Here is a 42,081-nt window from a genome sequence, read left to right on the forward strand (position 1 = left end):
GCGTGGTGCTTGGAGTGGTGCAGCTCCATGATCTTCCCCGAGATCGAGGGATCCAGCGCGCCGTAGTCGTAATCGAGATCGGGAAGCGTGTACTCAGCCATATGGATCATCCCTTCGTCAGTTCTGCGCGGGACCAGCCGGTGCGGACCCCGCCGTGTGATCCATCCTGCCACGAGGCGCTGAGCAGGGGCAGGGGCGGCCGGGAAACGGTCCCCCGGTCGGCCGGCGGGCCCGGGTGTCGGGGCGGCGGTCCACAATGGTGCGATGGCCACGCCCCGTCCGCGCCTGCCCTCCTCGTTCTCCCCTGCCACGACGGCGTGGTTCGAGGAGTCCTTCGAGGCGCCCACCCCGGCGCAGGCCGCGGCCTGGGAGTCGATCGCGCAGGGTCAGGACACCCTCGTGGTCGCGCCGACGGGCTCGGGCAAGACCCTCGCCGCGTTCCTCAGCGCGATCGACCGACTGGCCGGTTCTCCGACCCCGTCGTCTGCCGCGACGAGCGTTCTGTACATCTCGCCGCTGAAGGCGCTCGGCGTCGACGTCGAGCGGAATCTGACCTCCCCGCTCGTGGGCACCGCGCGCACGGCGGAGCGGCTCGGCCTGCCACGGCGCCGGCTGAGCGTGGGCGTGCGCACCGGGGACACCCCGCCCGCGGAGCGCCGAAGGCTCGCTGCCCATCCGCCGGACATCCTCATCACCACCCCCGAGTCGCTGTTCCTGATGCTCACGTCGCAGGCGCGGGAGACGCTGCGCGGCGTGGACACGGTGATCCTCGACGAGGTCCATGCCGTGGCCGGCACGAAGCGGGGCGTGCACCTGGCGCTGTCCCTGGCGCGGCTCGACGCGATGCTCCCCGCCCCGGCGCAGCGGATCGGACTGTCGGCGACGGTGGAGCCGGTCGAGGAGGTCGCCGCCTTCCTCACCGGCTCTGCGCGAGGACGGGACGCGGTGGTGGTGCGTCCGCCGTCGACCAAGCGCTGGGACATGCGGATCACGCTGCCGGTCCCGGACCTGCAGGCGATCGAGCCGCCCGCCGACGCGGTCGACGACGAGGACGTCTCGGGGACGATCTGGCCCCACGTCGAGCGGGCGGTGCTGGAGGAGGTCCTCGCCCACCGCTCCACGATCGTGTTCACGAACTCCCGCAGCCAGGCCGAGCGCCTCACCGGGAAGCTGAACCGGCTCCACGCGAGGCGGGTCACGACGGAGGCGGCCGCAGGGCCCGACGGGGAGGCGGAGGAGCTCGTCGAGGTCGAGGACATCGCCCGCGCCCACCACGGCTCGATGTCCAAGGAGGTCCGCGCCGGGATCGAGGACCAGCTGAAGTCGGGGACGCTGCGCTGCGTGGTGGCGACCAGCTCCCTCGAGCTCGGCATCGACATGGGTGCGGTGGACCTGGTGCTGCAGGTCGCGGCGCCGATGTCGGTCTCGAGCCTGCTGCAGCGGGTGGGCCGGGCCGGGCACGACGTCGGCGCGGTCTCCGAGGGGTCGCTGCACCCGCTGCATGCGGTGGACGTGCTGCGCTCCGCGGTCGCGGTGCAGGAGGCGGTCGCCGGGCGGATCGAGCCGCTGACCGTGCCGCGCAACGCCCTGGACGTCCTCGCCCAGCACACCGTCTCCGCCGCCGCGATGGAGGACCTGCAGGTCGACGCCTGGTACGACCTGGTCCGCTCGGCGCACCCCTATCGGGCGCTGCCCCGCTCCGCCTTCGACCAGACCGTCGACCTGCTCGCCGGGCGCTATCCCTCCACCGACTTCTCCGAGCTGCGGCCGCGGCTCGTCCACGATCGCGAGGCCGGCACGCTCACCGCCCGGCCCGGCGCGCAGCGTCTCGCGGTCACCAGCGGCGGCACCATCCCCGACCGGGGCCTGTACCCCGTGCACCTGGTCGCCGCCGAGGGCGACACCCAGCCGCGGCGCGTGGGCGAGCTCGACGAGGAGATGGTCTACGAGTCCCGACGCGGGGACGTGATCACGCTGGGGACCAGCAGCTGGCGCATCGAGGAGATCACCGCCTCCCGCGTCACGGTCTCCCCCGCCTTCGGGCTCACCGGGCGGATCCCGTTCTGGCACGGTGACGGGGACGGGCGGCCCGCGAGCCTCGGCCGGGCGATCTCCGCCGCGCAGTCCGAGCTCGCCGCCCTCCCCCGCCCCGAGGCCGACGAACGCCTCACCGGCCTCGGCCTCGATGACAACGCGCGCACCGTGCTGCTGGACCTGCTCGACGAGCAGCAGCAGGTCACCAGCGCCGTGCCGGGACCGGACCAGCTCGTCGTCGAGCGCTTCCTCGACGAGCTCGGGGACTGGCGCGTCGTGCTGCACTGCGCGGCCGGGCAGCGGATCACAGGGCCGTGGGCCCTCGCCGTCGGCGCCCGGGTCGAGGAGCGCTACGGCCTGGACGGCCAGGTCATGGCCGGCGACGACGGGATCGTGCTGCGCATCCCGCACGGCGAGCAGCCGCCCGGCGCGGACCTGTTCCTGTTCACGCCCGAGGAGATCGAGGAGGAGGTGCGCCGTCTCGTCGGCTCCTCCGCCCTGTTCGCCGCGAGGTTCCGGGAGTGCGCGGCCCGGGCCCTGCTGCTGCCGCGCCGCGACCCGAACCAGCGGGCGCCGCTGTGGCAGCAGCGCCAGCGCGCCGCGCACCTGCTCGAGGTGGCGCGCCCGCATCCGGACTTCCCGATCATGCTCGAGGCCGCGCGGGAGTGCCTCCAGGACGTCTACGACCTGCCGGCCCTGGTCGAGCTGATGGGGCAGGTCAGGCGGCGTCGCCTGCAGGTGCGCGAGGTCGAGACCCCCGCCCCCTCCCCCTTCGCGCGCTCGCTGCTGTTCGGCTACATGGCGCAGTTCCTCTACGACACCGACGCACCGCTGGCCGAACGCCGCACCGCCGCGCTCGCGCTGGACCAGTCGCTGCTGGCCGAGCTGCTGGGCACGGTGAGCCTGCGCGAGCTGCTGGATGCCGAGGTGATCGCCGAGGTCGAGCAGCGCCTGCAGGGCCTGACCGAAGAGCGGGCGCTGCGCGGGCCCGAGCAGATCGCGGACGCACTGCGCCGCCTCGGCCCCCTCACCCCCGCGCAGCTCGCCGAGCGTGCCGTGGACGGCCTCGACCTCGACGCGGCCCGCGCCGAGCTCGAGCAGTCCCGCCGCGCGATCACGGTGCGGATCGCCGGGGCGGAGCATCTCGCGGCGATCGAGGACGCCGGTCTGCTGCGCGATGCGCTCGGCACGGCGCTGCCGCCGGGGATCCCCGAGGTGCACCTGGCCGCGGTGGACCGGGCGGTCCCCCAGCTGCTCTCCCGCTGGGCGCGCGGCCGCGGCCCCTTCCTCGCCGACGCACCGGTGCAGGCCTTCGGTCTCGCCCCGGGCGTGGCGCGCGCCGCGCTCGAGCAGCTCACCGCCGAACGGGTCCTGTCCCAGGGCGAGTTCACGCCCGGCCGCGAAGGCGAGGAATGGGTCGAGGTCGAGGTGCTGCGCCGCATCCGCCGCGCCAGCCTCGCCGCCTCGAGGCGCGAGATCGCGCCGGTCGCGGGACCCGTCTACGCGCGCTTCCTCGGCCAGTGGCAGCACCTGGTGGGGCGCCGCACCGGCGGCCGGCGGGAGCGCGGCACCTGGACCGGGAAGGACGGGCTGCTCTCGGTCGTGGACCAGCTCTCCGGGGTGTCGCTGCCGCTGTCGGCCTGGGAATCCCAGGTGCTGCCGGCGAGGCTGCCGGAGATGACGCCCGCCCTGCTGGACGCTGCCTTCGCGAGCGGGGAACTGGTGTGGACGGGGCACGGCAGGCTCGGCGCCGACGACGGCTGGATCCGGCTCCACCTCGCCGACGCCCTCCCCCTGGGGCTCGACGCCGACGCGCTCGAGGCGGCCGCCGACGCCCTTCCGGACGGTACCCTCGCGAGCCGGATCCTGGCCCTGCTGCGCACCACCCCGGGCGCGCTGCGGCACGGCGAGATCCTCACCGCGCTGGCCGACGACGGGGAGGCGGCGCGGCCGCAGGACCTGCACGAGGCGCTGTGGGACCTCGCCTTCACAGGCCTGGTCACCAACGACTCCTTCGAGGCGCTGCGCTCCTACGGCCGCGGGCCGGCCAAGGCGCCGTCGGCCCGCACCCCGACACGCTCGCGCAGCCTGGGACGTCGGGGCGCGGCGCGGCTCTCCGCAGCGATGATGCGCCAGGGCGCGTCCAGCCCCTCCGAGCTCGTGACCGGGCCCGTCGGCGCCGGGCGCTGGTCCGCGGTGCGAGTCGAGCCGGTCGACCCCGCCGCCCGTGCCGCGGCGCTCGCGACGCTGCTGCTGGACCGCCACGGCGTGGTCACCCGCGGGGCGATGGACGTCGAGGACATCCCCGGCGGGTTCGCCGCGGTGTACCGGGTGCTCTCCGCCCTCGAGGAGAACGGCAGCTGTCGCCGCGGCTACTTCGTCGACAGCCTCGGCGCCTCCCAGTTCGCGCCCGCCGAGGCGGTGGACCTGCTGCGCGACCGGGACCGGGAGGCCGAGGCCGGACGCGACGCCGACGGGCCCGACGACGGCGCGGCAGGCCCGTCGGCCGAGGCGGTCGCCCTCGCGCTCGCCGCGACCGATCCGGCGAACCCCTACGGCGCGGCGCTGCCCTGGCCGGCGCTGCCGATCACCCCGCCCGAAGGGACGACGGCACGGCCCGCCCGCCGCGCCGGCGCGCTCGTGCTGCTGCGGGACGGGCACGTCCAGGCCTACGTCGACAAGGGCGGGAAGCACCTGCTGTGGTGGGCCGACGAAGAGGCGACGCCCGAGGCCGCCGCCCAGCTCGTCCGCGCGATCGCCGAGGACTCCCGCCTCCCGCAGCTGCGGATCGAGCGGATCGACGGGCACGGGATCGACACCGAGCCGGTCGCGGCGATCACGGCCGCGCTCGCGGAGGCCGGCTGCTACCGCTCCCCGCGCTCGCTGCGACTGCGGGCGGGTGATCGCTGATGCCCGAGGGCGACACCGTCGCACGTCAGTGCCGGATCCTCCACCACGCGCTCGCCGGCGCCGTGCTCACCGCCTGCGACCTCCGGGTCCCGCGCGCGGCGACCGCGGACCTCGTCGGCTGGACCGTCCGCGAGGTGCGCCCGCGCGGCAAGCACCTGCTGATCCGGCTCGTCCCGCCAGTGCCCGGTGCGCCGCCGATGACCCTGCACAGCCATCTGATGATGGACGGGATCTGGCACGTGGACGGCAGGGCCCTGCGCTCGAGCGACACCAGCGCCGGGCCTCGAGACCCGTCCACGATCCGCATCGCGCTCGAGGCCCGGCACGAGGACGGGCGTGAGATGCGGGCGATCGCCTACGACGTGAAGCAGGTGAAGCTCCTGCGCACGGCCGACGAGGAGCAGCTGCTGGGCAGCCTCGGCCCGGACCTTCTCGATCCCGCCTGGGACGAGGACCCTTTCCTGCGCGAGAGAGCGCTCGCGAACCTCGCTGCCGAGCCGGAGCGACCGATCGGCCTCGCGATGCTGGACCAGCACATCATGGCCGGGATCGGGAACATCTACCGCAGCGAGCTGTGCTTCCTGCGCCGGCTCCACCCCGCCGCTCCCGTCTCCGCGGAGAAGGACCCCGGCGCGCTCGTCGACCTCGCCCATCGCCTGCTCGAGCTGAACCGGGACCGGGAGGTGCGGGTGACCACCGGCGGGATGCTCGGCCGGGACGGGGACCTGTGGGTCTACGGCCGCGGCGGGAAGCAGTGCCGCCGCTGCCGCACCCGCATCCAGCGCGACGAGCTCGCCGAACCGCGGCTCGAGGGCACCGAGGCACGGGTGCTGTGGTTCTGCCCCCGCTGCCAGGCCGGACCCGGCGCGCCGGCCCCGTCGGCGGCCCCGTGGCGTGGCCGACGTCGCTGAGACGGACTGCGTTCCTGGCCGTGGCGGCGCCGCAGCGTCGGTAGACTCGTGCGCCGTCAGCCTCCATAGCTCAATGGATAGAGCAACGGCCTTCTAATCCGTAGGTTGCAGGTTCGAGTCCTGCTGGGGGCGCTCATAGCCCCGCACCGCCTTCGAGAGGCCGCCGATGATCCTCAAGGTGCTGAGCTTCGGCGCGATCGCGCTGCTGCTCCTCCTGCGACTCGCCCGCACCCCCTTCGGCGCGCGCCTGCTGGGCGTGCCGCTGAAGGTGCTGCACATCGTCTATCTCGCCGCGCTCGGGGTCGCCGGCATGCTCGCGATCCCGTACGAGCAGTGGGTCCTGCTGGCTGTCGTGGTGGTCCTGCTGGTGATCAGCCTGGTAGAGGAGGTCAGGCGGCGCTCCGCGGCACTGGAGTGACCCCGCCTCCCCTGGCGGAGCGTGCCGCGGAGCCGCGGCCTCGAGGCAGGGCGCGCCCGTGCCGTCGAGCCGACCGACGGACGCGGGAGGGGTGTGGGCATGTCCCGCACCGGCAGGATCTACGTCGTCCAGGCCGAGGCGGCGCGCGCGGAGATGCTCCGTTCCCGACCGGATCCGGCTGCTGTCCGTCGCGCCGGATATCCCCCTCCGCGACACCGATTCGGCACTGCGGGCCGGGCGCCCGACGCGGTCGAGGTCAGCCGGCGGCGACCTCGACACGGGTGGTGACGGGCGTCGGGTTCTGGAAGAGGTCCAGGACGGGGCAGTGGGCGTCGACGGCCGCGCGGAGCTCCTCGTAGCGCTCGGCGCTCTCCGGTCCCGTGAGGCGGACGCGCAGGCGCACGTCCCCGAACCCGGCCCGCACGGACTCGTCCTTGCCGAAGAGCCGCGCCGCGTCGAGGTCTCCCTCCGCGGTGACGTCGATGTCGTCGACCTGGATGCCGAGCGCGTGCGCGTAGAGCCGGTAGACCACGACCTGGCAGGAGATCAAGGCGCCGAGCGCGACCTCGACGGGGCTCGCGGCGAGATCGTCGCCCGCGAGGGCGGCGGGCTCGTCCACGGCGAACTCGTGGCGGCCGGCGCGGAGCGTGCTCGCGACGGCGCCGACGCCGTGGCCGGTGACGGTGTAGGTGAGCTGTGCGGAGTCTCGGCGGGCGTCGATGCGCTCGCCCCAGGCGGTGCCCGCCGCATCGAGGCGGTCGGCGCGGGCGGCGGCGCTGTCGGCGAGGTCGGCGGCGGAGACGGAGGTCGCGGTGGTGAGGGAGACGGTGTCGGTGGTGGTGTCGGAGAGTGTCATGGCGCCACCGTAGGGACGGGCCGAGCGCTCGTCACGCCCTCCTGTCACAGGCCGTCATCCGTGCAGTCCGCCGCGTCGGGCCGACGAGAGCTCAGCGGCCGCGGTTTTGGTCCGCCAGCGCCCGGCTGTGCGCGGAGGACTCACGGTTCCAGGTCTCCACCCAGGCCGGCAGCATGAGGTCCGCGGGCGGCTGCCCGACCAGGTCCAGCACCTCCTGCACGTCGACCGACCCGCCGGAGCTGCGCAGGAAGCGGGCGCGGACGATCGCGTCGGCGATGACGGTGTCGCCGCGGCGGAACACCTGCTCCATGTAGATCCAGCGCTCGTCGTACCCGATCACGCGGGTGGCGAGCTCGAACCTCTGCCCGAGGGTGAGAGAGCGGCGGTAGGTGATGGTCTGCCCGGCGACCACCGGGTACCAGCCGGCGTCGGTGATCCGCTTCCAGAAGCCGGAGCGGAGCATGAGGTCCATGCGGCCGAGGTCCATGATCGAGAGGTACCGGCCGTTGTTCATGTGGCGCTGCACGTCGAGGTCGGCCGGGTTTACGCGGAAGCTCGCACGAGAGGTGTCCCAGATGCCGAGCGGGGACTTCGCGCGCACTCGCAGCAGGAACAGCAGCAGGCGGAGGTACATGTTCATGGCGGATCCCTCCCGGGGCTCTCGTCGGCTCGTCGTCGACACCAGATGACCAAAGAGTAACTTCTCGGGCACGCCAGCTCTCCCCGCTCGCACCTGCGGGGGCCGCCCGGGGCGTCGGGGGCCACGCTACTGTTGTCCGGTGACCTCCAGCTCCACTCGTGCCATCAACGACCGCATCATCTGGGTCGACTGCGAGATGACCGGGCTCGACAAGCAGCGTGATGCGCTGGTCGAGATCGCCGTCCTCGTGACCGACGCCGATCTGAACATCCTCGGGGACGGCGTTGACGTCGTGATCAAGCCCCCGGCCGAGGCGCTGCAGGGCATGGATCCCTTCGTGGTGAACATGCACACCGTCTCCGGCCTGCTCGAGGAGCTCGACGGCGGCATGACCCTCGCCGAGGCGGAGGCGCAGTGCCTCGCCTACGTCAAGGAGCACTGCCCCGAGCCGGGGAAGGCGCCGCTGGCGGGCAACAGCGTCGGCACCGACCGCGTGTTCCTGGACCGCGACGTGCCCGAGTTCGCCGGCTGGCTCTCCTATCGCACCATCGACGTCTCGAGCCTGAAGGAGCTGGCCAAGCGCTGGTTCCCGCGGGTGTACTACAACATCCCCGCCAAGCACGGCGGCCACCGCGCCCTCGCCGACATCCGCGAGTCGATCCAGGAGCTGAAGTACTACCGCGAGGTTCTGCTGGTCGCCGAGCCCGGCCCCACCACCGCACAGGCCCAGGATGCCGCGCGTCGCTTCGAGCTGCGCGAGGACGCCGAGACCGCCCCGGCCCTGCCCGCGCCCGCTCCGCACGTGCCCTGGCTGGACCGCGCCTCGCACCGCAGCTGGCTCGAGGGCGAGGCCGACGAGCTGCTCGTCTTCGGCTCCGAGTCGGTGCGGGAGGACGGCGGCTTCGCCTGGCTGGACGAGACCGGCGCCCCGGACCTCTCGCGCCCCTCCGAGCTGTGGATCACCTGCCGGATGACGCACGCCTTCGCGCTCGGCCACCTGCTGGGCCGCCCGGACTTCGGACGCTTCGCCGACCACGGCATCGCCTCCCTGCGCGGCGTCTTCCACGACGACGAGCACGGCGGCTGGTTCGCCTCGGTCGAGGGCGGCCGCACGGTGGACGACTCCAAGCAGGCCTACGCCCACGCCTTCGTGGTCCTCGCCGCCTCCTCCGCGACCGCCGCCGGCCGGCCCGGTGCGAAGCAGCTGCTGGACGAGGCGCTCGCGGTGCTCGATACGAAGTTCTTCGACGAGCGCTCCGGGATGAGCGTGGACTCCTTCGACCGCAGCTTCTCCGAGTGCGAGGAGTACCGCGGGATCAACGCGAACATGCACACGGTCGAGGCGCTGCTGGCCGCGGCCGACGTGACCGGGCAGCGGCGCTGGCTGGACCGCGCCGTCGGCATCGCGACCCGGGCGATCGATGAGTTCGCGCGCGCCAACGACTGGGCACTGCCCGAGCACTTCGACGTGGAGTGGTCGCCGCTGCTGGACTACAACCGCGACGAGCCCGCCCACCCGTTCCGCCCCTACGGCGCCACGATCGGGCACTGGATCGAGTGGTCCCGCCTGGTGCTCCAGGCCCGCGCCTCGCTGATCGCACTGGACGGCGAAGCGCCGGAGTGGATGCTCGAGGCCGCGACCGCCCTGATGGAGAAGTCCGCTGCGGCCTTCGGCGCCGATGGGAAGCCCGGCTGGGTCTACACCGTGGACTGGGACGGCACGCCCGTCTCCTCCGAGCGCATGCACTGGGTGGCAGCGGAGGCCGTCGCCGCGGCCGCCGTGATGCACCGGGTCACCGGGGAGCGCGTCTGGGCCGAGCGCTACGAGCAGTGGTGGGAGTACATCTCCACCTACCTGCTCGATCCCGAGGAGGGCTCGTGGTTCCACGAGCTCGACGCCGAGAACGAGCCGCAGGGCGTGACCTGGCCGGGCAAGCCCGACATCTACCACGCGCTGCAGTGCGTGCTGATCCCGCGCCTGCCCCTCGCCCCGGCGCTGTCGGCAGCGCTGCGCGACGGGCTGCTGGACAGCGACCTCTGAGCAGGTCCCGCCGCTCATGACAGGACCTGCCCCCGGTGCTGCACCGGGGGCAGGTCCTGTCGGCGGGCGGAGGTCAGCTCTGCTCGAGCCGGGACGCGGCGGCCTCCATCCGCTCGATCTTCCCGTCGAGCTCGCCGCGGTCGTGGCCGGGGCGGATGTCGGCCTTGAGCACGAGCGAGACACGGGAGCCGTAGCGGCCCGCCTCCGCGGTCGCGCGCTTGACGACGTCCATGACCTCGTCCCACTCCCCCTCGATCTCGGTGAACATCGAGGAGGTGCGGGTGGGCAGGCCGGAGTCGCGCACGATCCGCACCGCGGCGGCGACGGCGTCGTGCACGCTCGCGGCGTCGGCCCCCTCCCCGAGATCGCGGGCGAGGGCCGGGTCGGAGGGGGCACCGGTGGGCTGGACGGAGAAGGCGACGATCATGCCGCCAGTCTCCCCCTCCCCCAGGGGCGGTGCAACGCGGGACGCGAGCCCGTCACGTGGCTCTCCTGCTCCCGGTCGACGGCGCTTCAGTAGCATCGACCAGGGCGTCCGCCGCCGCGGGAGCCTCCCCTCGACCAGAGCAAGGACAATGACTGCACATCGCCTCGGAATCGTCGGCTACGGGAACCTGGGACGGGGCGTCGAGCTCGCCGTCTCCCTCCAGGAGGACTTGGAGCTGGTGGGCGTCTTCACGCGCCGCGACCCGTCGACCCTGACCACCGCCCTCGAGGACACCGCGGTCCGCTCGATGGACGAGCTCGAGTCGATGACGGGCGAGATCGACGTGCTCGTGCTCTGCGGCGGCTCGAAGTCGGACCTGCCCGAGCAGACCCCGCAGCTCGCCGCCCGCTTCACCGTCGTGGACAGCTTCGACACCCACGCCCGGATCCCCGAGCACTACGCAGCCGTGGACGCCGCCGCCCGCGAGGCCGGCACCACGGCGCTGATCTCCACCGGCTGGGACCCCGGCCTGTTCTCCCTCAACCGCCTCTTCGGCGAGGCGATCCTCGCCTCCGGCGACACCTACACCTTCTGGGGCCGCGGCCTGTCCCAGGGGCACTCCGACGCGGTGCGCCGCGTGGACGGGGTCGCCGGCGCCGTCCAGTACACGATCCCCTCCGAGGACGCGATCGCGCGGGTGCGCGCCGGCGAACGGCCCGAGCTCAGCACCCGCGAGAAGCACGTGCGCGAGTGCTTCGTGGTGCTCGAGGAAGGCGCCGACGCCGAGGCCGTGCGCGAAGAGATCGTGACGATGCCGCACTACTTCGAGCCCTACGACACGACGGTCCACTTCATCACCGCCGAGGAGCTCGCCCGCGACCACCGGGGCGCACCCCACGGCGGCTTCGTGATCCGCTCCGGCGAGTCCTCCCCCGGCACGACGCAGACCATCGAGTACCACCTGCAGGAGGAGTCGAACCCCGAGTTCACCGCGAGCGTGTTGGTCGCCTACGCCCGGGCCGCCGCACGCCTGGCCGCCTCCGGCGAGCACGGCGCGCGGACCCCCTTCGACGTGGCGCCGGGCCTGCTCTCCCCGAAGTCGCCCGAGCAGCTGCGCGCCGAGCTGCTCTGAGCGGCGCCCCGCTGTGACCGCGGGAGGGCCCGGTCGGCAGGTGCCGCCCGGACCCTCCCGTCAGCGGGCCGTCGGGGTGCATCATCCAGCGACGCCGAGCGAGGATCGCCGTCGCTGTCGCCGATGCAATGCGTCTCACACTCCTGCGAACCGCTTCGGGGAGGAAAGCACCGCTCGGACCGGGTATGCTGATCTCTCGTTGCAGGCCGTCAGGCCGCACATGGTGGTCGTAGCTCAGTTGGTAGAGCTCCTGGTTGTGGTCCAGGCGGTCGCGGGTTCAAATCCCGTCGATCACCCCAAGAAACGCCCTGGTGACAGGGCGTTTTTTCTTTGCCGCCACCCCTGCGGACCACGTCGCGGACCACAACGCACCCCGCGGCAGCTCCTCGAGGCGTCCACCGCTCGTCGGCCCGCCCCGTCAGCGCGCGGTTCGGACATCAGCCCTCGTCTCAGCTCCGCGGCACCTCACGCACGAGGCGCCCGCTTCCGCGCCGTCGTGGACGGGATCGAGCGCTTCCTCGCCCCGCTCGAGGACCACGAACCGGCCGGCTCCTCCCGTCGGCGCTGACCGTGCCCGCCGGGACCGTCGCTCCCGGCCCGCGTCAGCCGCGTCCGCCGAACAGCCGCCTCACCCCACGGAGGAAGCCGCCCGGGGCATCGACCGACAGCGGCTCGGGCGCCGAGGGATCGTCGTCCAGGACGAGCAGGGCGGTGCGCGGGATGTCCAGCAGCTCGAGCAGCTGCGCGAGGGGATCGCCGTCGACGGTCCGCGCGGCGCACAGATCGCGGAGGCGACGCGCTCCCTCCCCCACGCCGAAGGCCTCGACCAGCGCCTCGCCGGTCGTGGCACGCTCTGCGGAGTCGTCGATCTGCTCGACCCAGCCGGTGTTCCACATGATGAGCTCCATGAGGTCCTCCCGGTCCTGGAGGACGGCGCCGGAGCCGCTGCCGCGCCACAGCACGAGCACCGGGTGGTCCGCGCCCGACGCGTCGTCGAGGTCGAAGGGCCCCGCGCCGAGCTCGGGTGTGTCGGGGGAATGCACGGTGAACCAGTCCCCGCCGGTCTCCGTGAGCACCCACCCTTCGTCCTCGTCATAGGCGAACTGCTCGGCGAGGTCGTGGCGCCGCGAGGCATCGCCGCGGTCCAGCAGCACCTCCCGGAAGGTGTCGTTCTCCAGCTCGGGCAGCCCGCTCCGGGACCGGGCCCCGCCGAGGGCCTCGGCGACCTGGGAGAGGGCGAGGTCCTCCTCCTCCGCAGTCGTCTCCCCGAGCAGGTGCTCCTCGAGGGCGAGGCGGAACGGCGCCTCGACACCGGGCATCCCGAGCGTCGCCGCGATGGCAGCGGGGGCGTCCGCGGGGATGCCGGCGTCATGGATGTCCCAGGCGAACCTCCGCTCCGTTCCCCCGGTGCGCACGCGCACCACGCGCGGATCCCCGACCTCGCCGAGGAGCACCAGGTCCCAGGTCCCGGGGAGCACCGCCTCCTGCTCGACCCAGGCCGCGGTCCACCCGCTCGGCGCAGTGGGCCCCACCTGCCACGTCCGGTCAGGGTCTTCGGGGACAGGGAGCGGGGCGAAGGCGGCGAGGATCTCGTCCTGCGAGGCCCGGGCGATGAGCAGCATGTGCTGATCCTAGAGGTCCCGCTGGTCGCCGCGGTGACCGAGGCGGCGGGAGATCTCCTCGGTCGCCGCCCGCAGCACCTCCGCCGCCTCGGGCAGCCGCTCCGGCGCGAGCCGGTAGGCGGGGCCGGCGGCGGAGACGGCCGCGATCACCGTGCCCTCGGGGCCGCGCACCGGGGCGGCGAGCGCGACCAGCCCCTCCTCGAACTCCTCGACGGCCTCGGCCCAGCCGCGCTCGCGCGCCTCGTCCAGCTGCCGCTCGAGAGCGGCCGGATCGGTGAGGGTGCGCGCGGTGAAGGACTCGAGCTCGCCGCGCAGCAGCTCGCGTCGCTGGGCCGGGTCCAGGTGCGCCAGCAGCATCTTCCCGCTCGAGGTCGCGTGCAGCACGGTCCGGTCGCCCACCCAGTTGTGCATCGCGACGGTGCTGCGGGCCTGGGCCTGGTAGAGGTTCACCGCGACGCCGCCGCGCAGCACCGCGACGTTGACCGTCTCCCCGAGCTCCTCGGCGAGCGCCTCGCAGACCGGGCCCGCGATCGCGGTGAGATCCCGGCGCGGCCGGGCGGCGGAGGCCAGGCGCAGCAGACCCACGCCGAGCTGCACGGCACCGTCGTCCCCTCGCTCGACGAGGTCGTGCCTCTCGAGGGAGGCGACCAGGCGCGAGGCGGTGGAGGCATGGACCTCCAGCTCACGGGCGATCGCCGCCACGCTCGCCCCGTCCTCGCGCGCGATCGTCTCGAGCACCTTCACCGCCCGGTCCACGGACTGCACCGCCCCGTGGGACGTCGTGCTCCGCTCCGTCATGGCTCGCTCGGTCATCCCTCGCTCCGTCCTCCTTCTCCTCGGCGTCGCGTCCGGGGCCGGTGCCTCGCCCGCTTCGACGCCGTCGGCCCAACGATACTCCGTACGTTGCGCATTACGCACACCATTGCGCGTACTGCACACGGGTGCCAGAGTAGGAGGACAGCGGACATCAACGTCCCGACCCGAGGAGGTCACCATGGCGGTGAACCCCGATCCCGGGGTCATGCTCTACCCCCGGATCCGCAAGTCCCCGTTCTTCTACGCCTCGAGACAGCACGGCGTGGCGCTCTACAGCGTCTACAACCACACGTACCACCCCCGGCACTACGGCGATCCGCTCGCGGAGTACTGGGCCCTGCTGCAGGGCGTGACCCTGTGGGACGTCGGCGTGGAGCGGCAGATCGAGATCTCCGGCCCTGACGCCTTCGACTTCACCAACCTGCTGGTCACCCGCGATCTCTCGAAGTGCAAGGTGGGCCAGTGCAAGTACGTCTTCCTCTGCGACCAGCACGGCGGGATCCTCAACGACCCGATCCTGCTGCGCCTGGAGGAGAACCGCTTCTGGCTCTCCCTCGCCGACAGCGACATCCTGCTGTGGGCCCGCGGCGTCGCGGCCTACGCCGGGATGAACGTCAGCATCGAGGAGATCGACGTCGGCCCCGTGCAGGTCCAGGGCCCGAAGTCCTATGCCGTGCTGCGCGATCTCGTGGGCGAAGCGGTGGCGGACATCCGCTACTACTACCTCCACGAGTTCACGATCGACGGGATCGAGGTGATCGTCTCCCGCACCGGGTACACCGGCGAGATCGGCTACGAGATCTACGTCAAGAACGCCTCGCACGACGCGGAGCGGCTCTGGGCGAAGGTGCTCGAGGCCGGCGAGCCGCACGGCCTGCGGGTCATCGGCCCGTGCCACATGCGCCGCATCGAGGGCGGGATGCTCGCCCACGGCGCCGACATCACCGTGGACACCAACCCCTTCGAGGTGGGGATGGGCTACGACTGGATGGTGGACCTCGACCAGGAGGCCGACTTCCTCGGCAAGGCGGCGCTGGCGAAGGTCAAGGCCGAGGGGCCGGAGCGCATGCTCGTCGGGCTCGAGATCGGCGGCGAGCGGCTCGGCACCTACAACGACGGCTCGATGATCGACCACTTCCCCGTGATGCACGACGGCGAGGTGGTCGGGAAGGTGACCTCCGCCTGCTTCTCCCCGCGGCTCGAGAAGAACATCGGCCTCGCCCTCGTGCCGGCGGGACTCTCCGCCCTCGGCACGGAGTTCACGGTCGACGTCGGCGAGCGCCCCGGCGCCCGTCTCCCCTCCACCGTCCCGCCGGTGGCGGCGACCGTGGCGCCGAAGCCGTTCATCGACCCGGCGAAGGAGCAGCCGAAGGCCGATGTCGGAGCGCTCGCCGGGGAGGCCGCCGCCGGTGGCTGACCGGGCAGGCACGTCCGCGACGTCGGGCCCCGGGGGCTCCCCTCCACCGAACCCGGCGTCACGGCAGGCGCAGTTCGAGGTGATCCCGCTGCCCGGCATCGCCGAGCGCGCGCTCGAGCACCTGCCCGCCGGGTCGCGGGTGACGGTCACCGCCTCCCCCGCCCAGGGGCTCGAGGCGACGCTCGAGGCGGCGACGGCGCTCGCCGCCGGGGGCATGGTCGCGGTCCCGCACCTCGCCGCGCGGATGGTCGAGGGGCCGGACGCGCTCGAGAGGATCCTGGAGCGGCTCGGCGGCGCGGGCATCGAGGAGCTGTTCGTCATCGCCGGGGACGCGACCCCGCCCGCGGGCCCCTACGACGGGGCGCTCACGCTGCTCGAGGCGATCGCCCCGGCCGGGCGCGGGCTCGTGGTCGGCGTCGGCGCGCATCCCGAGGGGCATCCGCATGCCGACCCCGCGGCGGCGCTCGAGCTGCTGCGGCGGAAGGCGGAGCACGCCTCCTATGTCGCCACCCAGATGCTGTTCTCCCCGGACCCCCTGCTGACCTGGGCGGAGCAGCTGCGGGAGGCCGGGATCGACATGGCGGTGCGCCCGGGCGTCGCGGCGCCGGCGAGCCGCACCCGGCTGCTGCGGATCGGCACCCGGATCGGGGTGGGCCGCTCCCTGCGGATGCTGACCGCCGAGTCCTCCGGCGTGCGGCGACTGCTGGGACCCGGCCACTGGGACCCCGACCCGCTGCTGGACGCGCTCGCGGCGGCCGAGCTCCCTGGACTCGCCGCCCCGCACGTGTTCACCTTCAACTCCCTCGCGGAGACGGCGGCGTGGTGGCAGGCGCGCATCGGGCGCGCCTGATCCCGGGGTCGGTCGGACCACGGCCCGCTCCTCTCGAGCGACGGCTCGGCGGCTCGGGCACCGCCCCGTCCACGGTCGGCGCGCGTCCACGTCGCGCCCAGTCCGCTCTGGCAGGATCGACCTCCCGAACCCGCATCCCGCGAGGAGAGTCGACGGATGGACGCAGCCCCTTCACCGCAGGAGCCCCCTGAGCACAGGGTCCGTGAGCTGGTCACGGCGCGCACCGGCGGGCATGTCCCGACCCCGGCAGAGCAGGAGGAGATCGCGGCGGGGCTGCGGCAGGTGTACGAGGAGTTCATCGCGCTGCGGATGCACTACCAGTTCGGCATCGACGAGGTGCTGACGAAGGTGGAGGTCCTCCGCAAGGAGTTCGAGCAGATGCACGACTACTCCCCCATCGAGCACGTGCGCACTCGGCTGAAGTCGGTGGAGTCCCTGATGGAGAAGGCGCTGCGCACCGAGGGCGAGATGACGGTGCGCGCGATCCGCGAGCGGATCCACGACATCGCGGGCATCCGCATCACCACCAGCTTCGTCGCGGACGCCTACTGGATCGCGGACATCCTCGCCGCCCAGGGCGATCTCGAGGTGCTCACGGTCAAGGACTACATCGCCTCCCCGAAGCCCAACGGCTACCGCTCCCTGCACCTGATCGTGCAGGTGCCGGTCTATCTCTCCACCCATGTGGAGCAGGTGCCCGTCGAGCTGCAGATCCGTACGATCGCGATGGACTTCTGGGCCAGCACCGAGCACAAGCTCTCCTACAAGTACGAGAAGAAACTCCCGCCCGCGCTGCAGGCCGAGCTCGACGACGCGGCCCGGGTCGCGGACGAGCTCGACGCGCGGATGGAGCGGCTGCGCGGGGAGATCCGTCCGCAGGCCGCGCCCGGCGGGGGCAGCGGCCTGTTCCCGGGCAGGCCCGGGCCTGCCGCGCCGCCGACGGGCAGCGCGGCAGGCTGAGCCGCTCAGCCGCGGCGCAGGGCCTGGCGGAAGGCGCGCCGGTACTGGGGCGGGACGATCTCGCCGTCGCCGCGCAGGGCGAGGGCGGCGTCCAGGCCCCAGTTCGGCTCGCGCAGGAAGGCGCGGCCGACGCGCACCACGTCGGCCTGACCGGTGGCGAGGACGTGCTCGGCCTGGAAGGGCGTATCGAGCATGCCGACCGCGGAGACCGGCATCTCGGTGTGCTCGCGCAGGTGCGCGGCCAGCGGCGTCTGGTAGCCGGGGCCGACGGGGATCTCCGCCCCCTCGGGCAGCACGGCGTTGCCGCCGGAGGAGACGTCGACCATGTCCACGCCGTGCTCGCCGAGCCAGGTGACGACCTGGGTCGCCTGGTCGAGGTCGAAGCCGCCCTCGACCCACTCGGTCGCCGAGATCCGCGCCAGCAGCGGCATGCCGGCGGGGATCGCTCCGCGCACCGCGTCGACGATGCGCAGCAGGAGGCGGGCGCGGCCGGCGAGCTCGCCGCCGTAGGAGTCGGTGCGATGGTTGCTCAGCGGCGAGAGGAACTCGTGCAGCAGGTAGCCGTGGGCGGCGTGGATCTCGATCAGGTCGAAGCCCGCCTCGACGGCGCGCACGGCGGAGGCGACGAACGCCTCGACGACCTCGTCGATCCCCGCCTCGTCCAGGGCGGTGGGCTCCCTGAGCTGGTCGTAGGCGATCGCGGAGGGGGCCACGGTCTCCCAGCCGCCGTCGGCGCCTGCGAGGGAGGCGCCGGGGTGCGGGGTGCCCCACTCGGGCTCGGTGGAGGCCTTGCGCCCGGCGTGGGCGAGCTGGATCCCGGCCGCCGCGCCGAAGGAGTGGATCAGGTCGACGATCGGGCGCAGCGCCTCGCGCTGGGCGTCGTCCCACAGGCCGAGGTCCTGCGGGGCGATGCGCCCCTCGGGGACCACGCCGGTGGCCTCGAGGATCACGGCGCCGGCGCCGCCGCGGGCGAAGGAGCCGTAGTGCATCAGGTGGTAGTCGGTGGCGACGCCGTCACCGGCGGCGACGGAGTACTGGCACATGGGCGGGACCCAGATCCGGTTGCGGACGGTGAGGTCGCGCAGGGTGATCGGGGCGAGCAGGTGCTGGGACATGGAGGGACCTCCGTGGGTCGGGGGCGGTCGGGCCGGCGGCGCTCCGTGCGGGACGCCGAGCGCGGCGATGTCCGGGACGCTAGTGCGGCCCGACATGCGCACGCCAATAGCAGGCCCTATGGGAGGTATCCCTCTTCCTATGGCGTGAGGTCATCGGCGCGGCTAGCCTCGGCGCTGTGACGACCTCCACTCTCGCTCCCGTCCAGGACCTCAACCTGCTGCGCACCTTCCTCGCCGTGCACCGGGCGGGCTCCTTCACCGCGGCGGCCCCCGCGCTCGGGCTCACCCAGCCCACCGTCACGGCGCAGATCCGCAGCCTCGAGGAGCAGCTGGGGCGCCAGCTCTTCCAGCGCCTGCCGCGCGGGGTGGAGCCCACCGCCTTCGCCCGGGAGCTCGCCGAGCGGATCTCCGGACCGCTGGACGATCTCGACGTGGTCGCGGGCGGGAACTGCGAGCTCGACGGGCGCACCGCGCCGGTGCACCTGGCAGGGCCCCCGGAGCTGCTGTGCTCGCACGTGCTGCCCGCGCTCGCCCCGCTGGTCGCGGGCGGGGTGCGCGTGCACGTGGCGACCGGGGAGGACGAGGAGCTGCTCGAGCAGCTGCGCGAGGGCCGGCACGACCTGCTGATCACCGCCCAGCGGCCGCGCGGCCGGGCGCTCTCGGTCACGGAGCTCGCGGAGGAGGAGCATCTGCTGGTCGCCGCCCCGGCCTGGGCCGGCCGCGTCGAGGCGCGCTCGGAGGGCGTGCCGGTCTGCGCGGCCCTCGCGGCGGTGCCGCTGGTCTCCACGGCCGACGACATGCCCGTGGTGCGCCGCTACTGGCGCACCCAGTACGGCAAGCAGCATCCCGCGGTGGGCCCGGCCCTGACGGTGCCGTCCCTGCACGCAGTGATCGCCGCGGTGCGGGCCGGGGCCGGCTACTCGGTCCTGCCGCGCTCGCTGTGCGCGGCGGACCTCGCCGCGGGCTCGCTCGTGCAGCTCGAGGAGCCGGAGCGCCCGCGCACCACGACGCTGATGCTGGTGCAGCGCCCCGGCGCCGAGCAGAACTCCGCGACGGGGCAGGTGGCGGAGGCGCTGCTGGAGGCGGCCCGGACGGCGGAGAATCCTCGCCTCGCGCCTGCGTGACCGGGGCCACCCGGCCCATACTGGGGACATGAAGACGAACACCGCTCGACGACGAGTCCTGATCACCGGAGCGACCGGAGGGATCGGCTCCCACCTGGCCCGCACGCTGACGGAGGACTACGAGCTCGTCCTCCACGGCCGCGATCCGGACGAGGCGCCGCCGGGGAGGCAGCTGCGCCTCGCCGACCTCGCGGACCTCGAGGCGGTGGCCGCGCTCATGGACGGCGTCGACACCGTCGTGCACATGGCCGGGGCCTCCTCGCCGGAGTCGAGCTGGGAGGCGGTGCTCGAGGCCAACATCGTCGGCGTGCGCAACGTGCTCGAGACGGCGCACCGGGCCGGCGTGCGGCGCGTGGTGCTGGCCTCCTCGAACCATGCCTTCGGGATGTACGACCGCCACGAGCTGTGGCCTGTCTACCCCGATCAGCCGCCGCGGGCGGACTCCCTGTACGGGGTCTCGAAGGTCTTCGGCGAGACCCTCGGCCGCTTCTACCACGACGAGCACGGCCTGGACGTGATCTGCCTCCGCATCGGCTGGTTCAGCGAGGACCCGCTCGAGGCGGAGGAGGAGATCCTGCGCGCCATGTGGCTCAGCCCCAGGGACTGCACCGAGGTGGTGCGGTGCGCGATCGAGGCGGAGGTCCGCTTCGGGCTGTACTACGCCATCTCCGACAACCCCGACCGACGCTGGTCGATGACGAACACCCATCTCGAGCTCGGCTACCGTCCCCGCGATGCCTGGACGTCCCTGCCCGGTGCGAGAGAGCACGTCGTCGAGGGAGGTGCCCCGGTGCGGGACTCCTGGCCGCGCGGTTCATGAGCGGCGCCCAGGAGCCGCGCTTCTCCCCCGCCCCTCGCCCCTCTCCCCCGCAGGCCGCGTCGGCAGCACCCACGGCGATGCCGTCGACGTCGGAATCATCCGCGTCGGAGTCGTCGGCGACGGAGCCATCGGCGATGTCGTCATCGGCGATGCCGCCGCCGACGCCGTCGGGCCGCTCGGCGACCGCCGTCCGCGCGGCCCGCGGCGCACGGGTCGCCGTCGCGATCCTCGTCCTGGCGGCCCTGCTCACCAGCACCCTCACCGCGATCCGGGACGGCTCTCTCGCCCAGCACCTCTCCTTCTTCACGAACCAGTCCAACCTCGCCTTCGCCCTCCTGCTGCTGGCCGGGACTGCGCTGTCCCGGCGACGGCGACCGCCGTGGTGGGACGACCTGCGCGGCGCGGCCACGTTCTACCTCGTGATGACCGGGATCATCTACGCGCTGCTGGTCGCGCCTCTGGACGAGCTGCTGCGATGGGACATCGGCTGGACGGGGATCGTGCTCCACCGTCTCGCCCCGGTCGCGGCGCTGCTGGACTGGCTCCTGTCCCCGCGGCGCCGCACCCCGTCGGCCCGGCGGGTCCTGGGCTGGCTGACGTATCCGATCGTGTATCTCGTCGCGACCTGGCTGCGCGGGGGCGTGACCGGCTGGTACCCCTACGCCTTCCTCGACCCGACCGCCTCGTCCTGGCCGCAGGTGCTGGCGACGACCGGCGTGGTGCTGCTCGCCTTCCTCCTGTTCGCGGCGCTCGTGCACCTGGCGGAGGGCGGCTGCGCAGGAAGGAGGTCCCGGCGGGGCGCCTGGAGGGCTCCCTAGGGTGAGGCCATGAGCCTGCCGATCCTCGACCCCACCGGACTCGAACCCCGCTCCGCGACCGACGAGCTGCGCGAGCGCTCGCCGCTGGCGCGCACGCCCGACGGGACCTGGGTGGTGCTCGGCCACGCCGAGGCGCTCGCGGTCGTCGAGGACGCGGAGAGCTTCTCCTCCGGGGTCTCGCGCTTCCTCCAGGTGCCGAACGGCCTCGACGGCGCCGAGCACGCCGCGATGCGCGCGGCGACCGATCCGTTCTTCGGTCCCGAGGAGATGGCCCGCCTCGCCCCCGTGCTGCGCGAGGTCGCCGGGGGCCTCGTGGAGGAGCTGCTGGACGGGGTGGGAGCGGCCGGCACGGAGATCGACGCGGTCGCGGCGCTCGGCGCGGTGTTCGCGGTGCGCGGGCAGACCACGTGGCTGGGCTGGCCCGCCGTGCTCGAGCCCGAGCTGCTGCAGTGGATGTCCGACAACCACGAGGCCTCGCGCTCGGGAGAGCTGGAGCGGACCCGCGAGGTCGCCGAGCGCTTCGACGCGATCATCCGCTCGGTGCTCGCACCGCGTCGGGCCGCCGAGCAGGACGCGCCGGAGGATCCGACCACCGCGCTGCTGCGACTGCGGGTGCCACTGCCGGATCCCGAGGTGCCGGGCTCCACGGAGCGGGCGCTGCACGAGGAGGAGATCGTCTCGATCCTGCGCAACTGGACCGGCGGGGACCTCGGCTCGATCGCGCTGTGCACCGGGGTGCTGCTCCATGCCCTCGCCCATGCCCCCGCTCTCGCGGATCGGGTGCGGGACGGCTCGGACGAGGAGGCGACCGCGATCATCGACGAGCTGCTGCGCATCGACGACCCCTTCGTCTCCAATCGACGGGTCGCCACCTGCCCCGTGCCCCTCGCCGGTCGCGAGATCGGTGCGGGCGAGCGGGTGCTGGTGCACTGGACCTCGGCCAACCGTGACGGTCGGGTCTTCCCCGATCCGGAGGCGCTGGACCCCGCGGGGAACGCGGAGCGGAACCTGGTCTACGGCGCCGGTCCCCACGTCTGCCCGGGCCGTCCCCTCGCGACGCTCGAGCTGCTCACGCTGCTGAAGGCGCTGCTCTCCGCGGCGGACGTGCGCCCCGGCGAGACGCCCGGCGAGCGGGAGATCGCGCCGGTGGGCGGCTGGGCACATGTCCCGGTGGTGCTGGTGCCGCGGGGCTGAGCGCCGTCGCCGCGCGGCATGGCGCGGATGCTCCGCACCTGCGCGCGGGCCCTGCGCGGCCGACAGCCGATGCCCGCGCACCACGAGATCGAGAGGTCAGTCGTGCCCCTCGGCGATGAGCGAGGCGAGCTGGGCGATGCCGGCGGAGTCTCCCTGGACGGCCACGCGCTGCTCCTCGCCCTCCAGGTGCGCGAGGGCCTGCTCGCGCCCCCAGGCCCACAGGTCCAGCGCCTGCGCGGTGCCGGCGGCGCGGGCCCGAGGCAGGTCGCCGGGAGCCTGCCCCTCGGACAGGAGGCGGCCGACGGGGGCGTCGAACTCCTTCCCGTCACGGGGCCGGGTCCCGCTCCAGCGGCTGATCTCCAGCATCCGGGCGGTGCCGCCCTCGGGGGCGATCTCGACGACGGCGACGGGACGCGTCTCGGCCCAGTCGGGGATCCACTCGAAGCCGGCGGGCCACATCACCTCGAGCACGTGGGCGAGCCCGTCGGCCGCGATCTGCCGCGGGATCGGGGTGACGGAGCGGCCGGCGGTGAGCTCGGCGTCGACGCGATGGATCGTCGCCTCGTGGGTCTGCATGCGGCGGGTGATCCCCACGCCCTGGACGGCGGAGTACCAGAACCAGGCGGGCTCGTCGTCGGCGCGGGCGACGAGCTGGGACAGCAGCGCCTCGGTCGCACTCGCGCGGCGGGCGAGGAGGGCGTCGCGCTCGGCGGGCCGCGCGTCCTTGCCCTCCTCGATCGCCATGACCTGCTCCTCGGCGGTCGCCCCGGACTCGAGGATCGCCGCCCAGAACTCGTGGACCTCGGCGAGGTGCCACAGCAGGTCGTCGGCGGTCCAGTCGGGGCAGGTGGGAACGCTCTGCTCGGGGTCGACGGAGGTGAGGGCGGCGACGGACCGCTCGGTCTCCTCGCGGATGTGGGCGACGGCATCGATGCTCATGGCCCCATCGAAGCACCCCGGGGTGACGGACGACACCCCGTTCCCCCGCAGGGACCTTGAACCCATATACCCCTTGGGGGTATAAATGGAGACAGTTCGATACCCCTTGAGGGTATACCCGGATCATCACGAGGAGAGTTCCATGAGCGCGACCACGATCGACTTCCAGGTCACCGGCATGACCTGCGGCCACTGCGAGATGTCCGTCCGCGAGGAGGTCGGCGAGGTCCCCGGCGTCACCGGCGTCGAGGTCAGCCACGAGACCGGCCTGCTCCGCGTCGGCTCCGACGCCGCGGTCGACGAGGCCGCCGTGCTCGCCGCCGTCGAGGAGGCCGGCTACTCCGCCGTCCGCGCCTGAGACCTCCGAGGGTCGCCCCGCGGCAGAGGCGTCGCCCTGCGCGGCCCTCCCCTCCCGCGGCGGCCGGTCCCCACCGGCCGCCGCGGACCTGCCTCAGCCCCTCATACGACGCGGTCTCAGCCCGCGAGGAAGAAGCCCCAGGATGAGCACCAGAGAGGCCCCGCAGCCGCTCGACGTCGGCATCGAGCTCGAGATCGGCGGCATGACCTGCGCCTCGTGCGCGAACCGCATCGAGCGCAAGCTCAACAAGCTCGACGGCATCAGCGCGTCGGTGAACTACGCGACCGAGAAGGCGCGGGTCATGGCACCGGAAGGCTACGACCCCCAGCAGCTCGTGACCACGGTCGAGAAGGCCGGCTACACCGCCGCCCTCCCCGCCCCGCCGAAGGAGCGCTCCGAGGGGGAGGACGCCGAGGAGTCGGAGGATCCCGAGCTGCGCTCCCTGCGCCAGCGCCTGATCGGCGCGGCGCTCCTCACGATCCCGGTGATCGTGCTGTCGATGGTGCCGGCGCTGCAGTTCACGAACTGGCAGTGGCTCGTCCTGACGCTCGCCTCCCCCGTCGTGGTGTGGGCGGCCTGGCCCTTCCACCGCGCCGCCGCGATCAACCTCCGCCACGGCGCCACGACCATGGACACGCTGATCTCCGTCGGCGTGACCGCCGCCTACCTCTGGTCTCTGTACGCCCTGTTCCTCGGCACCGCGGGGATGCCGGGGATGACCCATGAGTTCTCGCTGACCATCGGCCGGACCGACGGCTCGGCGAACATCTACCTCGAGGTCGCCGCGGGCGTGACCATGTTCATCCTGCTGGGCCGCTATCTCGAGAAGCGCTCGAAGCGCCAGGCCGGTGCCGCGCTGCGCGCCCTGCTGGACATGGGCGCGAAGGACGTCGCCGTGCTGAAGGGCGGCGCCGAGGTGCGCGTGCCCGTCGGCGAGCTCGCCGAGGGAGACCTCTTCGTGGTCCGACCCGGCGAGAAGATCGCCACCGACGGCGTCGTCGAGCAGGGCAGCTCCGCCGTGGACGTCTCGATGCTCACCGGCGAGTCAGTGCCCGTCGAGGTGGGTGAGGGCGACGCCGTCACCGGCGCGACCGTCAACGCCGGCGGCCGTCTCGTGGTCCGCGCGACCCGCGTCGGCGCCGACACCCAGCTCGCCCGCATGGCGCAGATGGTGGAGGACGCCCAGTCCGGCAAGGCCGAGATCCAGCGCCTCGCCGACAGGGTCTCGGGCATCTTCGTGCCGATCGTCTTCGTCATCGCGATTGTCGTCCTCGCCGCCTGGCTGCTGACCGGGAACGGCGCCGAGGCCGCCTTCACCGCGGCCGTCGCGGTGCTGATCATCGCCTGCCCCTGCGCGCTCGGCCTCGCCACCCCCACCGCCCTGCTGGTCGGCACCGGCCGCGGCGCCCAGATGGGCATCCTGCTCAAGGGGCCCGAGGTGCTCGAGTCCACCCGCCGCGTCGACACCGTGCTGCTGGACAAGACCGGCACCGTCACCACCGGGAGGATGACCCTCACCGAGGCGGTCGCCGCCCCCGGCACCGACCCGGCAGAGCTGCTGCGCCGCGCCGGCGCCGTCGAGAACGCCTCCGAGCACCCGATCGCCCAGGCCATCGCGCAGGGCGCTGCCGCCCGGGGGGCGGCGGGGGCCGACGGCACCCTGCCCGAGGTGACCGACTTCGAGAACCTCGCCGGTCGCGGAGTGCGCGGCACCGTCGAGGGCGCCCGGGTCCTCGTCGGACGGAAGAACCTGCTGGACGGCGCCGCGATGCCCGCCGAGCTCGCCACCGCGAAGGCGTCTGCGGAGGCCCGCGGCGAGACCGCCGTGGTCGTGGTCTGGGGCGGCGAGGCGCGCGGCGTGCTCGTCGTCGCCGACACCGTCAAGCCCACCAGTGCCGAGGCCATCACCCAGCTGAAGGGCCTCGGCCTCACCCCCGTGCTGCTCACCGGCGACAACCGCGCCGTCGCCGAGCACATCGCGGCCGAGGTCGGGATCGACGAGGTCGTCGCCGAGGTCATGCCCGAGGACAAGATCGCCGAGGTCACCCGGCTCCAGGAGCAGGGCAGGATCGTCGCGATGGTCGGCGACGGCGTGAACGACGCCCCGGCGCTCGCCCAGGCCGACCTCGGACTCGCGATGGGCACCGGGACCGACGTCGCGATCGAGGCCGGGGACATCACCCTGGTGCGCGGCGACCTGCGCTCCGCGGCCGACGCGATCCGCCTGTCCCGTCGTACCCTCTCCACCATCAAGGGCAACCTGTTCTGGGCCTTCGCGTACAACGTCGCGGCCATCCCGCTGGCGGCGCTGGGTCTGCTGAACCCGATGCTCGCCGGAGCCGCGATGGCGTTCTCCAGCGTGTTCGTGGTCGGCAACAGCCTGCGCCTGCGGTCCTTCCGCACCCGTGCGCCGGAGACCCCGCAGGCGTCGGCCTCCGCCGCACCCGAGAACCGTCAGAAGGCCGCGGCCGCGGCCTGACCGCCCGCTCCGCTCTCCCCGCCCGCCCGTCCCAGGAGGACCCCATGACCACCATCGATCCCACGGCCGCCGCCGTCGACGGCACCGCCGCGGCGGAGGCCCCCTTGACGGGCGCCGCGGAGGCCGGTGCCGCCGAGGACCACGAGCACCACCACGGCTACATCACCGACAAGTCCCGCTATCTCGCGCGCCTGAAGCGGATCGAGGGCCAGGCACGGGGCCTGCACCGGATGGTCGACGAGGAGAAGTACTGCATCGACATCCTCACGCAGATCTCCGCGCTGAAGAGCGCCCTGGACGGCGTGGCGATGGGCCTGCTGGACGACCACATGCAGCACTGCGTCCTGGATGCGGCCCGCTCCGGCGGCCCCGAGGGCGAGGAGAAGCTCAAGGAGGCCTCTGCCGCGATCGCGCGGCTCGTGCGCTCCTGAGACATGGGCGTCGCGGTCGGCGGATCCGGCGTGGTCTACGCTGAGGAGATCGTGGCGGCGACCACATGGTCGGACGCTCCGAGCAGACGCGAGATCCCGCCTCTGTCCGACGCACCACGAGGGACGAGGACTACGCCGATGCAGGGAGAGACATCCGAACCGCCTCACGGCCACGAGGCGAAGCACCGGGACCGCCGACCTAGTCCCTCGCGGTCGGAGCCCGACGGCGAGCACCCGCGCACACCGCCCCGGGGGCGTCGGGAGGAGATCCTCGACGGCGCGGCGGCGATGTTCGCCGAGCACGGGTACCACGGGGCCAGCCTGCGCGACATCTCCGCCCACATCGGCATCTCCCATTCAGGGATGCTGCACCACTTCGAGGCCAAGGACGTCCTCCTCGACGGCGTGATCGACCGGCTGGAGGACCACGCCCAGTCGGCGCTCGAGCGCCTCGACGAGTTCCGCAGCGGCCGCGAGGACCTGCTGCGGGCACTCGCGGAGGTCTGGCACCCCGCCTCTCTGCCGGTCCGGCTGCGGCCTGACGACGGCGCCCCGCGCCCCGGCCACGAGGACCCCGATCCGGATCGCCAGGCCCACCGCGCCCCCTGAGAGCGTGCCGCGCGACGCTCAGGACCGCAGACGTGCGAGGGCATCCTCGAGCGTCACGAGCTCGGCCTGCCGATCGCCGACCAGGAGGTCGAGGACCGTGCGCATGTGCTCGGTCCGCTCGTCGGCGACCGCATCCTCGACCACCGCGGCGCGGACGTTGTGGGCATAGGCGTCCCGGGCGGTCTGGGCGATGCAGGCATGGGTCGAGACGCCGGCGATCAGCACCCGGTCCACGCCCAGGTTCCGGAGCCTCAGGGCGAGGTCGGTGCCGAACCAGGCGCTGTCGCGGGTCTTCTCGACGCCGGTCATCCCGGAGGTGTCCAGCTCGTGCACCACAGCGGTGCTCGGATCGCCGTGGAACAGGTAGCCCTGGTCGTCGTCGAGCATGCTCAGCGTCCAGGTGGAGCGATCGCGACTGTGTTCGGTCGTCACCAGCAGGATCGGGGCCCCGGCCTCGCGGGCTCCGTCCGCGAGCGCCCCCACCGCGGCGAGGACGTCGGCGCGGGCGGCGGCGAGGCCTGGAGCCTCGAAGAAGGCCTCCTGCAGGTCGACGAGGAGCAGAGCGGTGCGCGGCGTCGTTCCCGGTTCCGCGGTGCGCGTCGTGTGGTCCGGGCTCACGGGGTCGGGCTCCCTCCCGTCACGGCGAGGGTCTCCCCGAGCACGTAGCTGGACTCGGAGGAGGTGAGGAAGACGTAGGCCGGCGCGAGCTCGGTGGGCTGGCCGGCGCGGCCGAGCGGCGTGCTCTTGCCGAACTCCGGCAGCGCCTCCTTGGGCTGTCCGTCGGAGACCTGGAGCGGGGTCCAGATCGGTCCCGGGGCGACCGCGTTGACGCGGATGCCGCGCGGAGCGAGCTGCTGGGCGAGCCCCTTGGTGAAGTTGTTGATCGCCGCCTTGGTGGAGGCGTAGTCCACGAGCGTGGGCGAGGGCTGATAGGCCTGGATCGAGGTGGAGTTCACGATCGTGGAGCCGGCGGGGAGGTGCTTCAGCGCGGCCTGGGTGATGCGGAACATCGCGTGGATGTTGACCGCGTAGGTGTCCTCCCACTGCTGGTCGTCGATCTCCTCGAGGGATTCGACCGCGATCTGTCGGCCCGCGTTGTTCACGAGCGCATCGAGACCGCCGAGCCCTTCCACGGCGTCCTCGACGAGTCGGCGGCAGAAGTCCGCGTCGGTGAGGTCGCCGGGCAGCAGCACGGCGGTGCGTCCGGCCTCCCGGATGACGGCCGCGATGTGCTGGGCGTCCTCCTCCTCCTGGGGGAGGTAGTTCAGCGCGACGTCCGCACCCTCGCGGGCGAAGGCGATCGCGACCGCTGCGCCGATGCCGGAGTCGGCGCCGGTGATCAGCGCGCGGCGGCCCTCGAGGCGGCCGGTGCCGCGGTAGGACTCCTCGCCCCGGTCGGTGCCGGGGATGAGCTCGGCATCCAGTCCGGGTTCCGGCTGGTCCTGCTTCGGCGGGGTGATCTCGGGGAAGCGAGTGACGGGGTTCGTGAAGGTGAGCTGATCGGACATGTGTCCTCCTCGGTCTCGGTGGTGGGTGTCCGCGGCGGTGCGCCGGGAGCGGTTCAGGGGGTCGTCGGGGCGGAGGCGATCGTCGGGTCGAGCACGACCTTGATGCAGCCGTCGTGCTTGCGCTGGAAGAGGTCGTAGCCCACGGCCGCCTCCTCCAGCGGGAGCCGGTGGGTGACCAGGTCTCCGACGCCCAGGGGATCCACGGGGTCCTCGACCAGCGGCAGCAGCGCGTCGGTCCAGACCCGCACGTTGCACTGGCCCATGCGCAGCTGGAGCTGCTTGTCGAACATCGTCAGCAGCGGCATCGGGCTGGCCGCGCCGCCGTAGACGCCGGAGAGGGACACGGTCCCGCCGCGGCGCACGAGGTCAATGGCGGTGTGCAGGGCAGCGAGCCGGTCCACCCCGGCGCGCTCCATGAGCGGCTGCGCGACCGCGTCGGGGAGCTTGCCGGCGAGGGTCTGGGCGAGACCGGCGACCGGGCTGCCCTCGGCCTCCATGCCCACGGCGTCGACGACGGCGTCGGGCCCGCGCCCCTGGGTGCGCTCGCGGATCTCGCCCACGGCGTCCTCGTTCAGGTCCAGCACCTCGATGCCGTGACGCTCGGCCATGGCCCGGCGCTCGGGGACGGGATCGATGCCGAACACGCGGGCCCCCAGGTGGCGCCCGATCCGGGCCGACAGCTGGCCGACAGGTCCCAGGCCGATCACCGCGAGGGTGCGGTGCGCCGGAACGCCGGCGTACTGCACGGCCTGCCACGCGGTGGGGAGGATGTCGCTGAGGAAGAGGTAGTTGTCGTCGGGCAGCTCAGTGCCGACCTTCATCAGGCCGTAGTCGGCGTGCGGCACCCGGAGGTGCTCGGCCTGACCACCGGGGACCTGGCCGTAGAGCTTCGAGTAGCCCAGCAGCGCGGCTCCCGTGCCGCGCTCGGTCACCTGGGTGGTCTCGCACTGGGAGGGGAGCCCCTGCCCGCACATGGCGCAGTGCCCGCAGGAGATGGTGAAGGGGACGACGACCCGGTCCCCGGGGCGCACCCCGGTCACCTCGGAGCCGACCTCCTCGACGATCCCCATCGGCTCGTGCCCGATCACGTCGCCGGGCGTCATGAACGGTCCGAGGACCGAGTACAGGTGGAGGTCTGAGCCGCAGATCGCGGTGGAGGTGATGCGGACGATCGCGTCGGTGGGCTGCTGGAGGATCGGGTCGGGCACGGTCTCGACGCTCACGTGCTCGGTGCCCTGCCAGGTCACTGCTCTCATGGTCCCGCCTTCCGGTGGTGATCTCGGGGTGTGGTTCCACGCTAGGGGGCGCCGTCGGCCCCCGTCCGCAGTGTCGACCGAAAGGTCTGCGCAGGCGGCAGCTCGGGAACGGGGGCGATGACGACGTCGTGCACCTTCCAGTCGAGCTCGTCGATCCGGTCGCGCAGCGCGGCGATCCGGTCGAGGGTCGGCTCGGTCCCCGCGGCGGGGACCACGAACACCTCGGCGTGGAAGACGTGCCCCTCGTCGCGGACCCGGGCCGAGGCCTCCCCCACCCAGGACTCCTCCTCCGCCCGCTCCTCGATCCGTCGCGTCAGCGGATGCGGTGCGGAGTCGTCGAAGGTCCGCGCCTCGGCGTCGGTGAGCCCGCCGATCGAGCTGCGAAGGTTCTTCACACCGTCACGCAGGATCGAGACGGACACCAGCAGCGCGGCGGTCGCATCCGCCCACCAGAGCCCGAGCCCCACCCCGATCACACCGGCGATGGTGGCGACCGCGGTGGACCAGTCGGCCTTGCTCATGTCGGCATCGGCGAACAGCACCTTGTCGTGCAGCTTCTCGGAGAGCGCGAGCTTCTTGTACCCCAGGATCACCGGGCCGATGCTGGTCACCACCATCACGGCGACCATCAGCCAGCCGGACCAGATCGCGTGGCCGAAGAGGACCGTGAGCCCGATCGGCGGCCGTTCGACGGTCACCAGGGTCATCACCGAGTCGACCGCGAGATAGCCGCCCATGGTGAGCAGTGCGATCGCGGCGACCAGGTGGGCGACCCCGATCGAACGGTGGAAGCCATAGGGGTGGTGGCGGTCGGGCCTCTTCCGGATCCGTCGCGCCGCGACGAGGAAGGCGATCGGGGGCAGCAGCGAGAGCATGTCCTCCGCCCAGGCGGCCCGCATCGCCTGGGACTGCCCCGCGACGAGCGCGACCAGCGCGACTGTCGCCGACATCCAGGCCAGCGTGATCCACTCGAGGCGTCGGGCCCGGCGCAGCGTCTCGCGCTGCTCCTCGCCGAAGGCGTCGTGGCCCGACCCCGTCGCCTCCTCGCCGCCCTCGCCCTCGGAGCCGTTCACAGCTCGCCCCCGCGCTCGGCGAGGAACCGTTCGATGTCGGTCATCAGCGCGTTCTCGCCCGGCTGGACTCCGACGACGATCTTCACCTCGGCGCCGTCGGGCCCGGTCGTCGTGGTGTAGGGGCGCGTCGTGGCGATCTCGGAGGTCCAGGGGACGTCGGAGGCGAGCCCGCCGACGACCACGTCGAGCTGTCCCTCCCGCATCATCGCCGCCAGGGTGTTCTCCCCTGCCGGCACCCACTCGACCTCAGCGTCGATCGTCTCGGCATAGTCGGTGAGCAGTTCGACCTCGGACCCGCTGACGGCGCCGTCGGCGGCCACGTCGGTCCAGGGCGGGTTCTCGCTGACACCGACCCGGAGCACGCCTTCTCGGGCCCGGTCGAGGGTGCCCTGGGGATCCGCGGGGAAGCCGCCCTGGCAGCCGGCCAGGAGGATCGTCGCCGCCGCGACGAGCAGCAGCGCCGTGGGCTGTCGGGGAATGGTCATGCCCGCACCTCCGTCTTCTCGTGACCTCAGTGCGCGTCGCCGCGCACCGCTCGTCTCCGCACCGCTGTCCTGTCTCACCTGCCTCATGGGCACGACCCTAATGAGCTCGACCCTACTCAGCGCGGGCCGCGCCGGGCCGTCCGATCGGTCCAGGCCTCCTGCCTGCAGGGGCGCCGCGCCCGGTTGACCGTCGTGACGACGGGGCATGGGATGGGACGTGCCGACGCCGTCCTGACGACGGTGCCGCACAGCCATCGACGGACGACCGGAGAGAGGGACGATGATGAACCACGCCGACGACGGTGGACGGATCACCGGGACGAAGGACAAGAACTACGACCTGATCTGGTTCGCGGAGCAGTGCCTGTCCAACGCCCTGCGTCTGGAGACCTACCGCGCCGACGCGGAGGAGGCCGGCGACACCGAGCTCGCCGACCTGTTCGGCAAGGCGCAGAGCGACAGCACGAAGGGTGCGGAACTCGCCAAGGACCTGCTCGCACGGCGTCTCGGCGCCCGCTGACCCACCCACCCGCGTCGGCGCGCCCGGCCCCTGTCCTCGCGTGCCGACCGGGCCGGCCCCGGCAGCGCTCCCGGACGAGCGATGCCGGGGCCGGGCCGCGTCGTCGTCCCGTACGGAGACCGACCGTGCGGTAGGGATCCTCACGGGCCGCCACTGATGCAGCCGGGAGGAGGCCGTCGAGCTCCCAAGACGGCCTCGAACACCGCGACGTCACGTGGAGCGAGCTGGCGGCCCAGCTCGTCGCCTCGGTGAGTTCCGCGCCCTCGACCACGTCGTTCGAGACGCAGGAGCGCGGTTCGTCCCCGGGTGGGCTAGGCTCCGGGTGAGGTCTAGCAGGAGGCCTCTCCACCAGCGTGCACGAAACGGCCTCCACTCATGCCCCACTCCCTCTCCGTGACGGTCCATGTCGATCTGGACCTCCACGAGGTCGTCCTCTCCATCGCGGGATGCCTCACCGCCCGGACCTACGACTCCGTGCTCCCCGTCGTGGCCCAGGCCCGGGGCCTCGAACCTGCTCCGCGCGTCACCCTGGACCTCCTGGACATGCAGCACATCGACGTCGACGGGCTCCTCCCCCTGCGTCAGGCGATCGAGCTCGCCGACCCCGAACAGAAGGTGCCCCTGAGCATCAAGGCACCCGAGACGCTCCCGCTGTGCCCGCTCAGCGCCGCCACGCCGAGGGCCGACGGTTCGGACTCGCCGCCGCTGCGGCCCTACCGGCGGGCCGATGCCCCGGCGACCGAGGGATCCGACGATCCGCGACGGCTCGCGTCCGCCGCGGCGAGCACGACGATGCTCACCGAACGAGCCCGTCGTGGCATCGCACCGCGCAGCAGGCGGGAGGAGATCCTCGGCGGTGCCGCCGAGATGTTCGCCGAGCACGGCTATCACGGGGCGAGCCTGCGTGACATCGCCGGCCACATCGGGATCTCCCATCCGGGACTCATGCACCACTTCCCCTCGAAGGACAGCCTGCTCCACACGGTCATCGACTCCCTCGAGGACCGCACGCAGCAGACTCTCGAGGAGGTCGAGCGGCTGAGCGTCGAGCCGGAGGCGCTCATGCAGGAGCTCGCGGCGACCTGGCACCCGGGGGCCCTGCACGTGCGGCTGCTGGCCACGCTCGCCGCCGAATCGGTCAGCGGCGATCACCCGGGACGCTTCCGCATGGCGCGGCTTCGACGCGTGCACGAGAACATCTTCGAGCAGTGCTTCACCGCCTATGGCGAGCAGGGGATGCTGCGCAGGGGCGTCGATCCCGGCTTCGCCGGCAGGGCGCTGCTCGGACTCGTGCTGAACCTGGCCGTCCGCGAGAAGACGGTGCGGGCGATGCAGGGTGCGACCCATGACGACGGTCCCGTCCAGGAGCTCGCCCGGATGATGCGCTCGTTCCTCTCGAAGGACGCCGTGGGCTGACTGTGGGGGGCCGCATCGTGCCTCGTCGGGAGCCGCCTGGTCGCCCGGCCTGGTCGCCCGCCCCGGCGGTCCTCCCCGGCGCGGCCCAGCCGAGCTGGCTAGAGTGCTCCTGGCCGCACACTCCGCGAGAAAGTCACCGATGCCTGCACCCACCGCCCTCACCGCCACCGCCCTGCACGCCGGCTATCCCGGTGAGGTCGTGCTCGAAGGGGTGGACCTCGAGCTGCGTGCCGAGCAGGGGCCGCTGGGCCTGCTCGGAGCCTCGGGCGCGGGCAAGACCACGCTGCTGGCGACTCTCGCCGGGGAGCACCGTCCCAGCGCCGGCCGCGTCCTGTGGGAAGGGCGGGACGTCGCGAAGCTGCGGGGGAAGGACAGGCGCCGCTTCCGCGCCGCCGTCCGCTTCGTCTCCCAGTACGCGATGACGATCACCGACCCGCGCGAGACCGTCGGCTCCCGCCTTCAGCTCGCCGCGAAGGAGGCCCGCAAGGGCGGCCGCACCCACTCCGTCTCCCCCGCCGAGATGCTGGAGAGCGTCGGGCTCGAGGAGCGCTTCCTGCCCCGCACCATGCGCACCCTCTCCGGCGGCGAGATCCAGCGCGTCGCCCTCGCGACCGCGCTGTCGACCCGGCCAGAGCTGCTCGTCCTGGACGAGCCGCTGACCGCCGTGGACCCCAACACCCGCGCCCGCCTCGCCCGCTCCCTCGGCGCGACCATCGAGCGACTCGGCATCGGCGCGCTCGTCGCCTCCCACGACATCGAGCTCCTGCAGCGGCTGTGCCCCGAGATCGCGGTGCTCGGCCGGGGCCGGATCCTTGCCCGCGGCCCGCTGGCCGTGGTGCTCGCCGATCCCGAGGACGAGGAGATCCGCGAGCTCGTCGCGGCCCATCCCGTGGCCGTGCAGCGCTTCGCCTGAGCGCGGCGTCGCCGGCCCCATGCCCCTGCTCGCTGGCCCTCCTCGACGCCCCTCGCTGTTCCCTCGCTCACAGCGCGGCCCCTCGAGTTGGACAGCGCGCGACGCGGGGGTAGAGTTCTTCTCTGTCGGCGCCATTAGCTCAGTTGGTTAGAGCAGCTGACTCTTAATCAGCGGGTCCGGGGTTCGAGTCCCTGATGGCGCACCCGAGGAAGAAGCCCCACCGGTCACCCGGTGGGGCTTCTTCGTGTCCCGGAACAGTCCGAGGCCGTCGAAGAGGCCCCCCACGGACACGCAAAGATCATCCGCCGCTGATCTGCTCGGCCGTCCCTCAGCGGCCGGGACGTGCAACCCTGTGAGCCGGAGATCGGGCGACGTCAAGGCCGAAGGCCCAGCACGATGCCGAGGGCGGCACCGAGCAGGAGGCCTGCTCCGGCGGTGATCAGCACACTGCCGGTGAGGGGCAGCAGGATGCCGATGGACAGCGCGAAGCCGATGATCATTCCGAAGGGCAGCCATGTGGCGTCGAAGGGGCGGCGCTTCTGCGGCATCGTCGAACTCTCCGTTCTGTCGGCTCTCTCCGACGTGATCGAACTGCCCCCGGACGACGGCCTTCACGCGGTGGCCACGTCGGAGGAGGAGGCGCGGACCCGCCGGACGTGGGACGGGCTAACGTCCCGGATAGGCACTGTCCGAGAGCAGCGTCGCGAGGTGCACCGCGTTGGCAGCAAGAGCGTTCGTCGTCGACGCCACGGCCTCCGGCGTCTTCTCGAGGTCCTTGTAGTCCCGAGGATTCATCGCCTCGCTGTTCCAATAGGTGCCACCCTGCGCGGGGATCGTGAAGCCGATGTCGTTGAGCGCCTGGAACGAGTCGGCGATGATCTTGTGGGCGCCGTCCTCGTTGCCCACGACGGCCACCACTGCCGTCTTGCCGTACATCGCCGGGCGGCCGTGCGCATCCGTCCGAGACAGTTCGGCGTCCAACCGTTCGAGAACCCGTTGGGCGACGCTGGACATGTGGCCGAGCCAGGTCGGGGTCGCGAACACGAGGATATCGGCGGAGCGCACTCGATCCGCGATCGCCGGCCACTCGTCCCCGCCGCCCATGTCCTCCTCGACCCCGGGCCGCACGTCGAAGTCGACCACACGCACTACGTCGCCATGCACACCGTGCGTGCCGAGCTCGTCGAGGACCTGCCGGGCCATGACATCGCTGCTCGATACCGCCGGCGACGCCTTGAGCGTGCAGACCAGGGCGATTGCTTCCAAACTCTTCGTCATCGGTGGCTCCTCGAACAGTCGGTTCAATGGTCGGTCGATCAGCGGTCGTCAACGGGCTCGGGCACCCCGGCGCGCTCGCGAGGGCTCTCGCTGCAGGTACGCCGGCGACTCTCCGATCCCGGAGTCCTCGCCCGGGCGCACCAGGCGCGCGAGCTGTCAGGAACCCTGGCCGCTGTTGCGGCCGCCCTCGCGCTTCGCCTCGGTCGGCTGCGCCTCTGCGCCCCTTCGCCCGGCCTCGCTGGGATCGGCGGCGTTCTGCTCGCCGAAGCTGCCGGAGCTGGCCCGGCCGCCCTCCTGACCGACCTCGCTGGGATCAGCAGCGTTCTTCTCGCCGAAGCTGCCGGAGCTCTCCTGGCCGCCCTTCTGAGCCTGCTGTTCTGTATCGCTGCGGTTGCCGAACTGTCCGGGGTTGTTCTGATCAGCCATCGTGATCTCCTCTTCCGGTGAGCCGACCCTGAGGCCAGCTGAGCCATCTGCTCGCCTTCGACCGTAGGCCGACCGGCGGACGATGCACAGGCCGTGAACCGAACGGAAGGGCGAACGGAAGAGGGCCTCCTCCATACCGCGTCGCACGCCCTTCGCACGCCTTCATGCGTCGACGGCCTCTCGGGTGCCAGCACCGTCCACGCACAGCCCTCCCTCCGCACGGAACGGGAACAGCTCGAGGTCGATCATGCGGTGAAAGGTGAGACCGCCGGACCGAAAGTGCTGCCCGAGCCATAGGGACCGTCGACGGCGCGGGGACCAGCGCCGGTCCCCTAGACTCGTACCTCCCAGGGAAGTCAGCGCGAGGGCCGGGGAGCGGCTCTCAGCGGAGGAGGTCAGCGTGAGGATCGCGGTCACCGGTGCCACCGGAGTGCTCGGTCAGGAGGCCGTCGAGGCGCTCGTCGCCGCCGGGCACGAGGTCACGGGCATCACCCGCCGCGATTCCGGTGTACCTATCGTCGAGGGCCGCGGCGGCGCCGCCGTGGTCGCCGACGTCTTCGACGCCACCGACCTCGCCCGCGCCTTCCGCGGCCATGACGTCGTGATCAACACCCTCGCCCACGTCCCGGTCGGCATGTCGGGCCTGCGCCCGCTCGCCTGGCGTGAGGACGACCGCCTCCACCTCGAGGCCTCGGTCGCGATCGCGAAGGCCGCCGCCGAGGCAGAGGTGCGCAAGCTGATCCAGGAGTCCTCCGTCTTCCTCTACCCGGACAACGGCACCGACTGGATCACCGAGGACCAGCCGCTGTCCGTGCGCAACCAGGCGTTCCGCCCGCGCGTGCGGGAGATGCGGGCGGCGGTGGACTTCGCGACCTCCGGTCGCAGCGCCGTGGTCCTGCGCCTCGGCCAGCTGTTCGGCCGCGACCCGCAGACCACGCATGCGCTGAAGGCCACCCGCGAGGGGGACCCGATCCTGCTGGGCAAGCCGGAGAACTACATCACCCTGCTCCACCACACCGATGCCGGTCTCGCCTTCGTCGCCGCGCTGCGGGCCGACAGCGGCTTCTACAACGTCGGCGGCGAGCCGATCACCCGCGGCCGCTGGGCGAAGGATCTCGCGATGGAGGCCGGGGCCGAGACGCCGGCGAAGTTCTATCCCGAGATCACGCAGGCGATCGTCGGCACCCGGCTCGAGGTGCAGCGGCGCTCGCTGCGCGTCTCCTCGGTGCGGTTCATGTCCGAGACCGGATGGCGGCCGACGGTGGGCCCGTCCACGAAGGGCTGGTCGCGCCGCTGAGCGACGCGGGCGCGGCCGTCGGCAGGAGCGCAGGCAGGAGCGCGAACAAGCCGCCGACAGGCGCCTGATCGCGCCGACGCCGGCCGGACCGACCGCTCAGAGCTCGCGGATCACCTTCGCGGGGCTGCCGACGGCGAGGCTGCGCGCCGGGATGTCGCGGGTGACCACGGACCCCGCCCCGATCACGGAGTCCTCGCCGATGGTCACGCCCGGCATGATGATCGCTCCCCCGCCGATCCAGACGTTGTCGCCGATGGTGATCGGCTCCGCCGCCTCCCAGCCGTCCCGGCGCGGCCCGGGCTCCAGCGGGTGGATCGGGGTGAGCAGCTGGATGTTCGGGCCGAGCTGGCAGCTGCGGCCGATGCGGATGTCCACGACGTCCAGGGCCGTCAGCCCGAAGTTCACGAAGGTGCCCTCCCCGATGTGGAGACGGCTGCCGTAGTCCACCTGCAGCGGCGCCCGCACGTGCGCGCCCTCGCCGAAGGTCCCCAGCAGCTCGCGGAGGATCTCCTGCGCACCGTCGGGATCGGCGGGGTACTCGCGGCCGAAGCGGTCGGACTCCTCCAGCGCGTGGCGGAAGGCCGCCTGGATCTCGGGGTCGTCGGCGCGGTACCAGTCCCCCGCGAGCATCCGCTCGAGCGGGGTGCGGGGGTCGTTCTCGTCGATCTCGAAGGACTTCATCAGGCCAGGATAGGGAAGCGCGCTGAGCATCCGGTCCGGGCTGTGTCAGCGGGGCAGGCGCATGCCGAGGCTGGGGTCCGAGTCGATGAAGCCGAGGGAGCGGTAGAGGCGCTGTCCCGGCGGATCGGCGAGCAGGGTGATGTACGGCTGCGGGGGCGCGGCCCGCTCGATCCGGTCGATGAGGTCCTCCATCACGGCGCGTCCGAGGCCGCGGCGCTGATGGTCGGGGTCGGTGGCGATGTCGGCGAGGTGGAAGTACCAGGTGCCGTCGCCGAGGGTGCGGCCCATCGCAGCGAGGCCGCCGTCGGCGGTGCGGATCGTGGTCCAGGCCCAGCTGTTCTCGAGCGCGCCGACCGCCTGCTCCGGGGTGCGGGGGCTGAGCCCCGCGATCTCGCGCAGACGGACGTACTCCTCGCTCCTCGGTGCGGCGTGCTCCAGGCGGTATCCGTCAGGAAGTGCGGCCGGGCCGGCGGCGCCGGGCCCGTCGTCGGCGCCGGGGGCGGGGCTGTCGGGGTCGCGATCGGTCATGGGGAGATCCTGCCAGGTCCGACCGCGATACTGGGACCATGGCCGACTCCCCCGCTCCCCTGCCCGACGACGCCCGCTGCCCCTGCGGGAGCGGTGACGTGCTCGGCGCCTGCTGCGGGCCCGTGCTGCGCCGCGAACGTCGTGCCCCGACCGCCGAGGCGCTGATGCGCTCGCGGTACACCGCCTTCGCCGTGCGGGACCTCGAGCACCTGCTGCGCAGCTGGCACCCCACCACCGCCCCCTCGCGGGAGGATCTCGCCGCCTCGCTCGCCGAGGAGGTGCGCTGGCTGCGGCTCGAGATCCATTCGACGACAGCCGGCGGACCGTTCGACGACGCGGGCACCGTGGAGTTCACCGCGATCTCGAAGGGGCCGGGCGGCCGCGCTGTCCAGCGCGAGATCTCCCGCTTCGTGCGCGAGGACGGTGTGTGGCTCTACCTCGACGGTCGGGTGGACTGAGTCCCGACCGGCCGGTCCGCAGCGGGGCGGCGCGGGGCCGTCGGCTGTGTATCGGCTCGTCGGCCGCATGCTGGCCGTGTGCCAGCCCATCGGCCGCGCGCCAGCCCGTCGGCCACGTGCTCGTGCCCCCGGACGCGACGACGCCCCGGACCCGCTCGGGGGTCCAGGGCGCCGCGGATGCCTCTCGGCCGGAGGTCAGCTGCCGGCGGCGGCGACCTTCTTCTCGGCCCGCTTCGCGGCCTCCTGCAGGATCGCGCCGAGCTCGGCGGCCTGCTTCTCCGCCTGCTTCGCGCGGGGCAGGGAGGACTTCTTCACGGACTTCGCGGCCTTCTTCGCGGAGCGCTCGGTGCTGCGTCGCGCCTCCTTCATGGCCGCGGCGATCTTCTCGCCCCGCGTCCGCTCGCGACGCGAGCGGGCGACCAGCACCGCGATGCCTGCGCCGAGCACGACCACGCCGATGACGCCGCCCACGACCACAGGAAGGGTCGCGTCGGACTTCCCGTCACCGGCGGCCGAAAAACCCTTGACCGAGCCGACCAGCTCGTTCTTCCAGCGGGTCACGGCGTTCTTCGGGTTCACGCGGTCGATCAGCTCATCGATGTCGGACGCGAGGTTGTCCTGACGCCGATAGGCCTCGTCGCGCATGTCGTCCAGGCTCTTCTTGTCTGCCACCACTGCCTCCGGGTTGATCAGGGTCTGCTGTGCAGATCGTATCGTGATCGAGGGTACGGGTCGGACGATCAGCCCTGGGTGCGGGCCAGGAAGTCGTCGGCGCCGCCGACGAGCTCCACGTGCCCGGTCTCCACGTCGGCCGTCGCCATCTTCGCGACCTCGGCCGCGAACTCCTCGACCGAGTACAGCTTCCCGGCCGCCTCCCGGCGCTGCTCCAGCGCGCCGGGGCGGGCGCGGTCGAGCAGGGTCGCGGTGACGGTGCCCTCGATCATGTCGCCCGAGACGACGACGAAGGTGACGCCCTCGTCGCGCATCTCCGGGAGGCGCTCGGTGAGGGCGGTCTCGCCGGCGCGCTTGGAGCGGGCGACCTGCTCGTACTCGGGCATGGTCTCGACGTCGTCGATGAAGTGGGCCTGGTGGCTCGTCACGAACACGACGCGACCGCCCGCGGGCAGGTGCGCGAGGCCGGCCTCGAGCGCGGCGACCTGCGCGTCGCGGTTCAGGCGCATGGCGTAGTCCTCGCCGAGGTCCTTCTCCATGCCGCCGGACGCGTTCAGCACCAGCAGGTCGAGCCCGCCGAAGCTCTCGATCGCGGCGGACATGAGCGCCTCGAGGCCCTCGGCCGTGGTGAGGTCCGCGCCGACGGCGACGGCCTTGCCGCCGGCGGCCTCGATCTCGGCGACGACCTTGTTCGCCCGGGGCGCCTTCTGGCGGTAGTTGATGACGACGTTCGCGCCCTCAGCGGCGAGCAGCTTCGCGGTGGCCGCACCGACCCCGCGCGAGGATCCGGTGACGACGGCGGTCTTGCCTGCGAGGGCGCTCATGGGGAACTCCTGAGAGGTCGGGGATCGGTGTCCGTGAAAGGTGGGGCGCGCTGTGCCGACCGGGACCGGTCCGGTCGTGCGCCTCCGACCGTCCGAGCCTACCGGAGCACGTCGACGAGGCGGTTCGGGCGCACCGCGACGCGCCCGCTAGGCTGGCCCGGCGCGCGAGTGGCGGAATTGGCAGACGCGCTGGATTTAGGTTCCAGTGCCCGAGGGCGTGAGGGTTCGAGTCCCTTCTCGCGCACGCATGCGGCGGCCGCGGAGGCGGCGGCCGCGCAGACGACCGCACACGGCTCGAGATCGAGGAGAGCGCCCCATGACCCTGTTCGGGCTCGTCCGCCACGGGCAGACGGACTACAACCTGCAGAACCTCTTCCAGGGGTCCTCGGACATCCCGCTGAACGACACCGGGATCGCGCAGGCCCACGCCGCCTTCGACCGTCTGCCCGCCGTGGACTGGGACGTGGTCATCACCTCGCCGCTGCAGCGCGCCGAGCAGACCGGCCGCATCATCGGCGAGGACCACGGCATCCCCTTCGGCGGCACGGAGGCACGTCTGGTCGAGATCGACTGGGGCGCGGCCGAGGGACAGCCCGTCGAGGAGATGGAGGCCCGCTACCCGGGCCGTTCGTTCCCGGGCCGCGAGGACCATCAGGCCGTCGCCGACCGCGGCTACGACGCGCTCGAGGACCTCGAGACCCGCTACCCCGGCCAGAAGGTGCTGCTGGTCGCGCACGGCACCCTGATCCGCTTCCTGCTCTCGGGGATCATCGAGCGCCCCCTGCCCTCCATCCCGAACGCGACGCTGTCGCTGATCGAGCTCGAGGGCACCACCTGGCGGGTGCGGATGATCGCTGGCGAACAGGTCGACCACGCCGTCGAGGTGCCCACCCGGGCGCAGAACCCCCGCTTCATCGTCGACAAGGCGCAGCTCGCGCCCCACACCACCGCCGACGCCACGGGCGCCGCCACCACCGCACCGATCCCGGGAGGGAACGCATGAGCAGCCGCACCGCCGTGGACTCCGAGGGCTCCTGGTTCGATCCGGAGCGCGTCTCCGACCTGCGCCGCCACCTGCCGATCACCTACGTCGACGTGGTGCCCGTGCGCACCGACGTGGACGGGGCCGTGGCCGAGGTGGGGCTGCTGCTGCGCGCCTCCGGTGCCGGTCAGATCGTGCGTGCGATCGTCTCCGGACGGGTGCTGATCCACGAGACGCTGCGCGAGGCGATCGCCCGGCACGTCGAGAAGGATCTCGGGCCGATGGCGATGCCGCGCGTCCCCGTCTCCCCCGTCCCGTTCACGGTCGCGGAGTACTTCCCCACACCCGGCGTCTCCCCCTTCCACGACCCGCGCCAGCACGCGATCTCGCTGGCCTACGTGGTCCCGATCGACGGGGAGACCGCCCCACAGGAGGACGCCCTGGAGCTGTCCTGGTTCGGGGTGGACGAGCTGCTCGGCGACTCCTCCCCGCTCCACGAGATGGACGGCGGCCGCGACCTGCTGGTGCGCCGGGCGCTGGCGTACATGGGCGCCGCCTGAGCGGCATCGTCTGAAGGCGCCGCTGCACGGTCAACGGCGCTCGTGCCCCTCAGCCCGTGCCCTGGCCCGACGTGCTCCGGCGCCCGTGCCCTGGCCCGCGCACCTGTGCTCCCCTCCGCGCCGCAGGCCGGCCGCGAACGGGCGCGGCGCGAAAGAACTCGAGTGGCAGGTTTCGACCGCTTCACCTCAGGCCGCTTCAGTCGGTGAGTGCGACCGTGGTGATCAGTTCGTCGAGTGTCTCACTGGGGGTGGCGCCGTCGAGGATGACTCGGGGTCTTGCGTT

The 42,081-nt window shown here is 72.8% G+C and carries 42 protein-coding genes, 4 tRNA genes and 1 pseudogene; 27 read left to right on the plus strand and 20 right to left on the minus strand.

Annotated features, from left to right (window positions below):
- Nucleotides 1-101 (minus strand): annotated as a pseudogene (locus DEU31_RS16380) (superoxide dismutase); the annotation flags it as partial.
- A 163-nt stretch (nt 102-264) separates the two neighbouring features.
- On the opposite strand from DEU31_RS16380, the gene DEU31_RS16385 reads away from it, so the two are divergent.
- From DEU31_RS16385 to DEU31_RS16400, 4 genes are all read left to right on the plus strand, one after another.
- Entirely contained in the window at nt 265-4,944 is a 4,680-nt protein-coding gene (locus DEU31_RS16385) for an ATP-dependent helicase (protein ID WP_133677919.1), read from the plus strand.
- Nucleotides 4,944-5,855, plus strand: coding sequence for a DNA-formamidopyrimidine glycosylase family protein (locus DEU31_RS16390; protein WP_133677920.1), 912 nt, complete (start codon nt 4,944-4,946; stop codon nt 5,853-5,855). The genes DEU31_RS16385 and DEU31_RS16390 overlap by 1 nt, the downstream gene beginning before the upstream one ends.
- A 59-nt stretch (nt 5,856-5,914) precedes the next feature.
- Nucleotides 5,915-5,987: transfer RNA gene (locus DEU31_RS16395), tRNA-Arg, on the plus strand.
- A 34-nt stretch (nt 5,988-6,021) separates the two neighbouring features.
- The gene (locus DEU31_RS16400; RefSeq protein ID WP_053918101.1) at nt 6,022-6,273 is read left to right on the plus strand and encodes a hypothetical protein; all 252 of its coding nucleotides are present in this window, start codon (nt 6,022-6,024) and stop codon (nt 6,271-6,273) included.
- 256 nt (nt 6,274-6,529) lie between these two features.
- Here DEU31_RS16400 and DEU31_RS16405 read toward each other — a convergent pair whose 3' ends face one another.
- Both DEU31_RS16405 and DEU31_RS16410 read right to left on the minus strand, forming a co-directional pair.
- Nucleotides 6,530-7,129, minus strand: coding sequence for an OsmC family protein (locus DEU31_RS16405; RefSeq protein WP_133677921.1), 600 nt, complete (start codon nt 7,127-7,129; stop codon nt 6,530-6,532).
- A gap of 91 nt (nt 7,130-7,220) precedes the next feature.
- Nucleotides 7,221-7,769: an acyl-CoA thioesterase gene (locus DEU31_RS16410; RefSeq protein WP_133677922.1), complete on the minus strand. Its 549-nt coding sequence runs from the start codon at nt 7,767-7,769 to the stop codon at nt 7,221-7,223.
- A 139-nt stretch (nt 7,770-7,908) separates the two neighbouring features.
- On the opposite strand from DEU31_RS16410, the gene orn reads away from it, so the two are divergent.
- Entirely contained in the window at nt 7,909-9,810 is a 1,902-nt protein-coding gene (orn, locus tag DEU31_RS16415) for an oligoribonuclease (RefSeq protein WP_133677923.1), read from the plus strand.
- Between the two features lie 73 nt (nt 9,811-9,883).
- On the opposite strand, the gene DEU31_RS16420 is transcribed toward orn, so the two are convergent.
- A complete protein-coding gene (locus DEU31_RS16420) occupies nt 9,884-10,237 on the minus strand; it encodes a thiamine-binding protein (protein WP_133677924.1) in 354 nt (117 codons plus the stop codon).
- A gap of 148 nt (nt 10,238-10,385) precedes the next feature.
- Between DEU31_RS16420 and DEU31_RS16425 the strand changes: the two genes are divergently transcribed.
- The gene (locus DEU31_RS16425; RefSeq protein ID WP_133677925.1) at nt 10,386-11,369 is read left to right on the plus strand and encodes a diaminopimelate dehydrogenase; all 984 of its coding nucleotides are present in this window, start codon (nt 10,386-10,388) and stop codon (nt 11,367-11,369) included.
- Between the two features lie 223 nt (nt 11,370-11,592).
- Nucleotides 11,593-11,668, plus strand: a tRNA-His gene (locus tag DEU31_RS16430).
- A gap of 303 nt (nt 11,669-11,971) precedes the next feature.
- Here the strand turns inward: DEU31_RS16430 and DEU31_RS16435 are convergent.
- Complete coding sequence (locus tag DEU31_RS16435) at nt 11,972-12,991, minus strand: hypothetical protein (RefSeq protein WP_133677926.1); 1,020 nt, start codon at nt 12,989-12,991, stop codon at nt 11,972-11,974.
- A 9-nt stretch (nt 12,992-13,000) separates the two neighbouring features.
- On the minus strand, nt 13,001-13,804 hold the full coding sequence (locus DEU31_RS16440) for an IclR family transcriptional regulator (RefSeq protein ID WP_133677927.1): 804 nt from the start codon (nt 13,802-13,804) through the stop codon (nt 13,001-13,003).
- 181 nt (nt 13,805-13,985) lie between these two features.
- On the opposite strand from DEU31_RS16440, the gene DEU31_RS16445 reads away from it, so the two are divergent.
- From DEU31_RS16445 to DEU31_RS16455, 3 genes are all read left to right on the plus strand, one after another.
- A complete protein-coding gene (locus DEU31_RS16445) occupies nt 13,986-15,224 on the plus strand; it encodes a glycine cleavage T C-terminal barrel domain-containing protein (protein WP_133677928.1) in 1,239 nt (412 codons plus the stop codon).
- A 79-nt stretch (nt 15,225-15,303) separates the two neighbouring features.
- Complete coding sequence (locus DEU31_RS16450; RefSeq protein WP_241237674.1) at nt 15,304-16,074, plus strand: methylenetetrahydrofolate reductase; 771 nt, start codon at nt 15,304-15,306, stop codon at nt 16,072-16,074.
- A gap of 156 nt (nt 16,075-16,230) precedes the next feature.
- Complete coding sequence (locus DEU31_RS16455; RefSeq protein ID WP_133677929.1) at nt 16,231-17,034, plus strand: GTP pyrophosphokinase family protein; 804 nt, start codon at nt 16,231-16,233, stop codon at nt 17,032-17,034.
- A 5-nt stretch (nt 17,035-17,039) separates the two neighbouring features.
- On the opposite strand, the gene DEU31_RS16460 is transcribed toward DEU31_RS16455, so the two are convergent.
- Entirely contained in the window at nt 17,040-18,149 is a 1,110-nt protein-coding gene (locus DEU31_RS16460) for an NADH:flavin oxidoreductase/NADH oxidase (protein ID WP_133677930.1), read from the minus strand.
- A gap of 176 nt (nt 18,150-18,325) precedes the next feature.
- Between DEU31_RS16460 and DEU31_RS16465 the strand changes: the two genes are divergently transcribed.
- The 4 genes from DEU31_RS16465 to DEU31_RS16480 all read left to right on the plus strand — a co-directional run bounded on the left by DEU31_RS16465 (nt 18,326) and on the right by DEU31_RS16480 (nt 22,105).
- Nucleotides 18,326-19,273, plus strand: a complete 948-nt coding sequence (locus DEU31_RS16465; RefSeq protein WP_133677931.1) for a LysR family transcriptional regulator — start codon at nt 18,326-18,328, stop codon at nt 19,271-19,273.
- Nucleotides 19,274-19,301: 28 nt separating this feature from the next.
- Entirely contained in the window at nt 19,302-20,093 is a 792-nt protein-coding gene (locus tag DEU31_RS16470; protein WP_010549709.1) for an NAD(P)-dependent oxidoreductase, read from the plus strand.
- A 134-nt stretch (nt 20,094-20,227) separates the two neighbouring features.
- Nucleotides 20,228-20,911, plus strand: a complete 684-nt coding sequence (locus tag DEU31_RS16475) for a Pr6Pr family membrane protein (RefSeq protein ID WP_010549710.1) — start codon at nt 20,228-20,230, stop codon at nt 20,909-20,911.
- A 9-nt stretch (nt 20,912-20,920) separates the two neighbouring features.
- On the plus strand, nt 20,921-22,105 hold the full coding sequence (locus DEU31_RS16480; RefSeq protein WP_010549711.1) for a cytochrome P450: 1,185 nt from the start codon (nt 20,921-20,923) through the stop codon (nt 22,103-22,105).
- A 96-nt stretch (nt 22,106-22,201) separates the two neighbouring features.
- Here the strand turns inward: DEU31_RS16480 and DEU31_RS16485 are convergent, their stop codons facing one another.
- Nucleotides 22,202-23,044, minus strand: coding sequence for a maleylpyruvate isomerase N-terminal domain-containing protein (locus tag DEU31_RS16485; protein WP_010549712.1), 843 nt, complete (start codon nt 23,042-23,044; stop codon nt 22,202-22,204).
- A 142-nt stretch (nt 23,045-23,186) separates the two neighbouring features.
- Here DEU31_RS16485 and DEU31_RS16490 point away from each other — a divergent pair, with 142 nt between their 5' ends.
- The 4 genes from DEU31_RS16490 (at nt 23,187) to DEU31_RS16505 (ending at nt 26,921) form a co-directional block, all read left to right on the plus strand.
- Nucleotides 23,187-23,402, plus strand: coding sequence for a cation transporter (locus DEU31_RS16490; protein ID WP_010549713.1), 216 nt, complete (start codon nt 23,187-23,189; stop codon nt 23,400-23,402).
- 142 nt (nt 23,403-23,544) lie between these two features.
- Entirely contained in the window at nt 23,545-25,881 is a 2,337-nt protein-coding gene (locus DEU31_RS16495; protein WP_133677932.1) for a heavy metal translocating P-type ATPase, read from the plus strand.
- 44 nt (nt 25,882-25,925) lie between these two features.
- Nucleotides 25,926-26,312: a metal-sensitive transcriptional regulator gene (locus DEU31_RS16500; RefSeq protein WP_243733871.1), complete on the plus strand. Its 387-nt coding sequence runs from the start codon at nt 25,926-25,928 to the stop codon at nt 26,310-26,312.
- A 138-nt stretch (nt 26,313-26,450) separates the two neighbouring features.
- Nucleotides 26,451-26,921 carry a TetR/AcrR family transcriptional regulator gene (locus tag DEU31_RS16505; RefSeq protein WP_279535637.1) on the plus strand — a complete coding sequence of 157 codons (471 nt, stop codon included), beginning with the start codon at nt 26,451-26,453 and terminating at the stop codon, nt 26,919-26,921.
- A gap of 18 nt (nt 26,922-26,939) precedes the next feature.
- Here DEU31_RS16505 and DEU31_RS16510 read toward each other — a convergent pair whose 3' ends face one another.
- Genes DEU31_RS16510 through DEU31_RS16530 form a run of 5 tightly spaced genes read right to left on the minus strand, consistent with a single transcriptional unit; the run spans nt 26,940 to nt 31,243 of the window.
- On the minus strand, nt 26,940-27,539 hold the full coding sequence (locus DEU31_RS16510; protein WP_010549717.1) for an isochorismatase family cysteine hydrolase: 600 nt from the start codon (nt 27,537-27,539) through the stop codon (nt 26,940-26,942).
- A complete protein-coding gene (locus DEU31_RS16515; protein ID WP_133677934.1) occupies nt 27,536-28,429 on the minus strand; it encodes an SDR family oxidoreductase in 894 nt (297 codons plus the stop codon). The genes DEU31_RS16510 and DEU31_RS16515 overlap by 4 nt, the downstream gene beginning before the upstream one ends.
- Nucleotides 28,430-28,482: 53 nt before the next feature.
- Nucleotides 28,483-29,685, minus strand: a complete 1,203-nt coding sequence (locus tag DEU31_RS16520; protein ID WP_133677935.1) for an alcohol dehydrogenase catalytic domain-containing protein — start codon at nt 29,683-29,685, stop codon at nt 28,483-28,485.
- 41 nt (nt 29,686-29,726) lie between these two features.
- Nucleotides 29,727-30,758, minus strand: a complete 1,032-nt coding sequence (locus DEU31_RS16525) for a cation diffusion facilitator family transporter (protein WP_133677936.1) — start codon at nt 30,756-30,758, stop codon at nt 29,727-29,729.
- Complete coding sequence (locus DEU31_RS16530) at nt 30,755-31,243, minus strand: transporter substrate-binding domain-containing protein (RefSeq protein WP_133677937.1); 489 nt, start codon at nt 31,241-31,243, stop codon at nt 30,755-30,757. Before DEU31_RS16530 ends, DEU31_RS16525 begins: the two co-directional genes overlap by 4 nt.
- Before the next feature lie 280 nt (nt 31,244-31,523).
- On the opposite strand from DEU31_RS16530, the gene DEU31_RS16535 reads away from it, so the two are divergent.
- From DEU31_RS16535 to DEU31_RS16550, 4 genes are all read left to right on the plus strand, one after another.
- Complete coding sequence (locus DEU31_RS16535; RefSeq protein WP_010549722.1) at nt 31,524-31,763, plus strand: hypothetical protein; 240 nt, start codon at nt 31,524-31,526, stop codon at nt 31,761-31,763.
- A gap of 375 nt (nt 31,764-32,138) precedes the next feature.
- Nucleotides 32,139-33,179, plus strand: a complete 1,041-nt coding sequence (locus tag DEU31_RS16540) for a TetR/AcrR family transcriptional regulator (RefSeq protein WP_133677938.1) — start codon at nt 32,139-32,141, stop codon at nt 33,177-33,179.
- A 139-nt stretch (nt 33,180-33,318) separates the two neighbouring features.
- Nucleotides 33,319-34,092: an ATP-binding cassette domain-containing protein gene (locus DEU31_RS16545; protein ID WP_133677939.1), complete on the plus strand. Its 774-nt coding sequence runs from the start codon at nt 33,319-33,321 to the stop codon at nt 34,090-34,092.
- 128 nt (nt 34,093-34,220) lie between these two features.
- Nucleotides 34,221-34,294 (plus strand) — tRNA-Lys (locus DEU31_RS16550).
- A 172-nt stretch (nt 34,295-34,466) separates the two neighbouring features.
- On the opposite strand, the gene DEU31_RS16900 is transcribed toward DEU31_RS16550, so the two are convergent.
- The 3 genes from DEU31_RS16900 to DEU31_RS16560 all read right to left on the minus strand — a co-directional run bounded on the left by DEU31_RS16900 (nt 34,467) and on the right by DEU31_RS16560 (nt 35,796).
- Complete coding sequence (locus DEU31_RS16900; RefSeq protein ID WP_010549725.1) at nt 34,467-34,640, minus strand: hypothetical protein; 174 nt, start codon at nt 34,638-34,640, stop codon at nt 34,467-34,469.
- Nucleotides 34,641-34,758: 118 nt separating this feature from the next.
- Nucleotides 34,759-35,370 (minus strand): NAD(P)H-dependent oxidoreductase, encoded by a 612-nt coding sequence (locus DEU31_RS16555; protein WP_010549726.1) that lies wholly within the window; start codon nt 35,368-35,370, stop codon nt 34,759-34,761.
- 156 nt (nt 35,371-35,526) lie between these two features.
- The gene (locus DEU31_RS16560; RefSeq protein ID WP_133677940.1) at nt 35,527-35,796 is read right to left on the minus strand and encodes a stress protein; all 270 of its coding nucleotides are present in this window, start codon (nt 35,794-35,796) and stop codon (nt 35,527-35,529) included.
- 400 nt (nt 35,797-36,196) lie between these two features.
- Between DEU31_RS16560 and DEU31_RS16565 the strand changes: the two genes are divergently transcribed.
- On the plus strand, nt 36,197-37,093 hold the full coding sequence (locus DEU31_RS16565; protein ID WP_133677941.1) for an NAD(P)-dependent oxidoreductase: 897 nt from the start codon (nt 36,197-36,199) through the stop codon (nt 37,091-37,093).
- A 96-nt stretch (nt 37,094-37,189) separates the two neighbouring features.
- Here DEU31_RS16565 and DEU31_RS16570 read toward each other — a convergent pair whose 3' ends face one another.
- Both DEU31_RS16570 and DEU31_RS16575 read right to left on the minus strand, forming a co-directional pair.
- Nucleotides 37,190-37,774: a sugar O-acetyltransferase gene (locus DEU31_RS16570; RefSeq protein WP_053918269.1), complete on the minus strand. Its 585-nt coding sequence runs from the start codon at nt 37,772-37,774 to the stop codon at nt 37,190-37,192.
- 45 nt (nt 37,775-37,819) lie between these two features.
- Nucleotides 37,820-38,302 carry a GNAT family N-acetyltransferase gene (locus DEU31_RS16575; RefSeq protein WP_133677942.1) on the minus strand — a complete coding sequence of 161 codons (483 nt, stop codon included), beginning with the start codon at nt 38,300-38,302 and terminating at the stop codon, nt 37,820-37,822.
- Nucleotides 38,303-38,340: 38 nt separating this feature from the next.
- On the opposite strand from DEU31_RS16575, the gene DEU31_RS16580 reads away from it, so the two are divergent.
- Nucleotides 38,341-38,760 (plus strand): YchJ family protein, encoded by a 420-nt coding sequence (locus DEU31_RS16580; protein ID WP_010549731.1) that lies wholly within the window; start codon nt 38,341-38,343, stop codon nt 38,758-38,760.
- A gap of 195 nt (nt 38,761-38,955) precedes the next feature.
- Here DEU31_RS16580 and DEU31_RS16585 read toward each other — a convergent pair whose 3' ends face one another.
- The gene (locus DEU31_RS16585) at nt 38,956-39,432 is read right to left on the minus strand and encodes a hypothetical protein (protein WP_010549732.1); all 477 of its coding nucleotides are present in this window, start codon (nt 39,430-39,432) and stop codon (nt 38,956-38,958) included.
- A gap of 68 nt (nt 39,433-39,500) precedes the next feature.
- Nucleotides 39,501-40,256: an SDR family oxidoreductase gene (locus DEU31_RS16590; RefSeq protein WP_133677943.1), complete on the minus strand. Its 756-nt coding sequence runs from the start codon at nt 40,254-40,256 to the stop codon at nt 39,501-39,503.
- Between the two features lie 162 nt (nt 40,257-40,418).
- Here DEU31_RS16590 and DEU31_RS16595 point away from each other — a divergent pair.
- The 3 genes from DEU31_RS16595 to DEU31_RS16605 all read left to right on the plus strand — a co-directional run bounded on the left by DEU31_RS16595 (nt 40,419) and on the right by DEU31_RS16605 (nt 41,798).
- Nucleotides 40,419-40,500: transfer RNA gene (locus tag DEU31_RS16595), tRNA-Leu, on the plus strand.
- Nucleotides 40,501-40,572: 72 nt separating this feature from the next.
- Nucleotides 40,573-41,259 carry a histidine phosphatase family protein gene (locus DEU31_RS16600; RefSeq protein WP_133677944.1) on the plus strand — a complete coding sequence of 229 codons (687 nt, stop codon included), beginning with the start codon at nt 40,573-40,575 and terminating at the stop codon, nt 41,257-41,259.
- Nucleotides 41,256-41,798 (plus strand): DUF4916 domain-containing protein, encoded by a 543-nt coding sequence (locus tag DEU31_RS16605; protein ID WP_010549735.1) that lies wholly within the window; start codon nt 41,256-41,258, stop codon nt 41,796-41,798. The genes DEU31_RS16600 and DEU31_RS16605 overlap by 4 nt, the downstream gene beginning before the upstream one ends.
- Nucleotides 41,799-42,081: the final 283 nt, after the last annotated feature.

Source organism: Brachybacterium sp. AG952 (genome assembly GCF_004362645.1).
GTDB classification, from domain to species: domain Bacteria; phylum Actinomycetota; class Actinomycetes; order Actinomycetales; family Dermabacteraceae; genus Brachybacterium; species Brachybacterium conglomeratum.

Excerpts from the sequence above, each read along its gene's own strand:
- DEU31_RS16605 (WP_010549735.1), top strand. The coding sequence starts at position 41,256 with ATGAGCAGCCGCACCGCCGTGGACTCCGAGGGCTCCTGGTTCGATCCG.
- DEU31_RS16555 (WP_010549726.1), bottom strand. The coding sequence starts at position 35,370 with ATGACGAAGAGTTTGGAAGCAATCGCCCTGGTCTGCACGCTCAAGGCG.
- DEU31_RS16545 (WP_133677939.1), top strand. The coding sequence starts at position 33,319 with ATGCCTGCACCCACCGCCCTCACCGCCACCGCCCTGCACGCCGGCTAT.
- DEU31_RS16425 (WP_133677925.1), top strand. The coding sequence starts at position 10,386 with ATGACTGCACATCGCCTCGGAATCGTCGGCTACGGGAACCTGGGACGG.
- DEU31_RS16535 (WP_010549722.1), top strand. The coding sequence starts at position 31,524 with ATGATGAACCACGCCGACGACGGTGGACGGATCACCGGGACGAAGGAC.
- DEU31_RS16490 (WP_010549713.1), top strand. The coding sequence starts at position 23,187 with ATGAGCGCGACCACGATCGACTTCCAGGTCACCGGCATGACCTGCGGC.
- DEU31_RS16485 (WP_010549712.1), bottom strand. The coding sequence starts at position 23,044 with ATGAGCATCGATGCCGTCGCCCACATCCGCGAGGAGACCGAGCGGTCC.
- DEU31_RS16505 (WP_279535637.1), top strand. The coding sequence starts at position 26,451 with ATGCAGGGAGAGACATCCGAACCGCCTCACGGCCACGAGGCGAAGCAC.
- DEU31_RS16405 (WP_133677921.1), bottom strand. The coding sequence starts at position 7,129 with ATGACACTCTCCGACACCACCACCGACACCGTCTCCCTCACCACCGCG.
- DEU31_RS16445 (WP_133677928.1), top strand. The coding sequence starts at position 13,986 with ATGGCGGTGAACCCCGATCCCGGGGTCATGCTCTACCCCCGGATCCGC.
- DEU31_RS16475 (WP_010549710.1), top strand. The coding sequence starts at position 20,228 with ATGTCGTCATCGGCGATGCCGCCGCCGACGCCGTCGGGCCGCTCGGCG.
- DEU31_RS16580 (WP_010549731.1), top strand. The coding sequence starts at position 38,341 with ATGGCCGACTCCCCCGCTCCCCTGCCCGACGACGCCCGCTGCCCCTGC.
- DEU31_RS16385 (WP_133677919.1), top strand. The coding sequence starts at position 265 with ATGGCCACGCCCCGTCCGCGCCTGCCCTCCTCGTTCTCCCCTGCCACG.
- DEU31_RS16900 (WP_010549725.1), bottom strand. The coding sequence starts at position 34,640 with ATGCCGCAGAAGCGCCGCCCCTTCGACGCCACATGGCTGCCCTTCGGA.
- DEU31_RS16455 (WP_133677929.1), top strand. The coding sequence starts at position 16,231 with ATGGACGCAGCCCCTTCACCGCAGGAGCCCCCTGAGCACAGGGTCCGT.
- DEU31_RS16495 (WP_133677932.1), top strand. The coding sequence starts at position 23,545 with ATGAGCACCAGAGAGGCCCCGCAGCCGCTCGACGTCGGCATCGAGCTC.
- DEU31_RS16480 (WP_010549711.1), top strand. The coding sequence starts at position 20,921 with ATGAGCCTGCCGATCCTCGACCCCACCGGACTCGAACCCCGCTCCGCG.
- DEU31_RS16390 (WP_133677920.1), top strand. The coding sequence starts at position 4,944 with ATGCCCGAGGGCGACACCGTCGCACGTCAGTGCCGGATCCTCCACCAC.
- DEU31_RS16590 (WP_133677943.1), bottom strand. The coding sequence starts at position 40,256 with ATGAGCGCCCTCGCAGGCAAGACCGCCGTCGTCACCGGATCCTCGCGC.
- DEU31_RS16410 (WP_133677922.1), bottom strand. The coding sequence starts at position 7,769 with ATGAACATGTACCTCCGCCTGCTGCTGTTCCTGCTGCGAGTGCGCGCG.
- DEU31_RS16575 (WP_133677942.1), bottom strand. The coding sequence starts at position 38,302 with ATGACCGATCGCGACCCCGACAGCCCCGCCCCCGGCGCCGACGACGGG.
- DEU31_RS16435 (WP_133677926.1), bottom strand. The coding sequence starts at position 12,991 with ATGCTGCTCATCGCCCGGGCCTCGCAGGACGAGATCCTCGCCGCCTTC.
- DEU31_RS16460 (WP_133677930.1), bottom strand. The coding sequence starts at position 18,149 with ATGTCCCAGCACCTGCTCGCCCCGATCACCCTGCGCGACCTCACCGTC.
- DEU31_RS16520 (WP_133677935.1), bottom strand. The coding sequence starts at position 29,685 with ATGAGAGCAGTGACCTGGCAGGGCACCGAGCACGTGAGCGTCGAGACC.
- DEU31_RS16440 (WP_133677927.1), bottom strand. The coding sequence starts at position 13,804 with ATGACCGAGCGAGCCATGACGGAGCGGAGCACGACGTCCCACGGGGCG.
- DEU31_RS16540 (WP_133677938.1), top strand. The coding sequence starts at position 32,139 with ATGCCCCACTCCCTCTCCGTGACGGTCCATGTCGATCTGGACCTCCAC.
- DEU31_RS16600 (WP_133677944.1), top strand. The coding sequence starts at position 40,573 with ATGACCCTGTTCGGGCTCGTCCGCCACGGGCAGACGGACTACAACCTG.
- DEU31_RS16470 (WP_010549709.1), top strand. The coding sequence starts at position 19,302 with ATGAAGACGAACACCGCTCGACGACGAGTCCTGATCACCGGAGCGACC.
- DEU31_RS16570 (WP_053918269.1), bottom strand. The coding sequence starts at position 37,774 with ATGAAGTCCTTCGAGATCGACGAGAACGACCCCCGCACCCCGCTCGAG.
- DEU31_RS16500 (WP_243733871.1), top strand. The coding sequence starts at position 25,926 with ATGACCACCATCGATCCCACGGCCGCCGCCGTCGACGGCACCGCCGCG.
- DEU31_RS16420 (WP_133677924.1), bottom strand. The coding sequence starts at position 10,237 with ATGATCGTCGCCTTCTCCGTCCAGCCCACCGGTGCCCCCTCCGACCCG.
- DEU31_RS16515 (WP_133677934.1), bottom strand. The coding sequence starts at position 28,429 with ATGTCCGATCAGCTCACCTTCACGAACCCCGTCACTCGCTTCCCCGAG.
- DEU31_RS16530 (WP_133677937.1), bottom strand. The coding sequence starts at position 31,243 with ATGACCATTCCCCGACAGCCCACGGCGCTGCTGCTCGTCGCGGCGGCG.
- DEU31_RS16400 (WP_053918101.1), top strand. The coding sequence starts at position 6,022 with ATGATCCTCAAGGTGCTGAGCTTCGGCGCGATCGCGCTGCTGCTCCTC.
- DEU31_RS16560 (WP_133677940.1), bottom strand. The coding sequence starts at position 35,796 with ATGGCTGATCAGAACAACCCCGGACAGTTCGGCAACCGCAGCGATACA.